The sequence below is a fragment of the Streptomyces sp. NPDC033229 genome (assembly GCF_055576875.1).
In genome coordinates this window covers 101,232-157,353 of sequence record NZ_JBVIQR010000002.1, presented here as the reverse complement: position 1 = coordinate 157,353, position 56,122 = coordinate 101,232, and the positions used below count along the sequence as shown (strand labels likewise).

Here is a 56,122-nt window from a genome sequence, read left to right as displayed (position 1 = left end):
GAGCGAGTCGGGGTAGAGGACGACCAGATGACCGCACTGGTCGAGCAGGACGCCCGCCTGGGCGACCGCGGTCTCCAGCGGCTGCGCTTCGGGCGGCTGGAACACGGCGGACTGCGGAGTCTTCCCGTCGGGGGGCGGGAGCACCAGATCGGAGCTGGTGACTGCTATCGCGATGGGCACGTCGGCTTCCCCGTTCACTCCGGCCGCGGGGAGCTCCGGCGGACGCGGATCGATACTGCCCGGTGCTGGTGCCTCCGCACTTTATCCACGAATGGAGCGGCTGAGAACCGTTCTTCGGGCTTTGCCACCGGCGCCCCGGCCCTGGGGTGTCCGGAGTTCACCGAACCGTTCCCCGCCCTTGACGGAAGCATTGGTCTGGACCATCTTTACGCGCAGACGGAGCCCACCACCCCCACAGCCACACCCCCCAGGGCTCCGCCTCGCCCCCGCCAACTCCCTTCCCACCGGAGGCATTCGTGGTTCGGGTACGACACATCGGCCGCACCGGCTTCTTCGGAGGAAGACGCCGACTCGGCGGCGTCCTCACCGCCCTCCTCCTCACCACCGGCCCCCTCGTCGCCCTCGGCGACGCGAACGCCGAGGCGGCAGGCGCGCACACCGCATCGGCCCTCACCACCGCCGGGGCCAACCTCGTCAGGAACCCGGGCTTCGAGTCGGGGCTCGCCGACTGGACCTGTTCGAACGGCAGCGGCCAGGCGGTCGCCTCCCCCGCGCGTTCCGGCTCGGCCGCGCTCAAGGCGACCCCCGCCGGATCCGACCACGCCCGGTGTGCGCAGACCGTCGCCGTCCGGCCGAGCTCCTCCTACACGCTGAGCGCGTGGGTCCAGGGCAGCTACGTCCACCTCGGCGCGAGCGGCACCGGCACCACGGACGTATCGACCTGGACGCCCTCGGCGAGCGGCTGGCAGCAGCTCACCACTCGCTTCACGACCGGCGCGGACACCACCTCCGTCACCGTCTACACCCACGGCTGGTACGGGCAGCCCGGCTACTTCGCCGACGACATCGAGCTGTCCGGTCCCGGCGGCACCGACCCGGGCGACCCGATACCCGGCACCCCGGGCGGGCTGAAGGCCGGCGCCACGACGTCCTCGTCCGTCACCCTGTCGTGGAACCCGGTCGGCGGCGCCACCGGCTATCACGTCTACCGGGACGGCACCAAGGTGCAGGCCGTCAGCGGCACTTCGGCGACCGTGACCGGCCTGGCGCCCTCGACCTCGTACCGGTTCGAGGTGACGGCGACGAACACCACGGGCGAGTCGCCGAGGTCGGCGCCCGTCACCGCCACCACCACCGCCGGCAGCGGCAACGGCCCCGGCGTGCCCAAGCACGCCGTCACGGGCTACTGGCAGAACTTCGACAACGGCGCCACGGTCCAGAAGATCAGTGACGTACAGGATCAGTACGACATCATCGCCGTCGCCTTCGCCGACGCGACGGCCACCCGCGGGGCCGTCGACTTCACCCTCGACCCCGCCCTGAACTACACGGAAGAGCGGTTCAAAAGCGATATCGCCGCCAAACAGGCGGCGGGCAAGTCCGTCGTCATCTCCATCGGCGGCGAGCGGGGAACGGTCACCGTCAACGACGCCGCCTCAGCCGCCAACTTCGCCGACTCCGTCCACGCACTGATGCGGAAGTACGGATTCAACGGCGTCGACATCGACCTGGAGAACGGCATCGATCCGACGTACATGACGCAGGCATTGCGCGCCCTGTCGGCGAAGGCGGGCAGCAAGCTCGTCATCACCATGGCACCACAGACCATCGACATGCAGTCCACCTCGGCGGGCTACTTCAAAACCGCCCTGAACATCAAGGACATCCTCACCGTCGTCAACATGCAGTACTACAACAGCGGTTCCATGAACGGCTGTGACGGCAAGGTCTACTCGCAGGGCTCGGTGGACTTCCTCACCGCCCTGGCCTGCATCCAGCTCGAAGGCGGCCTCGCCCCGTCGCAGGTCGGTCTCGGCCTGCCCGCCTCGCCCCGCGGGGCGGGCAGCGGATACGTCTCCCCGTCCGTCGTCAACAACGCGCTGGACTGCCTCGCCAAGGGCACGGGCTGCGGCTCCTTCAAGCCCGCCAGGACCTATCCGGACATCCGGGGTGCGATGACGTGGTCGACCAACTGGGACGCCGCGAACGGCAGCGCCTGGTCGAACGCGGTGGGACCGCGCGTCCACGGGCTGCCGTAGCGGCCTCGCGCAAGCGCGCGGGCGCCGGACGGGCCGAGAAGCCCGTCCGGCGCTCGGGACCGTAGCGGCTACGGCTTGGGCAGCGTGCAGCCCGGCCGACCGAGGTCGATCTTGTTGCCGATGCCGACGCACTTGGTTATCTGGTAGGTCTGCTGGGCGTAGTTGATCCCCTTGCGCACCGTGACCTGGCCCTTCTCGTCGACCTCGCACGGGTTGTTGACCGTGCAGCGCTCACCGCTCTCGTTGCCGGTGTTGTTGATGGCGACGACCTTGCCGGAGTTGACGTCGATCACCGGCGAGCCGGACGTGCCACCTATCGTGTTGCAGGCCGAGGTGTAGCGCAGGGAGTCCTTCCAGGTCCAGTCCCCCTCCTTGAGCCGGTAGACGAACGCGTCGGCGTTGCAGGAGTAGATCCGCTTCCAGTAGCCGGAGACGACCTTGATCGCGGTGCCCGCGGTCGGGTGGTCCCCCGACAGGGCGAGCGCGTTGATGTTGTACCGCTGCTTGATCTGCGCGTACGTGGTGTTCAGCTCGTAGAGCGCGACGTCCGTGTCGGTCATCGTGCCGTACGAGAGCTTGGTGGCGCGCAGCGTCGCGACCTTGCCCGCCGTGGAGTTGAGCAGGCTGAACGTGCGGCTGGAGGGCCTGTCGGTGAGGACCTCACCGGGGCCCGGCATGCCGCTCTCCAGACAGTGGCCGTTGGTCATGACGAGAGCGGGGTCGTTGTCGGCCGAGCCGGGCATGCGGATCAGCGAGCCGGAGCAGTTGCTGAGCGCGACCGTACCGGCGAAGTCGACCGCCTTGGGCGCCACTTCGGCCTGCGGGGCCGCGGCCGTCAGGGCCGTCCTGCTGTCCGCCTTCTCCTGCGAGGTCGCGAAGGCGGAGGTCGTGCCGACGCCGACGGTGGCTCCGGTGAGGAGGAGCGTCGCGAGCGCACCGACGAGAGGTCGTCTCATGGGGGGTGGTCCTCTCTAGACCGACGTGCTTTTCGATTTTGACGTGTTCATTGTTGGTACCGGTGGGGCCGATGAGCAATCAACCGGACGTAAGTGCGAGTGAAGTTGGCTGAATTCACCCGCACTCGACACCTTGACCGTTGCATGCCAAAACTCGAACACTGGTGAGGCTCACACCCCCCACCCGTCGCACTAACGGACCCTCCAGGAGACCGCATGCGACTGCGTTCCCAGGGCAGATGGGCCACCGCCCTCGCCGCCCTGCTCACCCTGGCCCTCGCCGCCCCGGCATCCCCCGCCGCCGAGGAGCAGGCCCACGAATACGAGGTCACCGGCGCCCGGACCGCCGCCGAGCGCACCGCCCTCGCCGCCACCGGCGCCTCCGTGGACGCCGTCCGCGAACAGTCCGTCGTCATCACGGCGGACGACACGCAGGCCGACGCCGTACGACGGCTCGGCTACCGGCTGAAGCGACTGGCCGGGCCGCCGGAGCGGAGCGGCGGCGGCAAGGTCAAGCCGTACGACTTCCCGCCCGCGGACTCCGGCTACCACAACTACCGCGAGGCCCTCGCGGAGATCGACGCCGGGGTCGCCACGTACCCCTCCATCATGGCGAAGAAGGTCATCGGCAAGTCCTACGAGGGCCGGGACATCATCGCCATCAAGATCAGCGACAACGTCGGCACGGACGAGGCCGAGCCGGAGGTGCTCTTCACCCACCACCAGCACGCGCGTGAGCACCTGACCGTGGAGATGGCGCTCTACCTGCTGAAGGAGTTCGGCGGCAAGTACGGCAGCGACCCGCGCGTCACCAAGATGGTCGACAGCCGGGAGATCTGGATCGTGCCCGACGTCAACCCCGACGGCGGGGAATACGACATCGCGACGGGTTCGTACCGCAGCTGGCGCAAGAACCGTCAGCCCAACGCCGGCTCCTCCTCGCGCGGCACCGACCTCAACCGCAACTGGGACTACAAGTGGGGCTGCTGCGGCGGTTCCTCCGGCAGCACGGGGTCCGAGACCTACCGCGGTACCGCCCCCGAGTCGGCGCCCGAGGTGAAGGTCGTGGCCGACTTCGTCCGCAGCCGGGTCGTCGGCGGGAAGCAGCAGATCAAGGCCTCGATCGACTTCCACACCTACAGCGAGCTGGTGCTCTGGCCGTTCGGCTGGACGTACGACGACACCGCTCCCGGCATGACCAAGGACGACCGCGACGCCTTCGCGGCCATCGGCAAGTCCATGGCCGCCTCCAACCGCTACACGCCCGAGCAGTCCAGCGACCTCTACATCACCGACGGTTCGATCGACGACTGGCTGTGGGGCAACCAGAAGATCTTCGCCTACACCTTCGAGATGTACCCCGGCTCGAACGGCTCCGGCGGCTTCTACCCGCCCGACGAGGTGATCGGCCGCGAGACCGCCCGCAACCGTGACGCGGTGCTCCAGCTCCTGGAGAACGCGGACTGCATGTACCGGGCCATCGGCAAGGAAGGGCAGTACTGCACGTAGGGCCTGTCCGGCCGACCCAGCCCGGTGGATCACGGGGAGCACCGCCGCTGCGCGGCGGTGCTCCCAATCGCCGGACGGGCTGCTGTGCTGTGTCCTCAATCGCCGGACGGGCTGGTTGGCTGAAGCCCAGCCGAATCAGCCCGTCCGGCGATTGAGGACGCGCCCGCAGGGCGCTCGCCGCCGCAGGCGGCACGACGGCCCGCAGCCGAAGTCCCCGTCGGACACGCCTGGGCGACGCGTAGGCGCCCAGCCGCACTCAGCCGAGGACGGCCAGGGCGTCGATTTCGATGAGCAGCCCCTCGGGCAGGCCGACGTACACGGTCGTACGGGCCGCCGGGGCCTCCTGGAGGTCGGCGAAGTAATCGTCGTAGAGCGCGTTCATCTCGGCGAAGTGCGCGGTGTCGGTGAGGTAGACGCGCACCATCATCACGTCCTCCCACGTCGCGCCGCCCGCTTCGAGGACCGACCGCACGTTGGCGAGCGTCTGCAGGGTCTGTTCGCGCAGGGTGGGGCCCGCCACGGTGGGGGGCTGCCCCGGGACGGCGGGCAGGAAGCCGACCTGGCCGGCGACCTGGAGGATGTTGCCCTTCCGCACGCCGTGCGAGAACTTGGCGGGCGGGGTCGTGTGGGTGGCCGGGGTGAGGGCGGTCTTCGCGGTCATGACAGTGCCTTCGCAGGGTTGGCGGGTGGGGTGCTTCCGGAGTACTCGGCGCTGATGGCGTCGGCGGTACGGCGCACCAGCGGGAGCAGGGCGAGGAGTTCCTCGGCGGTGACGACGACGTTCGGCGCGGAGATGGAGCAGGCGGCGACGGTGCGCCCGTCGGTGCCGCGGATGGGGGCGCCGACGCAGTTGATGGACTCCTCGTGGCCGCCGAGGTCGGTGGCCCAGCCCTGGTCCCGCACGGTGGCCAGTTCCTTCAGGAACGCGGCGGCGTTCGGCGTCGAACGGGAGGTGTAGGCGGGGTAGTCGAGCCGCTCGGCCACGGCGCGCCGCTCGGCCTCGGGCAGGTCGGCGAGGAGCAGCTTGGCGACGGCCGCGACGGTGATCGCGACGGGCTTGCCGATGCGGGAGTACATGCGCACCGGATAGCGGCTCTCGAACTTGCCGATGTAGAGGACCTCGTTCTCCTCGTACACGGCCAGATGGACGGTGTGCCCGCACCGCTCGTTGAGGGCGGCGAGGTGGGGGTGGGCGATCTCCCGGACGTCGAGGTTCTCGACGGCCTCCTGGGCGAGGGCGAACAGCCGGGCCCCTAGCCGGTAGCGCTGGTCCTGCTGGCGGTAGACCATGCCGTGTTCGTGCAGCGTGCGCAGCAGGCGCAGCGCGGTCGACTTGTGGACGCCGAGCCGGCCGGCCACCTTCTCCAGGTTGGCGGGCCCCTCGGCGAGCAACGGCAGGATGCGCAGGGCGCGGTCGACGGTCTGACTCATACGGTGTGGTCCTCCACCTTCGCGGACCGGTCCTCGGTCTCGGCGGGACACCCGGTCCAGCCGGGGCCGAGTCGCAGTCTCTCCCAGCCGTCGGCATCGAGGGCTGCCCATCGGTCGGCGTGTGCCCGGCCGGGCGGCTCGCCGAGATCACCGGGCGCGGTGAGGGCGGCGGCGGCCATGAGATGGCCGTGCCGCAGCCGCTCGTGGAGCGGCAGCTCCCGCAGTGTCCCGGACAGGAATCCCGCGGCGAAGGCGTCACCGGCCCCGACGGGGGCGACGACGTCGACGCGGAGCGCCGGCGCCGAGACGACGTCGTCGGCGGGACGCGGCGGCGCGGCCCCGGGCAGCTCGTTCGCGCCGTCTTGCCGCGCGAACACCGTGGCGCCCGCCGCGCCCCGTTTGACGACCAGCACCTCGGGCTCCGGGAGGGCGGCCCGGACGGCGGCGGCCTCGCGCAGGCCCCAGGCGGCGGCCGCTTCGTCCTGGCCGACGAAGACGAGGTCGCAGCCCCGGGCGAGTTCGGCGAGGATCTCCGGGCCGTCCGTGGTGCCCTGCCACAGGCCCACCCGGTAGTTGACGTCGAAGGAGACCAGGGGGCGCCCGGGGTGCCGGGTCGTCAGTTCGCGCATGAGGGCGAGGCAGCCGGCGGAGAGCGCCGCGGTGATGCCGGTCAGGTGGAGAAATCGCCCGGACCGCGCGGCGGCGCGGACGGCCCGTCCGGGCGCCATGGCCGAGGCCGCGGAGCCGGATCGGTAGTAGAGGACCTCGGCGAGACGCCCGTCCGTCGTGGGTCCGGGGCCCCGTCCGCGTGGGGGTGCCGCGTCGACCGCCCGTTCACCCGACGTACGGAAATAAACGCCGGTCGGCCGGTCGGGGTCACGCCGGACCGCGGAGGTGTCGACGCCGTACGAGGCGATCGCCGCCAGAAGGTGGTCACCGAAGCCGTCGGCGCCGACCCGGCTGACCCAGCGGGTGCGGTGCCCCGCCCGGGCGAGCACACAGGCGACGTTCGATTCGGCACCGCCGATGCCCCGGTCGAAGGACGGCACGTCGGCGAGGCGCCCCGGGCCCGACGGGCGGAAGGTGACCATGGACTCGCCCAGGCACACGACGTCGACATCCGCGGGCCGGCTGTCCGTGGGTGGCGGCGGGGCGGCTGCGGTCACGGCCCTCCGCTCCTTGATCCGCGCTTTACACGCATTCTGTGACGGTCTCCCAAGGAGCCCCGGACACCGTTGACCGGGCGCTTGCCCGGATGTTAGACAGCTCCGAGCGCTACACGCAATGGGTGTTGCACACGTTGCAACCTTCTTCTCTGGAGGCTCTCTTGGCCGCCCACGACGCCGTCACCCGCCTCGCCCAGGACCGGGTGGACCACCGCTTCAAGGGGCTGCCCCCGGACGCGGAAGGGCTGACCGTCGGCGAGCTGGCCGCCGAGCGCCGCTCGCTGTTCACCGGCGGCTTCACCACGCCCGTACTCGCCCTCTCCGCCGAGGCGCTCGCGCACAACCTCGCTCTCATGGAGCGCTACTCCACCGAGCACGGTCTCGCCTTCGCCCCGCACGGCAAGACCACGCTCGCCCCGCAGCTCTTCGAGCGGCAGCTCGACCACGGCGCCTGGGGCATCACCGCCGCCGTCCCCACCCAGGTCCGTGTCTACCGCGCCTTCGGTGTGCGGCGGATCTTCCTCGCCAACGAGGTGGTGGACGCGCCGGCGCTGCGCTGGATCGCGGGCGAGCTGGCCGCGGACCCCGACTTCCAGCTCATCACCTACGTCGACTCCGTGCGCGGCGTCGAGCTGATGGACGCCGCCCTGCGGGACGGCGGGGCCGGGCGCCCCCTCGACGTCGTCATCGAGCTGGGCGTCGCGGGCGGCCGCACGGGCGTACGGACCGAGGCCGAGAGCCTGGCGCTCGCCGAGGCGGTGGCTGCCACGGACACCCTGCGCCTGGTCGGCGTCGCCTGTTACGAGGCGGAGGTTCCGCAGGCCGACGGCGAGAAGGTGCGCGCCTGGCTGCGCCGGCTCACCGCGCTCGCCGTGGAACTCGACAAGGCGGGCCACTTCGCGGGCGTGGACCGGATCGTCGTCAGCGCGGGCGGCAGCGCCTGGTTCGACGCCGTCGCCGAGGTCTTCGCGGAGCTTCCGTCGCTGTCCGCGCCGGTGCTCAAGCTGCTGCGCTCCGGCGCGTACGTCACCCACGACGACGGGCAGTACCGGCGCAAGACCCCCTTCAACCGCCACCCCGAGGAAGGCGCCCTCCAGCCCGCCTTCCGGCTGTGGGCGCAGGTCGTCTCGCGGCCCGAGCCCGGCCGGGCCTACCTCAACGCGGGCAAGCGCGACGCCGCCTACGACCTCGACCTGCCGGAGGCCCAGGTCGTACGGTCCGCCCGGGACGGCTCGCTGCGCCCCGCCGAGGGGTTGAAGGTCACCGCGCTCGCCGACCAGCACGCCTTCGTCGAGGTGTCGGACGGCGTGCTGCTGGAGGTCGGGGACTGGGTCGGGCTGGGCCTGTCGCACCCCTGCACGGTCTTCGACAAGTGGCAGATGATCCCGCTGGCCGAGGCGGACGGAACGGTCACGGACTACATCCGCACGTTCTTCTAGGGTGTGTCCGCAAAGTCGCGGCGTACGCCCGAAGGGCGTGGCCCACGGCGTTGGGGGCACCTCCCAGCGGTAGCTGGGGGAGCGTGCGATCGCAAGGCGGAGGGTCGTCCTCGTACCGGGCGTACTCGGGCGAGCCCGACAACGCAGCGAGCGTGCGTGCCAGGCGTCGCGGGCCAGGCGCGACTTTGCGGACACACCCTAGCCCTCAGCGCCTCCGTCGCCGGGCGGGCTCGCCGTTTCAGCGGCCCGTCCGGCGACGGAGGCCATGGGAACGGCAAGCCCGTCCGGCGACCGCCCGGGGCCCAGCCCGGAGACCGCCCGGAGCCCAGCCCGGAGACCGCCCGGAGCCAAGAGCCCGGAGACCATCCGGAGCCCGCCCGGCCAAGAGAAGGGCACGCACCTATGGACCTCGTCATCCGTGACACGCGCGTCATCGACGGCACCGGCGGCGCCTCCTACCGGGCGGACGTGGCCGTCGCGGGCGGCTGGATCGCCGCGATCCACCGGGAGGGGGACGGCCCCCGCCCCGGCGGCACCCGCGTCCTCGACGCCCATGGCCTGGCGCTCGCGCCCGGCTTCATCGACATGCACGCCCACAGCGACCTCGCCCTGCTGCTCGACCCCGGCCACGAGGCGAAGGCCGCGCAGGGCGTGACGCTGGAGGTCATCGGCCAGGACGGCCTGTCGTACGCGCCGGTCGACGACCGCACCCTCGCCGAGGTCCGTACGCAGATCACCGGCTGGAACGGCGACGGTCACGACATCGACTTCACCTGGCGGAGCGTCGGGGAGTACCTCGACCGTCTCGACCACGGCTTCGGCGGCGAGGGCATCGCGGTCAACGCCGCCTACCTGGTGCCACAGGGGAGCGTCCGGATGCTCGCCGTGGGCTGGGAGCGCCGCGCCGCCACGGCCGAGGAGACCGGGCGGATGAAGCGCCTGGTCGCCGAGGGCCTGGAGGAGGGCGCGGTCGGGCTCTCGTCGGGGCTCACCTATACGCCGGGCATGTACGCCACCGACGCCGAGCTGACCGAGCTGTGCCGGGTGGTGGCCCGCTACGGCGGTTACTACTGCCCGCACCACCGCTCCTACGGGGCCGACGCGCTGCGGGCGTACGAGGAGATGGTCGCGCTCACCCGCGAGGCGGGCTGCGCCCTGCACCTGGCCCACGCCGTCATGAACTTCGACGTGAACAAGGGCCGCGCCCCCGAGCTGCTGGACCTTCTCGACACCGCGCTGGCGGCGGGCGCCGACATCTCCCTGGACACCTATCCGTACACCCCGGGCTGCACGACGCTCGTCGCGATGCTGCCGAGCTGGGCGGGCGAGGGCGGACCGGAGGCGGTGCTGGCGCGGCTGCGTGACGACGCGACGGCCGAGCGGATCCGGCGGGCCGTGGAGGCCGAGGGTGCGGACGGCTGCCACGGCGTGCCGATCGACTGGGACACCATCGAGATCTCCGGCGTCGCGGACCCGGGACTGGCGGACCACGTCGGCCGGTCCGTCGCCCGCTGCGCCCGCGAGCGCGGCGAGGAGCCGTGGAGCACGGCCCGTCGGCTGCTGATCGAGGACCGGCTGGGGTCCACGATCCTCCATCACGTCGGACACGAGGAGAACGTCCGAGCGATCATGCGGCACGCGGTGCACACCGGCGGCAGTGACGGCATCCTGCACGGCGACAAGCCGCACCCGCGCGCGTACGGCACCTTCCCGCAGTATCTGGGCCGGTACGCGCGGGAGCTGGGCGTCCTGCCGCTGGAGGAGTGCGTGGCGCATCTCACGTCCCGTCCCGCGGCCCGCCTGCGGCTGGCGGATCGGGGTGTCATCCGCCCGGGATTCCGTGCGGACCTCGTTCTCTTCGATCCCGAGACCGTGACCGCCGGTGCCACTTTCGAAGCCCCTCGGACGCTTCCGACCGGCATTCCATATGTCCTGATCGATGGTCGCTTTGTGATGGAAGACGGGCGGCGTACGGACGTCCTGGCGGGGCGCGCGGTGCGGCGCACGCCGGTCGGCTGATCCGGTGCGCGTGGGCCCCGCCGGTGTGAGGCACGCCCGCCGATAAACAGTGCGCGCCGCTTTTCGTGCCCCCGTATGGTGGCCGTCATGCAGGTGATCCAGTCAACGAAGCTCGCAAACGTCTGCTACGAAATCCGTGGCCCGGTGCTCGAGGAGGCCATGCGGCTGGAGGCGGCAGGTCACCGCATCCTCAAGCTCAACACCGGCAACCCCGCGATCTTCGGGTTCGAGTGCCCGCCGGAGATCCTCGAGGACATGCTGCGCAATGTGGGCGACGCGCACGGCTACGGCGACGCCAAGGGGCTGCTCTCGGCCCGGCGCGCGGTGGTGCAGCACTACGAGACCAAGGGCATCGAGCTCTCCGTGGAGGACGTCTACCTCGGCAACGGCGTCTCCGAGCTGATCCAGATGTCGATGCAGGCGCTGCTCGACGACGGCGACGAGGTACTCGTCCCCGCCCCGGACTATCCGCTGTGGACCGCCTCGGTGTCCCTGGCGGGCGGTACCGCGGTGCACTACCGCTGCGACGAGCAGTCGGACTGGATGCCGGACCTCGCCGACATCGAGCGCAAGGTCACCGACCGCACCAAGGCCATCGTCATCATCAACCCGAACAACCCCACGGGTGCCGTCTACGACGACGAGATGCTGCGCGGCCTCACCGAGATCGCCCGCCGCCACAATCTGATCGTCTGCTCCGACGAGATCTACGACAAGATCCTCTACGACGGCGTGACCCACACCCCGACCGCCGCGATCGCCCCCGACCTGCTGACGCTGACCTTCAACGGTCTGTCCAAGTCCTACCGGGTGGCCGGCTACCGCAGCGGCTGGATGGCGGTCTGCGGCCCGAAGGCCCACGCCGACAGCTACATCGAGGGCCTGACGATCCTGGCGAACATGCGGCTGTGCGCCAACATGCCCGCGCAGCACGCCGTGGCCACGGCCCTCGGCGGTCGGCAGACGATCAACGACCTCGTGCTGCCGGGCGGTCGGCTGCTGGAGCAGCGCGATGTGGCGTACGAGCTGCTGAGCCAGATCCCGGGCGTCAGCTGCGTCAAGCCCAAGGGCGCGCTGTACGCCTTCCCGCGGCTCGACCCGAAGGTCTACAAGATCAAGGACGACCGGCAGATGGTGCTGGACCTGCTCCGGGCCGAGAAGATCATGGTGGTGCACGGCACGGGCTTCAACTGGCCGGAGCCCGACCACTTCCGCCTGGTCACCCTGCCGAACACGAAGGACCTGGCGGACGCGGTGACGCGGATCGGCACCTTCCTGGACGGCTACAGCCAGACGTGACGGGCGATTACACCCCGCCGCACACCGAACCCGATCTGTAAGCAAAATAACTTTAGACGCCGTCTAAGTTAGGATGGCCTTCTGAGACTGTTCAGGAGGCCATTCATGTACGAGCCGATCCGTACCAAGTCGGTCCACACCATGGCCGAAACGCGCACGCACCACGGTCCGCAGCGCTCCCGCGAGGAGGAGCTGGACATCCGGCTGGCCGGGCATCTGACCGCGCTGCTGACCGTCACCGACGAGCTGCGCGCGCTCACGCCCGACGCCTCGCTGGACGACGCGGCGCGCCGGCTCGCCGAGCGGGTGGCGCGGCTGAGCGGCGGACACCCGCCGCTGCGGGCCATGCCGTCGGCCGGCACCTCCGCCTGGACGGCCTCCCGGGTCGCCTCGCTGCACCAGCGCGCGCACACCCTCGCCGGACAGGCCCTGGTGGTCGCCACGTCCCGTGGTGACGTCGCCGGCTCGGCGCTGGCCGCCGAGCGGCTGCGCGCCCACGCGACGACTCTCGGCATCTCCGAAGCGGCCTGACACCCCTCGGCCGACGCTTCTTTTTGACCGACGCCCCCTCGATCGACGTCCCCTTCGGCCGGCGCTTCCCTTCGCCTCGCGTTTCGCACGCCCGTGGGCCCGGTCCGAGACAGGTCGGACCGGGCCCACGGGGGCATGCGGGGAGCGGTCAGCCCAGGCGCTGGACCAGCGCACGGTACTCGTCCCACAGCTCCGGCGGAGTGTGGTCACCGAAGGTGTTGAGGTGCTCGGGCACCAACGCCGCCTCCTCGCGCCACACCTCCTTGTCGACCGTGAGCAGCAGATCGAGGTCGGCGTCGCTGATCTCCAGGCCGTCGGTGTCGAGCGCCGCACGCGTCGGCAGCACACCGATCGGGGTCTCGACGCCCTCCGCCTTGCCCTCCAGGCGCTCCACGATCCACTTCAGCACCCGGCCGTTCTCGCCGAAGCCCGGCCACACGAAGCGGCCCTCCGCGTCCTTGCGGAACCAGTTGACGTAGTAGATCTTCGGGAGCTTCGCGGCGTCTCCCTTGCGCGCGGCGTTTTGGCCGACCTTGACCCAGTGGCCCATGTAGTCGCCCATGTTGTACCCGCAGAAGGGCAGCATGGCGAACGGGTCGCGGCGCAGCTCGCCGACCTTGCCCTCGGCGGCGGCGGTCTTCTCGGAGGCGACGTTGGCGCCGAGGAAGACACCGTGCTGCCAGTCGAAGGACTCCGTCACCAGCGGCACGGCCGAGGCGCGGCGGCCACCGAAGAGGATCGCCGAGATCGGCACGCCCTTGGGGTCCTCCCACTCGGGCGCGATGATCGGGCACTGGGAGGCGGGGGTGGTGAAGCGGGCGTTGGGGTGGGCGGCCGGAGTCCCGCTGGCCGGGGTCCAGTCGTTGCCCTTCCAGTCCGTCAGATGCGCGGGCTGCTCCTCCGTCATGCCCTCCCACCAGACGTCGTTGTCGTCGGTGAGGGCGACGTTGGTGAAGACCGAGTTGCCCCAGAGGGTCTTCATGGCGTTGGCGTTGGTGCTCTCGCCGGTGCCGGGGGCGACGCCGAAGAAGCCGGCCTCGGGGTTGATGGCGTAGAGGCGGCCGTCCTCGCCGAAGCGCATCCAGGCGATGTCGTCGCCGATGGTCTCCACGGTCCAGCCGGAGATGGTCGGCTCCAGCATGGCGAGGTTGGTCTTGCCACAGGCGGACGGGAAGGCGGCGGCGACGTACTTGGGCTCGCCGACGGGCGGGGTGAGCTTGAGGATGAGCATGTGCTCGGCCAGCCAGCCCTCGTCGCGGGCCATGACGGAGGCGATGCGCAGGGCGTAGCACTTCTTGCCCAGCAGGGCGTTGCCGCCGTAGCCGGAGCCGTAGGACCAGATCTCGCGGTCCTCGGGGAAGTGCGAGATGTACTTGGTGCTGTTGCACGGCCACGGGACATCGGTCTCGCCCTCGGCCAGCGGGGCGCCGAGGGTGTGCACGGCCTTGACGAAGAAGCCGTCGGAGCCGAGCTCATCGAGGACGGGGCGGCCCATCCGGGTCATGGTGCGCATCGAGACGGCGACGTACGCCGAGTCGGTGATCTCGACGCCGATCGCGGACAGCGGCGAGCCGAGCGGCCCCATGCAGAATGGCACGACGTACATGGTGCGGCCGCGCATCGAGCCGCGGAAGATGCCCTGCTCACCGGAGAAGATCTCCCGCATCTCGGCCGGGGCCTTCCAGTGGTTGGTCGGGCCCGCGTCCTCCTCCTTCTCGGAGCAGATGAAGGTGCGGTCCTCGACGCGCGCGACGTCGCTGGGGTCGGAGGCGGCGTAGTAGGAGTTCGGGCGCTTGACCGGGTCGAGCTTCTTGAAGGTGCCCTTGGCGACGAGCTCCTCGCACAGGCGCTCGTACTCGGCTTCCGAACCGTCGCACCAGACCACCTGGGCCGGCTCGGTGAGGGCGGCGATCTCGTCGACCCAGGAGAGAAGCTCCTGGTGGTTGGTGAGGCTGGTGGGAGCCGCATTGCTGCGCGCCACGATCGCTCCGTCCCGCCGGAACCGCGGTGCCCGGCGTCAGATGTTGAGGGTGGAACGGACCTTGCCTATTGGCCTTTCCGCCAGCGAAGTCCGCTTCGTGATGGTTGCCCCTTGGGAGCTGCGACCCAGACGCTTCGTGACCGCTCATCCGGTGCCGCCCGCACTCATTTGATCATCCGACTCCTCTTCCGATCTGTCCAGGGGGCGCTCCCGTGACCATCGCCACGTGATACCAGTCCGTAACCTACGGTGGCGTAGGTAGCATGTCGGGCATGACATCCGCGCCCGACGCAGCGCACAGCGCGCCCCCCGCCCCCGCCGGCGTCGCGACCGCCGCACTCCCCGACGGCACGCCGCTCGACCCGGCGATTCCGGTCAAGCCACGCCTGCGCGGCTGGCTGCACGCCGGGATGTTTCCCGCCGTCCTGATCGCCGGCGTCTTCCTGACCGCCCTGGCCGACAGCACCCGCGGCCGGATCGCCTGCGCGGTCTACGTCCTCACCGCGTGTCTGCTGTTCGGCATCAGCGCGCTCTACCACCGGGGCGACTGGAGCCCGCGCGTCAGCGGCCTGCTGCGCCGCCTCGACCACGCGAACATCTTCCTGATCATCGCGGGCACCTATACGCCGCTGACCATGCTGCTGGTGCCCGGCGGCCGGGGTCAGGCGCTGCTGTGGGCGGTCTGGGCGGCCGCCGTGGCCGGGATAATCTTCCGGGTCTTCTGGGTCGGCGCCCCTCGCTGGCTCTACACCCCCTGCTACATCGCCATGGGCTGGGCCGCCGTCTTCTTCCTGCCGGACTTCCTGCGCAAGGGCGGCATCGCCGTGCTCGTCTGCGTGATCGTCGGCGGACTGCTCTACAGCGTGGGCGGCGTGATCTACGGCATCAAGCGCCCCAACCCGTCACCGCGGTGGTTCGGCTTCCACGAGGTCTTCCACTCACTCACGCTGGCGGCCTTCGTCGTGCACTACGTGGGCATCTCCCTGGTGGCCTATTCGCACGCCTGAGACACCCGGCGCCGGACGCGCCTGTCGGCTCCCTCGCGGTGGCCGTGGCCTCGATGCCACGGCCACTCGCCATGTCAGGGCACCGACTCCCGCCAGGACCACGGCCAGCACCGCGATCTCACCCGCCACCAGGAAGCCTCCGACGCATAACGCTATGACCAGCGTGGCCATCAGCTTCGCCACGGCACCTACCAGCATGTCCCCTCCGATCATCACTGAGTGAACCTCTGCCCTCCACTGAGCGTGACACACCCCACTGACAATCAGGGTGCCATCAAGACAGTGAAGTTGAGGGCCGCATGCTTTTGAAAGTCACCTTCTTTCCACATCAACTCCCCCACGTGGGCGCTGTGGTCCCCCAAAACACACATGCCTGAGAATGCTTTCCATGGCCTCAGCTCAGACATCATCCGCGGCGCAGCCCCAGCCCAGGCTCGGGCTGCGCGAGCGGAAGAAGATCCAGACCCGGCAGGCGATCCGCCGCGCCGCCTACCGGCTCTTCGAGAGGCAGGGGTACGACGCGACACCGGTCGACCAGATCGCGGAGGCCGCCGACGTCTCCCCCAGCACCGTCTTCCGGTACTTCCCGACCAAGGAAGACCTCGTCCTCACCGACGAGTACGACCGCGTCATGGAAGCCGCGATCAGAGCCCGTCCGCCGCACGAGTCACCGCTGGAAGCCGTCCGACAGGGCGTCATGGATTCCCTGCGCCACACCATCGAGCACGACATCACCGAACTCATGCAGCGCACCAGACTCGTACGGGCGGTCCCGGCTCTGCGCGGCAGAACGGCGGAGGGCACGGCGGAGTCCTCCCGCATGCTCCGTGTGGTGCTGGCGGAGCGTACGGGGCGCCACGCGGACGACCTGGAGCTGCGGGTCGCCGCCGTGGCGATCCTCGCGGCGATACAGGAGGCCATGATGACGTGGGTGGACCGTGGTCAGGGCGAGGACCTGATGGTGATCATCGGCCGCGGCCTCGACGTACTGGCGCGCGGCCTGACCCTCTGACCGACCTGCTCAGGACCGCCCGCGATCTCACTGCTGCCCCATCAGCTGCTCCTCAAGGACCTTGGGGTCGGGCGTCGGCGCGTCGCAGGTGAAGTGGCGGCACACATAGGCGGCCGGACGGGCGTCGACCAGCGAACGCCCGGCCAGCAGCGGGACCTCCACCTGCTCCCCCTGCTCGCCCGACGGCGGCTCGCCCACCGCGACGACCAGGCCGGGCGCCGTGGACAGCAGGGCGGTGCGGTGCAGTTCACCGGTGGAGGGGTGGTCGTGCGGGCCGACGACGGCGACCTCGCGGGGGCCGTCCAGCATCGCCTCCGTGACGGCCAGGCCCCAGCTGATGAAGCGGGGAGCCTTCGGGCCGAGCACCCGCACCACACCGAGCGCGCGCTCCGCCGCCTCCCGGTGCGGGGAGCTGCCGGTGTAGGCGGCGTAGGACAGCAGCGCCCCGGCGGCCGCCGTCCAACCGGAGGGGGTGGCGTTGTCCGTGGGGTCCTGCGGGCGGCGGATGAGGGCCTCGGCGTCGTCGGCGGTGTCGTACAAGGAGCCGTTCGGGGCGGTGAAGTGCACCAGGACGGTGTCCAGGAGCAGCCCCGCGAAGTCGACCCATACCCCTTCGCCGGTGACGCCGGAGAGCGCGAGGAATCCCTCGGAAACGTCGGCGTAGTCCTCCAGAACGCCGGCGTGGGAGCCCGCGACACCGTCCAGGGAGGTACGGAACAGCCGCGCCTGCCAGTCCATGTGGGTGCGTACCAGCAGGTCCGCGGCGTCCGTCGCGGCCTGGACGAGGTCGGGGCGGTCGAAGTAGGCGCCGGTCTCCGCGAGCGCGGCGATGGCCAGCCCGTTCCAGGCGGCCACGACCTTGTCGTCACGGCCGGGCCGCGGCCGCTCCGCGCGCGCCGCGAGCAGCCGGGCCCGTACGGACGCGATCTTCCCGGCTTCCATGAGCTCCTCGGTGTCGGGAAGCTGGAGGACGGAGGCGCCTTCCTCGAAGGTGCCGTCCTCGGTGACCCCGAAGTGGGCCGCGGCGAGCGCCGCGTCCTGCTCCCCCAGCACCTCCCGCAGCTGGGCGGGGGTCCAGACGTAGTAGGCGCCCTCGACGTGCTTACCGCTCCCGTCCCCCGGCACCGCGCTGTCGGCGTCCAGCGCGGAGGCGAATCCGCCCTGATCCGTGCGCATTTCGCGCACCAGGAAGTCGGCCGTCTCCAGAGCCACCCGCCGGGCGAGTTCCGAGCCGGTGGCACGCCACAAGTGCGCGTAGACCCGGCACAACAGGGCGTTGTCGTACAGCATCTTCTCGAAGTGGGGCACGACCCAGGAGGCGTCGACGGAATACCGCGCGAAGCCGCCTCCGAGCTGGTCGTAGATCCCGCCGCGGGCCATCGCCTCGCAGGTGGCCTGCGCCATCTGGAGAGCGGCCGCCGAACCGGTGCGGGCGTGGTGGCGCAGCAGGAACTCCAGCGTCATGGACGGCGGGAACTTCGGCGCGCCGCCGAAACCGCCGCGCACGGCGTCGAAATCGCGGGTCAGTCCCATCAGCGCCTTGTGCGGGTCCTCGACGGTCGGCGGCTGCGGGGCGGCCGGGCCGCCGTCCTCCGATGCGGGCACGCCGAAGGCCAGGGTCCGCTCGGACAGCTCCCGCACGATACGGCCGGCGACCTCCCCGACCTCCTCGCGGCGATCGGTCCACGCGACCTTGATTCCCTCCAGCACCTGCCGGAACGACGGCATGCCGTGCTTGGGAGCGGGCGGGAAGTAGGTGCCGAAGTAGAAGGGCTCGGCCTCGGGGGTGAGGAAGACCGTCATCGGCCAGCCGCCCTGACCGGTGGCGGCCTGGACGGCCTCCATGTACACCGCGTCGATGTCCGGCCGCTCCTCGCGGTCGACCTTGACGGACACGAAGTGCTCGTTGAGGAAACCGGCGGTCGGCTCGTCCTCGAACGACTCGTGCGCCATGACGTGGCACCAGTGACAACTCGAATACCCGACGCTCAGCAGCACGGGCACACCGCGGCGCCGGGCCTCGTCGAAGGCCTCGGGAGACCAGGGCCACCAGTCGACCGGGTTCTCTGCGTGCTGGAGGAGGTACGGGGACGTCTCATGCGCCAGGCGGTTCGGCATGACCCCATCCTTACCCGAACCGAGCCCGATGGTGAGTTTTCCACAGGCGCGGCCGGTCGGTTATCCACAGGGCTGCCGGAAATCTTGTCCAGGCGGAACACTTGGGGTTCACACGTGAGGCACAGAGCAATCGCTGGTGAGGGGGAAGCACATGCCGGGTTCGCTGGCCGTGTTGCGAGAGGTCCACCGCACGGATGTCGAGGGCTTGTTGGGGCGCGCCGTCGAGGAAGAGGTGCGCCGTTCGGGTGGCCGGGCCGACGGCGTGGCGCTGCTGCGCCGGGCGCGTGAGGAGCTCGATGCCATAGCGGCCACGGCGGCCGAGGAGTACGGCGCGTATGTAGGCGCCCTTGATGAGGAGACGGCGTCGGCAATGCCGCTGACGGCCCGTCTGTCACGCGCCTCGCTCAGCACTCCGCTGCTGGTCACGGCCGTGGCGGCGGCGACGGCGTTCGGTGTCGACCTGGTATCCGGGACCTCGGCCGGGACCGCGCTCGGCGCGGGGGCCGTCGTGGCCGTGGCGGGTTCGGCCGTCACTTTCCTCAAGCTGACGGCCGGGCACTGGCCGGCCGCGCACCGGCGGGCGGGCTTGCGGGGGCAGCCCGGCGGCGCCGAGCAGTTGCGTTTGCAGTGGCTGACGGCGGTGGAGGTGCGGGGCATCCGCCCGTTCCTGGACCAGCAGCGCATCGTGTCGGCGGCGACGCGCGCCAACAGCACGGGCGGGCAGCCGAGCACCGACACCGTGGGCCACGACCCGCTGCGCCGGGGCACGGACCGCAGCGCGGCCGCCTTGCGGCGCAGCGTGCTGGAGCAGTCCTTCGATCACCTTCCGGCCCCCGACGGCCTGTTCGCGGGGCGCAGGGCGCAGATCACGCAGATCGCCCAATGGGTCCATCAGGCGCGGGCCAGCACGGAGACCAGACCGACGGTCGTCCTGTTGTACGGGCCGCCCGGGTCCGGCCGTTCGACGCTCGCGGTGCGGGCAGCCCACCATCTGCGCGACCAGTTCCGGGGCGCCTGCGTGGTGGACCTGCGCGGGGAGACCCAAGGCGCGCCGCCCCTGCCGACCCGGGACGCGCTGCTCCATCTGCTCAACAGGCTGGGCGCGCCGCGCGATCAGCTGCTGTTCCGGGAGCGTTCCCCTCAGGAGCGGCATCTGCGGCGCCTGTCCGAGCTCTACCACCAGCACCTCACCGGGCTGCCCGTGACGGTGGTCCTGGAGGACGCCTCGGATCCGGAGCAGATCCGCACGCTGATCCCGGAGCGCTCCGACAGCCTGGTGCTGGTCACGGCCCGCGCCCCGTTGACGCTGCCTCCGGACCTGGTGGCTTGGGTGCACGAGCTGCCGGTCGAGCCGCTGGACGAGGCGGGCGCGGAGGAGCTGCTGCGTTCGGCGGCCGAGGAATCTCCCCCGGTCGCCGCCCCGGAAGGCTCCAGCGGGCCGTGGAAGCACTCCGGTCCGGTCACCACAGGACCGGAGGACACCGGACTCCAGGGCACCGGACTGAAGGGCACCGCACTGGAGGACGCCGGACCGGATGGCGAGAAGGCCATGGTCCGGGTGAGGGAGTTGTGCGGTGGGCTGCCGCTCGCCCTGCGCGTGGCGGGCTCCTCACTGGGATCACGCAGCCCACAGTCGCTGGCGGCGGATCTGGAAGCGCAGAGAACGGCCGACCCGGTGGAGCGGGCCCTGCGACTGCGCTACTCCGACCAGGAGGACAGCGCCCGGCGGCTGCTGCGGCGGCTGGCGCTGGCGGGCCGGGCCTCGCTCGGGGCGGCCGCGGCGGCGGCGCTGCTCGCGACGGACGAGCAGGAGGCGGCACACCAGCTGACGGCGCTCGCCCGGGCCGGCCTGATCGAGAACGTACGCGCCAACCGGTACCGGATGCACGACCTCGTCCGGGACTTCGCCCACGCCCGGCTGCTCGACGAGGAGGAGCCGGGCGAGCGGGCGGCCGCGCAGGAGCGGCTGATCCGCAGCTACGCGGAGCTGGCCGACACGGTGATCCGCATGGTCGACGGCAAGACCTCGACCCGGGCGGACATGTTCACCCAGGGCGCCGCCGGGGGCCACGGCTTCGCCTCCCTGGCCGCCGCGCTGCGCTGGCTGGACGACGAGTCGAGCTTCATCACCGCGGCGCTGCGCCACGCGGAGGGCGTCGACCAGGCGGCGGTGCTGCATCTGCTGGGCGCCCTGTGCGACTACTGCCTGCTGCGCGGCGATCTCTACCGGCTGGGTGAGCTGAGTGAGCTGACACAGGCCACGGACCGGGGCCTGCTGTCGCGTTCGGTGCAGTGGCGCACGGGTGTCGCCGCCCGGCAGCTCGGCGAGCTGGACAAGTCCCGTACGACCCTGTCCTCCGTCGTCGATCTGTACTTCGACGCCCAGCATCCGGCGGGGGCCGCCCGGGCGCTGCGCGACCTGGGCGTCACCTTGCAGCATCAGGGCAACCTCCAGGAGGCGGCGGTGAAGCTCCGGGAGGCGCTGGAACTCCAGACCGCGCCGGAGCTGAGCGGGGACCGGGCCTGGACCATGCACGCCCTGGCGGCGGTCGAGCGGGACCGGGCACGGATAGCGCAAGCGCTGGACCTGCTGAACGAGGCGCTGGAGCTGCACCGGCGGAGCGAGAGCGTGCACGGCCAGGCGTGGGCGCACTTCCAGCTCGGCCAGGTGCGGCTGCGGATGGGCCAGGTGACGCGTGCGGAGGCGGAGCTCCGCGAGGCCCTGGAGAGCTATGGACGGACGCGGGACAGCCGTGGTGAGGCCTGGGCCCTGACCCAGCTGGCGCGGGCCCGCCTGGTGGCCGGGGATCCGGCCCGGGCGGCGGATCAGCTGCGGCGGGCCACGGCCCGCCACCGGGAGAACGAGGACGCGCGCGGCGAGGCCTGGTCGCTGTACTACCTGGGCCAGTCGCTGGAGGAGTGCGGGGACCAGGCGGCAGCGGTGCGGGCCCTGGAGCGGGCGCGCACGATGTTCAACCGGATGCGCGACGGATACGGCCTGGCCTGCGCCCGGCACCACTCCGGGCGGGTCACCCGTGATCAGCGGGCGGCGCAGACGGGCGGCCTGCGCAACAGCGGATTCGCCCGGCAGCTGTTGCAGGACGCCCGGACGGACTTCCGGCGTCTGTCCGTCCCGCACGGCGAGGCGTGGTCCTGCGTGGAGCTGGCGGTGATCGACGCGGGCAATGGCCGCACGGTGCAGGCCCTGACGCTGCTGGAGGAGGCGGCGCGGCTGTTCGCGGAGTACGGCGACCGGCGCGGTGGGAGCTGGGCCCGGTTCCTGCGCTGCACGCTGCTGCCGTACGCCTCGCCGGGAGGTGCGGTGGTGGGGGCGGCGGTGGCCGAGGAGGAGCTGGCCGCGCTCCTGCGCGAGCTGCGGGACGCCGACTGGGCGGGCGACCCGGCTCTGGAGGACTACGCCGAGGCGTACGCCGTGATGCTGGCGAGAGGTGCCCCGCCGGAGACGGGTTGGCAGGCATGGCGGCTCGGCATGGTGCCGAACCGCCGGGCCCGCGAGGTCATGGCAGTGCTGCCCCGGGAGGCCTGAGCCACCCACAGCAGGTCATGCGGCCAAGGGCCGGAGCGCCGTCCCGGCAGGCCGACTCACCCGACGGAGTGTCGGACCCGCGCGTCAGGGGATCGGCCCACCCGCCGGGGAGAGACGGCCACCCACCGGGAGAGTGGGGCATCCGTCGGGAGAGTGGGGCATCCGTCCGGGCATGCCGACCTCACCCACCGGTCGACCGGTCGCCCATCGGGCGACCGGCCTCACCGATCGGGGTGGCCGGGCCCGCCGGTCAGGTGGCGGGCCCGCCGTTGGGCACGGCGCCCTTGGTCATGTTGGTGGTGGTCCGGGTGGTCTTGCCGCCCGAGCCCGCACCACCCTCGTCCGGGCTCGCCGGGGTCTCCTCGAAGTCCACCTTCTTCATGTGCTTGTTCATGCTCTTCATCAGCAGCCATACGGCACCGCCGATGAGGGCGAAGACGATGAAACCGAGCACACCGGGAGTGACCTTGTTCTGGTCCAGCTCATCAGCGGCGAACGGCACCAGGTGGGTGGCGGCGAGGGAAGCGGTCGCGCTCATCATGGGGTCAATTGTTGCGGATGCCCGCGAAGAGGTCGTCCTCGGGGAGGGAAGTGCCGACGCGGGACTTCGCCAGCTCGTACTCCTCGGTCGGCCAGACCTCGCGCTGGAGGTCCAGCGGCACGCGGAACCAGCCGCCGTCCGGGTCGATCTGCGTGGCGTGCGCGATCAGCGCCTTGTCACGGATCTCGAAGAAGTCACCGCACGGGACGAAGGTGGTCAGGGTCCGCTCGCGGCCGGCCGTGAGCCACCGCTCCAGCCACTCCCCGTACGGGGACTCCATGCCGCGCGCCAGCAGCGCCTCGTGGAGCGCCAGGGTGCGCTGCCGGTTGAAGCCCTGGTTGTAGTAGAGCTTCAGCGGCTGCCACGGCTCGCCGGCCTCGGGGTAGCGGCTCGGGTCACCGGCCGTCTCGAAGGCCAGCATCGAGATCTTGTGGGTCATGATGTGGTCGGGGTGCGGGTAGCCGCCGTTCTCGTCGTACGTGGTGATCACGTGCGGCTTGAACTCGCGGATCAGCTTCACCAGCGCCCCGGTCGCCACCTCGACGTCCTGGAGCGCGAAGCAGCCCTCGGGCAGCGGCGGCAGCGGGTCGCCCTCGGGCAGCCCGGAGTCGACGAAGCCCAGCCACTCCTGCTTGACGCCGAGGATGTCGCGCGCCTCCGCCATCTCCTTGGCGCGGACCTCGTGGATGTGCTCCTCGATGTAGGCATCGCCTTGGAGCTTGGGGTTCAGGATGGAGCCACGCTCACCACCCGTGCAGGTGGCGACCAGCACGTCCACCCCCTCGGACACGTACTTGGCCATCGTGGCCGCGCCCTTGCTCGACTCGTCGTCGGGGTGGGCGTGAACGGCCATCAGTCGGAGCTGCTCAGTCAAGGCTCGATCCTCAGTCACTGGTCACGGGAGACGCCTCCTATAGTGACCGAAGCAGGGGTCGATTCATTCCGGCTTCCACTACCGGCCTTCCACCGACCCCCGACCAGGAGGAAAGATCATGGCTGCGGTGCGTGACGGACTGCCCGAGGGTCGCTACGGCCGCACGGCGGACGAGCGCGCGGACCGCAAGCTGAAGATCGTCGGTGCGGTGCTGGGCGCGGCGCTGCTCGGCATGGTCGGCTGGTTCGGCGTGCACTACGTCACCAAGACGGATGTCAGCGGTGAGCTCCTGCGGTCGAAGTCGATGTCGGACACCACCGTCCAGGCGGTGCTTGAGGTCCGCAAGGAGAAGAACGCCGCCGCGGTCTGCACCCTGCGCTCGCTGGCCGCGGACGGTTCCGAGACCGGGCGCAAGGACGTCAGGCTCGACCGCCGGGAGACCCATTTCACCGAGCTGGTCACGCTCCGTACGACACAGTGGGCCGCCGCGACGAAACTCGAGGGCTGCACGGTCGTTTCAAACGGCTGATCGCACCGCGCTGACCTGCCCTGACGCGATTCTTGCGCGGTTTCGCCCGCTTGCTCCTTCCCCCTTCCCCTGCGGAATTGTTAGGCTCGTGGTTTCGCCCACCTCTGAAGGCGCACCCTTCTGAGTAGGGCGTTCATTTGTATCGCGATGTATCCCCAAGCATTCCCAGTACCGACGAGGAGCACCTGTGACCCAGACCAGCGACAACGTCACCTGGCTGACTCAGGAGGCGTACGACCAGCTCAAGGCCGAGCTGGAGTACCTGTCTGGTCCCGCTCGCACCGAGATCGCGATGAAGATCGCGGCGGCCCGCGAGGAGGGTGACCTGCGAGAGAACGGCGGGTACCACGCGGCCAAGGAGGAGCAGGGCAAGCAGGAGCTCCGTGTGCGTCAGCTCACGCAGCTGCTGGAGGCCGCGAAGGTCGGCGAGGCTCCTGCCGCGACCGGTGTGGTCGCCCCCGGCATGGTCGTGACCATCGCCTTCGACGGCGACCCGGACGACACGCTCGACTTCCTGCTCGCCTCGCGCGAGTACGCCAGCTCGGACATCGAGACGTACTCCCCCCAGTCCCCGCTGGGCACCGGGGTGAACGGCAAGAAGATCGGCGAGGACGCCGAGTACGAGCTGCCGAACGGCAAGAAGGCCAAGGTCCGCATCCTGGAGGCCAAGCCCTACCAGGCCTGATCCGAGCACGCCCGGCCCCCGGGCGTGACCGAAGTGACCGAAGAGCCCCGGGCCTCGCATGAGGCCCGGGGCTCTTCGCTGTCCACCCGTAAGGCCGCCCACCCGTACGGGCCCGGGTCTCCTCCTCAAGCCGTCGCCGAGCGGTATTTGCGGACCGACAGGGTGCGGAAGGCGACGATGATCACCACCGACCAGATCAGCGACGCCCACACCGGGTGCTGCATCGGCCACGCCGCAGGTACCGGATAGCCGTCCGGCAGATTGCCGAAGAGCTGCCGGGCCGCCTGCACGGTCGCGCTGAACGGGTTCCACTCGGCGATGTAGCGCAGCGCCGTCGGCATGTTGTCGGACGGCACGAAGGCGTTCGAGATGAAGGTCAGCGGGAAGAGCCAGATCAGCCCGCCCGAGGTGGCCGCCTCCGGGGTGCGTACCGTCAGCCCGATCAGCGCGCCGATCCAGGAGAAGGCGTAGCCGAGCAGCAGAAGCAGCGCGAAGCCCGCCAGCGCCTTGAGGATGCCCTCGTGGATACGCCACCCCACGATCACCGCGACGATCGCCAGCACCACCAGCGTCAGCGCGGTCTGGACGAGGTCGGCGAGCGTACGGCCCGTGAGGACGGCACCGCGCGCCATGGGCAGCGACCGGAAGCGGTCGATGAGCCCTTTGTGCATGTCGTCGGCGATACCGGCGCCCGCGCCCGCTGTGGCGAAGGTGACGGTCTGGGCGAAGATGCCCGCCATCAGGAACTGCCGGTACGTGGAGGGGTCGGTGCTGCCGCCCACGGCGATCGAGCCGCCGAACACATAGCTGAACAGCACCACGAACATGATCGGCTGGACGAGCCCGAAGACAACCACTTCGGGGATCCGCCGCATCCGAATAAGGTTCCTCTGGGCAACGACCAGGGAGTCCCGCGTGGACTGGACGACCCCGCCGCGCGCTCGGGGGGCCGCCGTCCCGACAGCGGTGTTGCCGATGGCGCTCATGTGGCAGCCTCCTCGTCCTCCCGCGTCCCTCCGGCCCCTCGACGACGACGCTCCCGCTTCCCCTCCTGCTCGCCGCCCCGCGACCCGTCCCGCGACCCGTCCGGCGTCCCGTCCGGCGTCCCGACCCGCGTCGTCCCGCCGTCCGGCTTCCCGCCCTCCGGCGGCTTCCCGCCCCCGTTCCTCCGTTCCTCCTCCGCCTCGGCCGCGTGGCCGGTGAGCGAGATGAAGACGTCGTCCAGCGTCGGGCGGCGAAGCCCGATGTCGTCGATCTCGATGCCCCGCCCGTCCAGCTCGCGGATGACCTCGGCGAGCAGCTTCGCGCCGCCCGAGACCGGGACGGTGACCTTGCGGGTGTGCTCCTCGATCTTGGAACCGCCCTTGCCGAAGGACCGCAGGATCTCGTCGGCAGCGGATATGTCACCGGGCTCGTGCACGACGACTTCGACGCGCTCCCCTCCCGTACGGGCCTTGAGCTGGTCGGAGGTGCCGCGCGCGATGACCCGGCCGTGGTCGACGACCGCGATGTCGTGCGCGAGGTGGTCGGCCTCCTCCAGATACTGCGTGGTCAGCAGCAGGGTCGTACCGCCGGCGACCAGTTCCTGGATGACCTCCCACAACTGCTGCCGGTTCCGGGGGTCGAGCCCGGTGGTCGGCTCGTCCATGAACATCACGGGCGGGCTGACGACCAGCGCCGCCGCGAGGTCGAGGCGGCGGCGCATGCCGCCGGAGTAGGTCTTGGCGGTGCGGTCGGCGGCCTCGCCGAGGTGGAAGCGCTCCAGCAGCTGTCCGGCCCGCGCCTTCGCGTCCCGAGCGCTCATCTGGTAGAGCTGGCCGACCATCCGGAGGTTCTCGCGGCCCGTCAAATACTCGTCGACGGCGGCGAATTGGCCGGACAGACCGATGTGGCGGCGGACCTCGGTGGGGTTCTTCAGAACGTCGATGCCCGCGACGACGGCCCGGCCACTGTCGGGTTTGATCAAGGTGGTGAGTACACGCACTGCGGTGGTCTTGCCGGCGCCGTTGGGGCCCAGCAGTCCTAGAACGGTTCCTTCCGGAACGTCGAGATCGACGCCGTCCAGAGCCCTGACGTCGCCGAAGGTCTTGACCAGGCCTTCGGCGTAAATGGCGCCTGGCATGGAGGTTCTCCCCGTTTCGGGTGACGTATTACAGGATTTTACGTTCGCCGAGCCCGAACCGCCTGGGAATGAACCACCCCACTTGTCACAACATGACGAGATAACCAGCGTTCCGCAGGGCTTCGCCCACCTCCGCGCAGTGCTCGGGGCCCTTCGTCTCCAGGTGCAGTTCCACCTCCGCCTCCGTGAGCCGGAGCCTCGGATCGGTGCGCACATGGCTCACGTCGAGCACGTTCGCGTCCAGCTCCGACAGCACCTCCAGGAGTGCGGCCAGCGCGCCCGGACGGTCCGTCAATCGCAGCCGCAGGGACAGATATCGGCCCGCCGCGGCCATGCCGTGCCGCAGGATGCGCTGCATGAGCAGCGGGTCCACGTTGCCGCCCGACAACACCGCGACGACCGGCCCCTCGAACGAGTCGGGCGCGGCCAGCAACGCCGCCACCGGGCTCGCCCCGGCGGGCTCCACCACGAGCTTCGCCCGTTCCAGACAGAGCAGCAGCGCGCCGGAGAGGTCGTCCTCCGTGACCGTGACGACATCGTCGACAAGGTCATTGATGATCTTGAACGGTACGTCGCCCGGGCGCCCCACCTTGATGCCGTCCGCCATCGTGACCGGAGCCTGTACCGACACGGGGTGCCCGGCGGCCAGCGAGGGCGGGTACGCGGCAGCGCCCGCCGCCTGCACACCGACGATCCGCACATCGGGCCGCAGCGCCTTGACCGCCACCGCGATCCCGGCCGCCAGCCCGCCGCCACCGATGCCCACCACGATGGTGCGCACCTCGGGGCACTGCTCCAGGATCTCCAGCCCCACCGTGCCCTGCCCCGCGACGACGTCGGGGTGGTCGAAGGGGTGGATGAAGACCGCGCCCGTCTCACGCGCGTAGTCCTGGGCGGCCCGCATCGCGTCGTCCACGATCTGCCCGTACAGACGGACTTCCGCGCCGTACTCGCGGGTGGCGGCGACCTTCGGCAACGGCGCACCCTCCGGCATGAACACCGTGGAGCGCACGCCCAACAGGGACGCCGCGAGCGCCACGCCCTGCGCGTGATTGCCGGCGCTGGCCGCGACGACGCCCGCCGCACGCTCCCGCCCGGTCAGGCCCGCGATCCGGACGTACGCGCCGCGCACCTTGAAGGAGCCGGTGCGCTGGAGGTTCTCGCACTTGAGGTGGACGGGCGCGCCGACCAGCCCGGACAGGTAGCGACTGCCCTCCAGCGCCGTGATCCGGGAGACCCCCGACAGCGTCTTCTGCGCGTGGCGCACATCGTCAAGAGTCAGGACGGACAGGGCGGATGAGACGGAAGCACCTTCCAGCGCCCTATCGGACCTTCCGGACGCCCCGAGGCCGCCCTCGTCGCCAACTCGTGCAGCCATGGTGCCCAGTCTCGCAGCTCGCCCCCGGTCCGGCCGCCGCAGAGCCGCACAAACCGACCGGTTTGCGCAGCACCAGTACGGCCGCCCGCCCGGCCGCGTACTCTGTCCCCCATTCCGCAGCGTTTCCCGAGCTTTTCCCCGCCCTTTTTCCGTCCCCGCCGCACGAAGTGAGTCCCAGGCCATGCCCACCCCTCCGGACATGACGACCGACCTCGCACCCGGTGTCCTCGACACCCTCCAGCACCAGGTGGCCGTCTTCGCCCGCCGCGCCGAACAGACCCGGCTCGGTGGCGTAGGCCAGGTCCGCAACTCGATGGACCGCGCCGCCTACCTCCTGCTCAACCGTCTCGACCAGGAAGGCCCGATGGGCGTCAAGGCGCTCGCCGCGGGCATGGGCATCGACTCCTCGACCGTGACCCGCCAGGTGGCGCCGCTCGTCGACACCGGGCTGGTCAAGCGCACCTCGCACCCCGAGGACGGCCGGGCCGTCGTCCTGCAGCTCTCCCCGCGCGGCAAGGCCCGCCTGGAGGAGGTGCGTGCCTCCCGGCGCGAGCTGATGGCGCTGGTGACCGAGGGGTGGACCGAAGCGGAGCGGGACTCCTTCTGCACCCTGCTCACCCGCTTCAACGTGGCACTGTCCGACCTGCACACCGCGCTTCCCCCGGTGCCGCCGACCTCTTGACCCCGCGCGGGTCCCTGCCGTGTCCTTGAGGGCACGTGCCCGTACGGGCACGTGCCACGGAGGCCCCCGGTGAACGAACGGCGTGCGGCCAGGGAGCGCCGTCGCGCCCAGGAGTTCGAGTTGTTCGTCGCGGGCGCGGGCGGTCGGCTGCTGCACGCCGCGCTCCTGCTGACCGGTGAGCCGGGCCGTGCCCACGGCAACGGTGACGGTGTCGACGGCGGCAGCCGTGGCACCACCGAGGCCGACAGCCGTGGCACCGAGGCCGCCGAGCGGCTGCTGACGGCGTCCCTGGCCCGTACATACGCGGACTGGGACCGGCTGCGCGGCGAGGATCCGTACGCACGCACCCGCCAGGAGATGGCGGCCCGCTTCGCGCGGACCGCCCGGCGCTACCGCCACCCGCGAGGCGGCGTTCTGGACCGGCTCGCCCCGCGGGAGCGCCTGGTCCTCGTCCTGCGGCTCCACGAAGGCGTCCCCGAGGAGCAGACCGCGGCCGCCCTCGGGCTGTCCGCGGAGCGCGTGCGGGTCATCTGCACGCGTGCCGTCAGCGCCCTGCGCAGCCGCCCGGCGGCGCCCCCTACCGCAACCCCGTACCGGGCCGCGCCGTGAGCGCGCAGGACCGCAAGGAGGACGAGGTCCGGCGGATGATGGACCTCTCGCACCCGCAGGTCCCGCCGGAGCTGGCCGCGCGGGCCGCTGCCCGGGGGCGCCGGATCCTGTGCGCCCGCCGGGCCGTAGGAGCCGTGACGTGGGCGCTGCTGCTGATCGCGGTCGTGGCCTTCTGGGCCTGGGCCGCGATCGAACAGCCCTGGTCGGCGCCGCCGCGGGACCCGTGACGGAGTCCCGTGGCGTTCGACTCGACCGCCTGTGGGCGTTTAGCCCAGGGCCTGGGTGAGGTCGGCGAGCAGGTCGTCCGCCGACTCGATGCCGACCGAGGCCCGCACCAGGTCGGCCGGGACCTCCAGCGCGGAACCGGCCACCGAGGCGTGCGTCATCCGACCCGGGTGCTCGATCAGCGACTCGACGCCACCCAGCGACTCACCGAGCGTGAACAGCTTGGTGCGGTTGCAGACCTCGACGGCTGCCTCCTCGCCGCCCGCGACGCGGAAGGACACCATGCCGCCGAACGCGCGCATCTGCTTCGCCGCGACCTCGTGCAGCGGGTGCTCGGGCAGACCCGGGTAGTAGACCTGCGTCACCTTCGGGTGCGCGACCAGCAGCTCCACCACGCGCTCGGCGTTGGCGGTGTGGCGGTCCATGCGCACGGCCAGGGTCTTGATGCCGCGCATCGTCAGCCAGGAGTCGAACGGGCCGGCGACGGCACCCATCGCGTTCTGGTGGTAGGCCAGCTCCTCGCCGAGGCCGGCGTCGGCGGTGATCAGCGCGCCACCGACGACGTCGGAGTGACCGCCCATGTATTTGGTGGTGGAGTGGACCACGACGTCCGCGCCCAGCGCCAGCGGCTGCTGGAGGTAGGGGCTGGCGAAGGTGTTGTCCACGACCAGCTTGGCGACGGCCTCGTGGGCGACGGCGGCGACGGCGGCGATGTCGGTGATGCCGAGCAGCGGGTTCGAGGGGGTCTCGACCCACACCGCCTTGGTCTCCGGCCGGATGACGGCGCGCACGGCCTCCGGGCGGGAGGTGTCGGCGACCGACCACTCCACGCCCCAGCGGCTGACGACCTTGGCGAACAGCCGGAACGTTCCGCCATAGGCGTCGTTCGGGATGACGACGTGGTCACCGGGCGACAGCAGCGTGCGCAGCAGGCAGTCCTCGGCCGCCAGACCCGACGCGAAGGCGAGGCCGCGGGTGCCGCCCTCGAGCGCCGCCAGGTTCTCCTCCAGCGCGGTGCGCGTGGGGTTGCCGCTACGGCTGTACTCATATCCACCGCGCAGGCCGCCGACGCCGTCCTGCTTGTAGGTGGAGACTTGGTAAATGGGCGGGACGACGGCTCCCGTGACGGGATCCGGCTCCTGTCCGGCGTGGATGGCGAGGGTTTCGAAGGAATGCTGGTCGCTCATTGAACCGAGGGTAGTACCAGGTTCACCGAAACACTCCTGTTCACTTGTAACCGGCGGATGAACGATCCGCCGGTTCCCCGCGTTGTCCCATCGTCGGTCCACGTTCTCTGCTCTCAGGACGCCTCATGGAGTTTCTGTTCATCCTGCTCGCCCTCGTACTGATCTGCGGGGTCCTGGTGGTGCCCGCGATGCGGCGCCGCCGCGCCGGGCAGGACGCCGTACGGGGCCACCAGGCCGCCGTCGATCCGGCCGGTGCGTACGGCTTCGTCCCCGTCGAGCAACTCGACGTACGGCTGCCCGGCCCGGACCCGGAGCTGCTCGCGGCCGTCGCGGAGGCGCGCCGCACCCAGGACTGGAAGCCCGCCGCCGAGCTGCTGGCCCGCACCGACGCCGCCACCGCCGCCGAGCTGCGCTGGCAGCGCGTACAGACCCTGGCCGGTGCGGCGGCCCAGGAGCTGGCCGAGGCGCCCGGCACCGGCGGGATGTGGCTGCGGCACTGGCGGGTCGTGGCGCCCAAGGACGCGGGCGGCGCGGCCGTGCAGGCCGAGTTCCTCGTCCAGCAGGCGCTGCGCGACCCGTCCTCGCAGGACTACCGCATGATCCTGGAGGAGGCCCGTTCGGTCTGCGCCGAGGCGGCTCTGCTGGCCCCTGGCGACGCGGTCCCGTACATCGTCCGGCTGGGCGTCGAGCGAGGTCTCGGTTCGAGCGAGGCCGAGTTCCAATCCGTCTGGGAGACCGTCGTGGCCCGCGCACCGGGGCACATGGGGGCGCATCTGGTGGCGCTGCGCTACTGGAGCGCGAAGTGGCACGGCTCGCAGGACCGCGCGGACGCCTTCGCGCAGCGCGCGGCGGGCGCGGCCCCGGCGGGCAGCCTGCTGCCCGCGCTGCCGCTGTTCGCCGTGCACGACCACCTGTCCGACGTGAACCTGGTGCGGAGCCTCTACCAGAGCGCGGTGGTCACCCAGGCGATCGAGGCCGCGCAGTTCGCGGTCGCGCACGCGCCGGCCGACCACCCGGTGCTGCCGCACGTACGGCACCTGCTGGTGTGGTTCCTGGTCCGCGCCGACCGCTTCCAGGAGGCGATGGACCAGCTGCGCAAGGTCGACGGCCACATCGGGGCGGTGCCGTGGACGTACGAGACGGACCCGGTCGGGGCGTACGCGACGTACCGTGCGCTGGCCGTGGCGGGCTGGGAGGCCCAGGGCGGAGCGCGGGGCTGAGGCGCGGCCCGAAGCGCGGGGCCGAAGCGCGGTAGCCGGAATGTGCTCCGGCCCCCACACGTTCTACGGACGCCGCCCTCACGACCGCTTGGAGCCGAGATGCTGTTCCACCGCCGCGAAACCCGTCTGCCGTCCCCCGAGGAAGCGCTCAAGGGCCGCCCGGAACCGGAATTCACCCTCCCCGACCGCCACACCGTCCTCGGCAACCCCCTGGCGGGCCCGTACCCCGAAGGCCTGGCCGTGGCTGACTTCGGCCTGGGCTGCTTCTGGGGCGCCGAGCGCAAGTTCTGGCAGACCCCCGGCGTCTGGACGACCCTGGTCGGCTACCAGGGCGGTCACACCCCGAACCCGGCGTACGAGGAGGTGTGCAGCGGCCTGACCGGCCACACCGAGGCGGTCCGCGTCGTCTTCGACCCGTCGGCGGTGTCGTACGAGACCCTCCTCAAGCTCTTCTGGGAGTCCCACGACCCCACCCAGGGCTTCCGCCAGGGCAACGACACCGGCACCCAGTACCGCTCGGCGATCTACACCCACTCCCCCGCCCAACAGGCCGAGGCCGAGGCCTCGGCCGCGGCCTACCAGTCGGTCCTGCGCGCCTCCGGCTACGGCGACATCACCACCGAGATCCTCCCGGCGGGCCCGTTCTACGCGGCCGAGCCGCACCACCAGCAGTACCTCGACAAGAACCCGGCGGGCTACTGCGGCATCGGCGGCACGGGCGTGAGCTGCCCGGTGGGCGTGGCGAAGTCCGACGGCTGACGCGTTCCCCTGCCGCAGCGTCCGCAACGCCCCCGGGCGCCATTCGCCAAGGTCCCGTCTCCGTGGGGACTTCAACGCCAGCCGGAGTCCCTACGGACAGCAGCGAGTCTCAGTGACGCCTGGACAGCGCGTAATGGGTGACTACCGCTGCCCTTCGGCGCTCAGACGTCGGTGGATGTCGGCTGAGCACCGCGCGCGTTGGTCAGGAGTTCGCGGGCGAGGTCCGTGTGGGGGTGGGCCGGGCCCAGGACGCGTTCTCGGGTGGTCAGGACGTCTTCGTGGAGAGGGATCGCCCGGTCGGGGGCGCCCGCCAGTTGGTAGGTGTAGGCGAGGTTGCTGCGGGCCGTGAGGGTTTCCGGGTGGTCGGGGCCGAGGACGCGGGCGTAGTCGGCGGCGCTCCGCTCGTGCAGGGAGATGGCGCGGTCGAGGTCGCCCGCCTCGCGGTACGCGCTCGCCAAGTTGTTCCGTGAGACGAGGGTGAGCTTGTCGTCCGGGCCCAGGAGCCGTTCGCAGTCGGTGAGGTTGCGGCTGTGCAACTCGGTGGCCAGGTCCACATCGCCGGACAGTCCGTACGCGTAGGCGAGATTGGCGCGGGCGGTGAGCGTTTCCTCTGTGGCGGGGCCGAAGACGCGCTCGCAGTCGTCACGGTTCTGTACGAGCAGCGGGACGGCCTTCGCCAGGTCGCCGGCCTCGCGGTAGGCGCTGGCGAGGACGGAGCGGGACGCCAGGGTGTGCGGGGCGTCCGGCCCGCGCAGCCGCGTCGAGGCCGCCACGGAGCGCTCGGCGAGGGCGACGGCCCGGTCGAGCCGGACCGCGCTCTGCAGGAAGGCAGAGGTCTGGAGCCAGATGGCGTCGGTGTACTCGTCGTCCTGGTCGGGCGCGACCCGTGTGGCGAGCGCCTCGATGTGCGGGAGCAGCTCCCGCCATCGCGACCAGCCTGCGACGTTGAACAGCGGGTCCCCCGGGAGGGCCGCGACGAGCACACCGATCGCCCGGTGACGGGCCTTCTCGATCGTCTCCTCGGCGCGGTGGGGGTCCGCCGGGTCGGGGGTGCGGGCCACGGCCTGGACGAGGCGGTGGACGGTGAAGGTCCGCGGGGTGAGCGTGATCATGCTGTACGCGTGCAGCAGCGCCAGGGCCTCGTCGACGGCGATCGGATCGTCGTCGAGGGCCTCGCCCAACTCGCGCGGCACGTCGTCGGGGCCCAGCCAGGCGAAGGTCCGCAGGATGTCGACCGCGAGCGGGTCCCGGGCGGCGATGGCCTGCAAGGTCAGCTGCCAGACGCGGGCGATGGTGCGCTCGTGATTGTCCGTGGCGGACGCGGCGAACATCCGTGCCGGGTAGCGGCGCAACCGCGCCAGGTAAGCGGCCGGGGTGATGGCGGTGTGCTGGATGTACGCGGCGGCCTGGGTCAAGGCCAGGGGGAGATGGCCGAGTTCGGCCGCCAGCTCCGCCAAGGCAGCGCCGTCGTCGGAGCCTCCGTCCGAGCCGCCCGGCTCGCCGATGATGCGCATGAGCAGGTCCGTCGATGCGTCGGGGTCAAGGGTGCGCAGGCCCAAGGGCTGTGCGAGGTGGTGCCAGCCGGTGGCGCGTCGGCTGGTGATCAGATGCTGCCCCGTCGTGAGGGGTCCAATCAGCGGGGCGAGATCGTCGGGGGCCTCGGCGTTGTCGAGGACGAGCAGCCAGCCTTCGTGCGACTGGAGCCATCGCGTGGCCCATGCGGCGGACTCCGCGCTGGTGGTGGCGGTGAGGTCGGCGTACGGGTCGAGGTGCGCGGCGAGATCGGCGAGCGCGAGGGTGATGCCGTCGGGGGTCTCGGCGGGCACCCACCAGACGGGGTTGTAGCGGTCGCGGTGTTGGTGGGCGTAGTGCAGGGCGAGCGTGCTCTTGCCCATGCCGCCGAGCCCGTGCACGACGGTCGTGGCTCCCCGGCCGTCCAACGCGGCGCCGAGCCGCGCCAGGTCCTCGTCGCGGCCGACGAAGACGGCGCTGCGCGGTGCGGGCAGATTGTTCAGCCCGGGTGGTGCGGGCACCTCGGCGGGCGCTCTGACCGCCTCGGCCGGCAGGTGCAGGGTGCGGTTGTCGATCGTGGCCGCGTCGCCGGTGCTGATGATGCCCTGGTTGCTGCCGACGGCCACCGCGCCGGGTCCGGACGCCTCCCCCGGCACCTGTTCCTGGTGCGTCATCGCTGGATCGTGGTGTCGCTTCCGGTGCTGATGATGCCGGAGTTGTGCTGCACGGCGACGGACCCGGCACCGGAGGCGGTGAACGAGGGCCCGGCGGGCGGCAGCAACTGTGCCAGCTCGGCGGTGAGTTCGGGGTCCGCCAGCAGGGCCCGCTTGAGCTGCGCCCGCAACAGAGCCTGGAGGTCTTCGTCCTCGGGCGCGGCGGCGAGCGCGTCGACCGCGCCCTCGATGTCCTCGCGGCTCTCCTCCCGCCGCCAGACGCGTTGCAGGATCCGCTGCCCGAGCGACACGGTCGCGTCGGCCCCGGCGTCGCTCACACGCGTCACCACAGCCGTCCCGTACGCACCGACCGCCGCCGTGACGTACGGCGCTATCTGACCGGCCACCAGCAGAGCGTCCATGACGCGACCTCCCCCGTTCCGCCCACGCGGAGTCCCAGGAGGCTCAACTTACCCGTGCGGCAGGACGAACGGCAGGCCCAACGGCACGCCCGGGGCGGTCAGTCCATGACACCCAGGTCCTCGCGCATGAGACGCCGCATGGCGGACAGCCGGGGTTCCGCCTCCTTGAGGTCGAGCAGGACCTGCCGGGCGTCCTCGCCTTCACGGGCCCGCCCCCGGTCGATCCGCTTCACGGCGGCGTCGCTCGCGGAGAGGACCTTGTTGAGGTGGCGGGACGCGTCCAACACGGCCTCCGGCACGATCATTTGCGCCTCGGCATAACGGTCGCGGTGATCGAGCCGGGCCTCTTCGAGCTGCGCGCGCTCCTGGTCGGTGTAGACGCCGTCCCTGATGCGGTGCAGGGCGTCCTTGAGGAGGGTGTGGAACTGCCCCGTCGCCCGGTTCATCGCCGTGTACGCGGCCCGGCGCTCCTCGAAGCGCCGCCGCGCCTCCTCCGCCCGCCCTTCCTCGGCACGCTGCCGCGCGGTCACCCGATGGGTGACCAGCGGTGCGAACAGGGTGCCCAGCACCCCCACCACGGCGGTGAGCATGGCGGCTATGACAGCGCTCATGCGCAGACCCTAGCGGGGGTCGCACGAGGGCCCGCCACACATTGACCGCCCTACCGGCGAGAGGCCCGGAACCGGAAGCTTCCCTTGCCCACAATCACTTCGGGGTCGGCGAACCCCGCCGCCCTCAGCCGTCCCGTCAGGGTGTCGGGCGGGACGGGCACGCAGGTGTCGCCGAGGTGGACGAGGCGGAATCCCCAGCTGGTGAGCGCGTCGCAGCCGACGAACTCACCGCCCTTGCGCAGCACCCGGTGCGCCTCTGCGAAGAGCGCGTCCTGCTGCCCCGGCGACGGAACGTGGTGGAGCATCGTGAAACAGGCGACGGAGTCGAAGCTCGCGTCCGGCAGCGGCAGGGCGGCGCCGTCACCGTGGATGACCTCGGCCCTGTCCCCGAACTCCCGGCGCAGACCCTCGACGGAGGCAGCGTCGATCTCGACGACGCTCAGGCGCGGCACCTGACGCACCAGGACGCGCGTGGTCGCCCCGTAACCGGGGCCGATCTCCAAGGTGTCGGGCCCGAGCCGGACGTCGTCGAGGGCCCAGGGCAGCAGTTCGTTCTCGATCGCGCGGGCCCACATCCGGGAGCGGCACAGGTGACGGTGAAAGCGGTTCATCGGCATGCTGCGAGGCTAGGAAGCGGTCGGGGGTGTCGGATACGGGCCAGGGAGCCAACCAATGTCGCGAGACGGACAGCCGCACGCACCGCAGGGCGGACAGTTGGTGTCCGCCCCCGGCGGAGCGGTCGTCGTCGGCAGCTTCGCGTTACGGACCGGCGAGTGGTTCGGCCGCCACGCGCACGGCGCGCATCAGCTCGCGTGGGCGCCCCACGGCGTCCTGGCCGTACGGGCCACCGGCCGCACCTGGGTCCTGCCGTCCACCCTCGCCCTGTGGATCCCGGCCGGCGTCCGCCATTCCACGGGAGCGACGAGCCCCGCCCTGATGCGCAGCCTGTACTTCTGGCCGGACCGCTGCCCGCTGACCTGGCGCGAACCCCAGGTGGTGCCCGTCTCCGGGCTGCTGCGCGAGCTGATCGGGCACCTCGCCCAAGGGCAGGACACGCTCGACGCGGACGCGCGGCACCGCGCCGAGAACGTCGTCCTCGATCTCCTCCACCCGGTGTCGGTCACCACCGTGCGGGCGCCGCTGCCCGCCGACTCCCGGGCCCGCCGCGTGGCGGAGGCCCTGCGCGCGAACCCTGCCGACGACCGGACGCTCACGCAGTGGGGCGCGCTGGTCGGCGCGAGCGCCCGGACGCTGGCGCGGGCCTTCGTGTCCGGCACGGGCATGACGTACGGGCAGTGGCGCACGCAGCTGCGTCTCCAGGCCGCGATGCCCCTGCTGGCGGCGGGCTGCACGGTCTCCTCGGTGGCCCATCGCGTCGGCTACGGCTCACCGAGCGCGTTCGTGGCAGCGTTCCGCCGGGGCGTGGGCGTGCCGCCGGGGGCGTATTTCGCACCGCCGGACACGCCCTAACGCCGACGCAACACCGCCGCGTCCGCCGCCTCCTCGCCGCGCGCCCATCCCTCCGCGTCGCGTCCCTTGAGGCGGTGCGCCGTCGTCGTCGGGAAGAGCCGCTCGGCGGTCTCGCCGACCGCCACCTCGCGCGCCGCCAGCACCGGCAGCACCTCCCGGTCCTCCCGCTCGGCCTCCGCCGCGACGTCGCGCGCCGCGTCCGACAGCCGGTCGCGGATGCGGGCCGCGTAGGCGATGAGGAAGGACTGACGGAAGTCGCGGGTGCGGCGCGAGCGGGCGTGGTGGGCGTCGCCGGCCCGGCGCATGGCGGTCGTGGCCTGCACCAGCAGCGACGTGTACATCAGCTCCACCAGCTCCAGGTCGGCCTCGAAGCCGACGACCGTGGAGAAGTCGTAGTCGCTCGTCCAGACCGCCCGGCAGTGGTTGGCGGCGGCGACCGCGTCCAGGAGCAGCGCCTTCGCGGACTCGTAGGGGCCCTCGATGCCGATCCGGCAGGCCGTCGGGCCGTCCACCGGTTCCGTGGAGTGGGCGGCGACCAGCGCCTCGTCGATGGAGTGCCGGGCCATGAGCTCCTGGGCCTTCGCCGACAGCGCCTCGGCCTCCTCGGCGAACTCCGTCGACTCCGCCTTGGCCAGCAGGGCCCGGATGCGGGCGAGCATCCGGGGCGCGATGGCGCCGGTACGGGCTTCCGCGCGCCCGGTGCCCGTCGCGTGCGCGGCGCCCGTCGCGTGCGCGGCGCCCGTCGCGTGCGCGGTGCCCGGCAACGGACCGGCCGCTCCGATCTTCGGCAGCGTACCGATCAGCCGCAGCGTCCCGAGCGCGCACGCCGTCGTCTCGAACCGGCTCAGCCGCTCGCGCCCCGCGAACCCCTCCAGGAAGGCGTCGTCGGTCTCCCACCACACGCGGGCGTCCGCGTCCGCCAGCTGCGCGGCCCAGCGCGCGCCGAGCGTGTCCGGCGCGTACCGCCGTGCCTCGGCGGCGATGGCGTCCACCGCGAACCGCACCTCGGCGGCGGTCAGCTCCCGCCGCACGAGCCGCAGGACGTCGGCGGGCTGCCAGCCGTACTCCCAGGCACGCCGCAGGGTCGTCCCGGCGACCCGCAGCACGGACCGGCTCACGGCCTCCCAGCCGGCGGGGGCGGCGCTCAGCGCGGAGGCGGCGGCGTACAGCGCGTCGTCGAGGTCGTCCGGTGCCTGGGCGCGCAGACCGCGCAGGGCCTCCTCGACGGCCTCCCGCAGCCGGGCCTCCTCCGGCAGCTCATGCTGCCGCTGCCGCTTGTCGCGCTTGGCCACGGGACTCTCTTCTCTCGGGGCGTACGGGCTGTACACCCCATTTTCCCGTACCGCCTACGGGGACGGCAGTCGCACCTGGTAGATGCCGATCGACCGCTCGGGGCGGTAGCCGAGCAGCTTGTTCACGGCCCGCATCGGACCGTTGTCGTCGGCGACGGTGGTGGCGATCTCCCGCACGGGCAGACCCTCCTCGGCCAGCAGCTCCAGCATCCGCAGCTTGACCGCCCGCCCGAGCCCGAGCCCCCGGTGGGCGGGGGCCACGGCGGTGTCGTACTGCACGGCCCGTACGTCACCGGGGGCCCGCTGCACCAGCTCCGAATAGCCCGCGTGTGTCCCGTCGGGGGCTACGGCCACGACCGTGAGCATCACCCCGCCGCGCTCGACGATGCTGCTCTGCGCGGCGCGGATGCGGTCGGCGTCCCAGTGGAACGGCTTCTCGTCCACGTCGCCCATGGGACTGTCGGCCATGGCCCCGTGCGCGACCGCGAACGGTTCGGCGTGCTCGACGGGCACGACACCGGTCCAGTGCACGAAGCGATAGCCGTCGGGGAGCCGCGGTGGCTCGACGGTCTCCTCAGTGATGCGCTGCACGTACATCATGAGCGGCAGCGCGCAGGTGCAGCCGTGCGCGACCGCGAACTGTTCGCCCTCTCCCCCGATTTCGATGTCCAGGCTCACGGAGGTGCGTTTCTCCTCGATGAGCACCTCCCGCAACTCCCGCCACAATCTCGCCCCGATCCCGCGCCGCCGCTGATCCGGCCGTACGACGAGCCTGTCGATCCAGGCCGTCGTCCGGTTCTCCTCGTCGTCGAACAGCCGCAGCGCGGCGACCCCGGCGTATCCGTCGCCGTCCGGCATGGGCACGGCCAGCCGCACGTACCGGCTGTGCGCGGCCGGCACGCGCAACGTGCCCGCCGTCTCGACCCGGTCGGGCGCCGGCACTGTGGCGGGCAGGTCATGTGCGTGCGCGTCGGTGACGACGGCGTGCCACGCGTCGATCTCGGCCTCGGTCGGGCTCGCGGTCAGCCGCAGCAGGTCAGTCATCCTCCGCACGGTACGGGCTGTGGCCTGCGCTGTCGTCGGGTTTTCCGATCAACGGGAGGTTCCGGACGTCCCGGAGTCAACGGGGTCAATTCACCTGGCAGACCTCGGCCTTGCACGGGCCCGCCGACACGGCCTCGCCCTGCGCCGGCGCCCGGCGATGTCACCCGCCGTTTCGATCCTGGGCGGCCATGACCTCATCGCCGTGCTCGAAGGCCCAGGCGCCGAATGCGTCGATCGGTCCGAGCAAGGTGCGCTTGGCGTATGCGACGGGTCCGAGGGCCGAGAGCGCCTGAATCCGCATTGCTCCCGGCACTGCGCACTCACCACCAGAAGGACGGTCGCAGCACTGGCCTGACTCCATGCGCAAGCCACTCGGGGAGCGACAACGGGGGCGGGTCCGGCTGGGCAGGCGATTGGCGCTGCTCGGGGCGGTGATCTCCTTCGGGGCGTTCGCGTTGTCCATGTGGGCGAGGCAGGGCCGCCAGGCCGCGGCGCGGACACAGCCGCCGGCCGCCCCCGGCCCTCCGGCCTGGGCAACGGCTCGTAGACCTCGCGGCCGTTCACCGCACCGATTGCGCTTTGACCTTCGCCGCGTCGAATTGGACGTACTCGACCACCGCTCCACCAGGGTGGAGCACCGTCACATTCCGTCCGGTGGGCACTTCGTTGGGGCCGTCGAGCGTCCGGCCGCCCTCGCGCGCGACGACAGCGAAGACTTCCTCGAGGTCGTCGACGACGACGGTGGCCTGCACGGCGCGGAACGGAGCCAGCGCCTCCGGCGTGCCCGCGACCAGCAGGCAGGCGCCCACGGACGCCAGCTCGACGCCCTCGTACGCGAAACGGAGCCCCGGCTCGGCGCCGGTCAGAGCCTCGAAGGTCGGGAGAGCGACGTCCAGGTCATCGACGTACACGCGGGCGTAGGTAGTGAGTACTGCCATCAGGGGACCCCTTGATCATTTCGATAATCCCGAAATATAGAAATGATCGTAGGCTGGGTCGGCGACGATGCCAAGCCTGGTGGCCGACGGAGAGTGCGGGATGCGATCACTGACCCAACCGGAGAGGGCAGACCTGGATCTGGTCGCCGTGCTGCACGCCCTCAGTGATCCGGTCCGCCTGGAACTGGTGCGCCTGATGGCCTCCGACGGCGAGGTGTCGTGCAGTCCGGAGCACCTCGACGTCCCACGCTCCACGCTGTCCAACCACTGGCGCATCCTGCGGGAGGCGGGCCTGACGTGGACTCGCTCAGAGGGCAAGGCGCGCTACATGACCCTGCGCCGCGATGATCTGGAAGCGCGTTTCCCCGGCGTACTGGCTGCCATCCTGGCTTGCGCCCCCTCGCCGCTCCGTGGGTGATCCGCCCCGGGGGGGGGGGGCGGCGGGCCGACCACCGCCGCACCGTGGACGCCATCGCTGGGAAATACCGGGAGCGGCCGGCCCAGCCGGGACCGAGCCTTCCTACTCGTCCAGGCAGTCGGCCAGGAACCTGCACGTCCGCCCGAGGTCCTGCATGTGCACGACCGCCGAGCACAGCCCCGGCCCCCCGTCGTGATCGAGATCCACCCGCACCCGGTCGATCAACGCCCGCCATCGATGCCACGGCCCCGTGCCACGGACGAGACCGTCCGCGATGGCCTGCGCGGCCGGGAGCATGAGCCAGAGGTGGGTACGCAGGGCCCGGGTGATCTCGTGCACCTCCTCGGCGCGGGGGAGCGCCGTCCGTTCCTGGAGGGCACGGCGGACGGTGGCGCGGATGGTGACGAGGTCGAGGGGGGCGTTGTCGCCGGTCATCATCGTGTGGAGTGCGGGCTCTTGCTGAGGGCTCTGGGGGTTCATGGGCGGGAGTTCCTCCAACTGATCAGGGCCGTTCGGCCCACGCTTGATCCGACCGCCCTCAGCCCGGGCGGCAGGGGCCGAACGATCAGCGTCAACTTCTGATCAAGTCGGCAGCACGGAAGAGAGCAGCCTGGAAAGTGCAGGCCACAAACCTGTTCAAGCGACTCACCGGCCTTCGGTGACATCGAGTTAACCGGCGGGCTGTAGAGACCGGTACGTCCGTGCCAGGGTGGGGAGTTGAAATCCTTGAATTTCAGGGGAGGCCCGTCCCATGCATGCCGATCGCACCCCGAACCCCGGCCTTGCCTCGCTGATCACCGAGGCTCGCTGGACGAACGGCGAGCTCGCTCGCCAGGTCAATCGCGTGGGCACAGAGATGGGCCTTGCCCTGCGTTACGACGACTCCTCGGTGTGCCACTGGCTTACAGGGACGAAGCCCCGACGTCGCGCCCACCCGGCGATCCTCGAAGCCTTCGCCCGCCGGTTGAACCGACCCGTCACGCCGGCCGAGGCGGGCTTGGGCGAAGGCGGTGAGTCGCGTCCCGCCCCGGAAGACGGCGTGACCGGTCTCATCGAGCTGGGCGGCGCCGACATGGACCCCTCGCGACGAGCCGTGCTCGGGGCCGCAGGGCTGTTCTCAGTCGCTCTGACCATCCCGCAGTATCAGGATGTCGTCGGCCGCTTCGAGACGATGAGGCGCAATCCTCGTACCCGTATCGGATACGGCGAAGTGGAAGCCGTGGCGGCGATGACGGAACGCATCAGCGAGATCGACGACATGTTCGGCGGCCGCCGCGCCCGTCCCATGGCCGCCGCGTTCCTGGTCAACACGATCGCGCCCTATCTCCAGGCCGAGGCGTCGGAAGACGTGCGCAAGGCCATGCTCTCGGCAGCGGCCGACCACCTCTATCTCACCGGCTACATGGCGATGGACGAGCGGGCGGACGGCCTTGCCCAGCGGTACTACGTCAAAGCACTGGAGTTGGCCGGAGCCGCACAGGACCACCTCACCTACTGCACGACCCTGCGCGGGATGAGCGTCCAGGCCGTCGATCTCGGCCATGGCCCTCTCTCGCTCCGTCTCGCCGACTCCGCGTCCGCCGCGTCCCCTGAGGCGGGGCCCCGCATGACGGCCTTCCTCTCCGGACAGCAGGCGCACGCCGCCGCCCAGACCGGTCACCGCGCCACCGCGCTGGCGAAGATCCGGGAAGCCGAGATCGCGATGGAGAAGGCCGAGTCCAAGGCGAAGGCGTTCGGCTCGTACGACCCGTCATCGCTGGCCTACCACGTGGCTCAAGTCCGCTATGCGCTCGGCGACAAGGAGGCGGCGATCGAAGCGCTGGAGGAGTCGGACCGCACCCGCTACTCGATCTACCGGCGCGGGCGCGTACGACACCTCGGCTTGCTGGCCGAGAGGAAGCTGGAGCTCGGCCGCCTGGACGAGGCATGCACGGACTGGCATCGGGTTCTCAACGACTTTCCGCACGTGCAGTCAGGGCGGTGTGACGACCGGTTCCGCGCGATGATGGCCGCCCTCCGCCCCTATGTGAAGAACGCCCGCGCCAGGGAGGTGTACGACCGGGCCAGGGCCATAGCGGCCTCTCCCCGGCCTTCGGCCCGTGAGGCGTGACAAGGGCGCGGTCAGCGCCGTACGAGCCGGTCCGGGTCGAAGTCCAGCGGGAAGGGTTGCTCGACGCGGGTGGTCTCGCCCGCTTGGACGAGGCGGTCGGTGTACGTGCCGCGCTCCAAGCGGCCAAGGTAGAGCCGAGGCGTGGGAGCGAGTTCGAGGCGCCAGTAGTGGGGGATGCCCGCAGCGGCGTACAGGGCGGGCTTCAGCTTGCGGTCGGCGACCCGGGTCGACGGGGAGGCGATCTCGATAACGACGAGGACGTCATGCGAATCGACTGTCAGGCCGGCCGACGCCGCAGCCTCGGCATCCACCACGGCGATGTCCGGGATGAGCAGCCCATCAGGCACGACGACGTTGACCGCTTCCAGGACCTCCACCGGGGCGGCAGCGGCTTCCGCAGCAGCGTCGAGGAGGGCGGCCAAGCGGTGGCTCGCGCGCTGGTGCGGCACACCGGGGCTGGGGCTCATCACCAGCGCGCCTCCGACCAGCTCGATGCGGTGGTGCGGATCTTCGGGCAGGGCCAGGACATCGCTAAGGGTCCACGGCCCGCTGTGGTCAGCGGCGGCAACGCTCACGCTTCCTTTCACCTCCTCTGGGCGGCTGGTCACCAGTGTGGCCCGGCAGTGGGGCCAGTGTCTGCCGACCAGCGGTCCAGGTCTGTATCCATCGGCTTTGCAGGAGCCGGACGAACGGCCCCGTTGGCTTCTCGACCCCGTCATCCCACCCGACAAGCCCTCACCCCGCCACCCCACCCCGCAGGACCGCCCTTACCGTGGCCGCGCCCCGGCGCGTCGCCTGGATCGCCCCCGAGACGTCCTGCGCCGCCTCCGCGCGGTCCTGGCGGCATGCCGGGCACAGGCGCTCCCCCGCCACCGGTGTGAACAGGCGCGGTTGCGTGTGGTCCCCCTGGCACTCCCGCATGTCCGCCGCCCTCGGTGCCGCGCAGGCCAAAGGCTTCTGCTCCGCGAACGACGGCGCCTCCGGCATCTTGCGCAGCAAGCGGTCACGCAGCAGTCCCGCCGCCGAGTGCACCGGCTTCGGCAGGCCCGACGTCAGGTCGTCGCGGAGGTCCCGCAGCGTCGCGCCGCGCAGGAGCCACTCCCCCGCCAGCGGGGCGAGCGCCCGGACGTCGCTGCCTGTCAGCCGCAGGCGGCGATCCGTGTGGGAGAGGGCCGCGAGGGCCTGGGCGCCGCGTTCCACCAGCGGAGCCGGGACCTGGCCCGGCGTCACTTCAACCGCTCGCGCAGCGACTTCGGAAGCGAGCCGGGTGGGAGGGTGGTCAGTCTTCGCCCCCGTGTTGTCCTGGGAACGACCGACGGACCGACCCTTCGGCTCACCGGCGACCGGGAAGGCGTCCGTCGGTGGAGCGACGACGGGAAGGCCGTCCCTCACGGCCGCCGCCTCCTCCGCCGTCAGGCATACGTTCGACACCATCTGCGTCGTCGACCACTGGCCGCCTTCGTCCTGCGACTTCCACTCGAACACATAGCCTTCGGCGACCAGTTGACGCTTCGCCAGGGTGAAGGACCTCTTCCCGATCCTCGCCCGTTCCGCCGTCTCCCACAACGGCTGATCCATGCCCTGCGGCAGCGACAACTGCCACATCAGCAGCCGAACGGCATTCGCCGACAGCCGTGGGTGGCGGATGATTTCGTTCGGCACCTGGGAGAAGAAGCGCACAGGGGCGATAACATGCCTGAGCATCCTTAAGGACCTTGTCTCCTTGCGGGTGTAGGCCCCCCTCGCCGGTTGCAGCCGGCGCCGGGGGCCGCTTCGTTACCGTACGAAGCCGCCCGATTACCCGCACCGTAGCGCACGAAAAGGCCCTCCCGGCGATGTTCCGCCGGAAGGGCCCCTTCTGTGCTACAGGCTCAGGATCACGCGCCCGTCGCGCTGCCCGCGACCCACGCGTTCCAGTCCATGTTCCAGCCGTTGAGGCCGTTGTCCGGAGCGATCGTCTTGTCGTTCGAGTTCTTGACCTCGACGATGTCACCCAACTGCGAGTTCTCGAAGAACCACGCGCCCGACGTCGACGGGTCGTCGGCGCCCTGCTTGTCCGCGAGACCGACGCAGCCGTGGCTGGTGTTCGCCGAGCCGAAGATGCCGCTGCCCCAGTAGTTGCCGTGGATGAACGTGCCCGACGTGGACAGGCGCATCGCGTGCGGCACGTCCTTGATGTCGTACTCGCCCTTGCCGTCGCCCTTGGTGAAGCCGACGGTCGAGCCGTCCATCCGGGTCTCCTTGAACTTCTCGGAGATCACCATCTTGCCGTTGTACGTCGGGTTCTCGGGGCTGCCCGCGGAGATCGGGATGGTCTTGATGACCTTGCCGTCGCGGACCACCGTCATCTGGTGGGTCTTGACGTCGACCGTGGAGACCTGGGCGTGACCGATCTTGAACTTGACCGTCTTCTTCTGCACGCCCTTGATGCCCGGCGCGCCCTCCACCCCGTCGAGGTCCAGCTTCAGGGTGACGTCGGAGTTGGCCTTCCAGTACTCCTGCGGGCGGAAGTCGATCCGCTGGTCACCGAACCAGTGACCGACGACCTTCTGGCCGCTGCTGGAGTTGACCGAGATGGCCGACTGGACGGCCTTGCGGTCCTTGATCGGCTTGTCGAAGTTGATCGACACGGGCATGCCGGCGCCGACGGTCGAGCCGTCCTCCGGCGTGAAGGAGCCGATGAAGCTGTTCGTCGGCGAGACGGTGGAGAAGGAGGAGTGCTCCGTCGCCTTGCGGCCCTCGGAGTCCTTGGCCTCCGCGACGACCTTGTACTTGGTCGACCGCTCGAGCTGCTTCGCGGGCTTCCAGGACTTCTTGTCCGGCGATATTGAACCTTCGACCGGGGTGCCCTTTTCGGTCGTCATCTTGACGCTCGTGAGCTCGCCGTCACTGACGGTGACCTGGGTCGCATCGCCGGTGATGCCGGCGTTGGTGGTCCCGCCCTTCGGCGTGATCTTGATCTGCGCCTTGGACGCGTCCTTGGCGGCAGCGGCGTCGACCTGGTTCTGCGACTTGCCGGAGCCGCCGCTCTTGGCGTCGTCGTCGCCTCCGCCGCACGCGGCGAGAGTCAGTACACCGCCGAGCACGGCGGCCGCGGCCACCAGGCTCTTGCGGCGCTTGCCGTACGTCATCACACGCTTCTCCATTGCTCCTGGACCCCGAAATCCCGAGCCGAATCGTGGGGCAACACGTATCCCGGCTACTGCTTAAGGAACGCCTGCACCGTTTCGTCCGTTCCACACCTCGGGAAAGTGTGGGCAAGACCACGCGGAACCACGCCAGTAAAAACCCTCCGGCGCCCAACGGGGAAACCGGTGAGGCCGATCCGGACGGTGTCCACGCGGACAGGTCGGTGGGGGCCACGACTTCCCCCGGATCCATCTGTATCACTAACATCGGGTCAGTCGGGATTCACACAAGATCCACGACCCCCAACTCTTCGTCACTTCAAGGGGGATCATCCCGTGACCGCACGCCGACCGCTGCTGACCGCCGTCGCCGCCGGTTCGCTGCTGTGTGCGGTGTGGTTCGTACCGACCGCCAACGCGACGGCAGAACGTGCCGACCACGCTTCCGCGGCCTCACAGGACCGCGCCGCTTCGGCGCCCCGGCAGCAGTCCACCGGATCACCCGCGTCCGGCTCCGTCGCCGGTAGCGAGCAGCTCGCCCTCGCACATACGGGCGGCTTCGACACCACCCCGTACGTCGTCGGCGGCATCGCCTTCGTCGGCGCGGGTGGCGCCCTGGTCACCGCCGCCATGCGCAGGTCGCGCCAGGCGGATCGGTAGCTTCGTTCGACCTCTCCATTCGACCGCGGAACGTCTCCGGGCGAAAGGGCCGAAAGGCCCTGCCGGGCGGGGGCCGGGGGCCCCACCACCCCGACAGGGCCGGGTCAATCAAAGGTAAAGCCGCAGGTCGGAGCCTGGTATAGGGCCGTGCTACGCCAGCGGGCCCGTCACCGTCTCCGCCGCCTCCACGAGCTTCCCCGCGCGGACGAACGCGTCGGCCGCCGCCAGGTCGGGCGCGAGGAAACGGTCCTCTCCCGGGCCCTCGACCCCCGCCGCGCGGACGGCGCGCAGCACCGCACGCGTGGCGGGCGCGGGCTCCAGGCCCTCGCGCAGCTCGATCGCGCGGGTCGCGGCGACCAGCTCGACGGCGACGATCTTGGACAGGGCGTCAACGGCGGTACGCAGCTTGCGCGCCGCCGACCAGCCCATGGAGACGTGGTCCTCCTGCATCGCGGAGGAGGGGATCGAGTCCACGGAGGCAGGGACGGCCAGCCGCTTCATCTCGCTGACCAGGGCGGCCTGCGTGTACTGGGCGATCATCAGGCCCGAGTCGACGCCCGGGTCGCCCGCCAGGAACGGCGGCAGGCCGTGCGAGCGGTTCTTGTCCAGCAGCCGGTCCGTGCGGCGCTCGGCGATGGAGCCGAGGTCGGCGGCGGCGATGGCGAGGAAGTCCAGGACGTACGCGACGGGGGCGCCGTGGAAGTTGCCGTTGGACTCCACGCGGCCGTCGGGCAGCACGACGGGGTTGTCGACGGCGGCGGCCAGCTCGCGGTCGGCCACCAGCCGGGCGTGCGCCAGGGTGTCCCGGCCCGCGCCCGCGACCTGCGGGGCGCAACGGATCGAATACGCGTCCTGGACGCGCGGCGCGTCGTCCTGGTGGTGCCCGGTCAGCCCCGAACCGGCCAGCACGCGGAGCATGTTGTCCGCGCTGGAGCCCTGGCCGGGGTGCGGACGAATGGCGTGCAGCTCGGGGGCGAGGACCTTCTCGGAACCGAGCAGCGCCTCCAGCGAGAGCGCGGCGGTGATGTCGGCGGAGGTGACCAGGCGGGCGAGGTCCGCGCAGGCCATGACCAGCATGCCGAGCATGCCGTCGGTGCCGTTGAGGAGCGCGAGGCCCTCCTTCTCCCGCAGCTCGACCGGCTCGATGCCGTGCGCGGCGAGCAGCTCGGCGGCCGGGCGCAGCACGCCGTCGGGGCCCTCGGCGTCACCCTCACCCATGAGGGTGAGCGCGCAGTGGGAGAGCGGCGCGAGGTCACCGGAACAGCCGAGGGAGCCGTATTCGTGGACGACGGGGGTGATGCCGGCGTTGAGGATCGCGGCCATGGTCCGGGCGACGAGGGGGCGGACGCCCGTATGGCCGGAGGCCAGGGTCTTCAGCCGCAGGAACATCAGTGCCCGGACGACCTCGCGCTCCACGCGCGGGCCCATGCCGGCGGCGTGCGAACGCACGATGTTGCGCTGGAGCTGGGCGCGCAGGTCAGGGCTGATGTGACGGACGGCGAGGGCACCGAAGCCGGTGGAGACGCCGTAGACGGGATCGGGCTTGGCGGCCAGATCGTCAATGATCTGCCGCGCCGCGGCGACGGCCGCGATCGCCTCGTCCGCTACGACGACCCGGGCGCCGTCGCGCGCCACGGCGATCACGTCCTCCGCGGTCGTCCCGGCCGTCCCCACCACCACAGTGTGCATATCCATATTCAGGCACCCTAGAGACTGAATCGCTTACTGTCACTAGGTCTCGGCCAATGGCCTTCCGGCCTGTGCGTTCGTCTGTAACAACGCGGAAGGGGGCCGGGATCATTTCGGCCGCGGGCCCGCTGTGCCGCCTGCGGCGGCGAGCGCCCTGCGGGCGCGTCCTCAATCTCCCCAGCTACCGCTGGGAGGTGCCCCCGGACGGGCTGCATTTCAGCCCGTCCGGCGATTGAGGACACCCCAGCGCGCCCCCGCGAAGGGCACCGCACTCCCACAGGGTCACGGCCTGCGGCCGCGGAAACGGCGGCGTTCGGCCTGCGGGGCCGCGGGCGGGCGGTCGGCGAGACGGACGACCGGGTCCTCGGGGCCGCCCTCACGGCCCGCGACGACCGGCTTCAGCTCGCGTGCCGCCTTCGCGCGGTACTGGGCCGCGTCCGCGAGGCGGAAGAGACGGCGGGCGGAGCGCACGTCCCCGATCGGGTCACCCGTCGAGGCGATCCCGCAGGCCACCCCCTCACCGAACTCCAACTCCGCCGCCCGACGGCACAGTTCCTCGGCCACCCGCACGACATCGTCCGCCGGGTGGCCCACCGTCAGCAGGCAGAACTCGTCACCGCCGAGCCGAGCCGCCAGCGCCCCCGGCAGCTTCGCCCCGCACAGCGACAGCACCGAGCCGAACCGTTCCAGCAGCCGGTCGCCCACCGCATGGCCCAGCGTGTCGTTGACGCGTTTCAGCCCGTTCAGATCACACACCACCAGGCTGACGACCACACCGTCCGCCAGGTGCCGCTCCACGGCCTCGTCGAGCCGCGCATCGACCGCACGGCGGTTGGCCAGACCGGTCAGGGGATCGGTGAAGGCGAGCTTGCGGACCTCCTCCAGCCGCTCGGTCTGCGCTATCCCCGCCGCCGCCACGGCGGCCAGGACGGTCGCGAAGTCGGCGTCCGCACGGTCGAACGCGGGCGCGCCCGGCGGGCGCGCCACATACAGCTCGCCCCATGCCCGCCCGTGCAGCACGATCGGGGCGACGACACAGCTGCCGCGCCCCCGCCGCCGCAGGCCGTGCGCCCGTCCGGGGCCGTACGCGTCGAAGCCGCCGACGGTCTCCTCCCCCGAGGCCTCGGCGGTCTCCACCCAGGCGTGCGGCTCCCCGCCGCCCACCCACTCGTCGTGCAGGAACTCCGCGATCTCCGGGAAGTCGTGCACGGGATAGGACTCGTCGACCGGGAACCGTTCCTCGCCCTCGGCCCGCTCACCGGCGTTCACCAGCACCCGCAGCCGCCCGCGGGCCCGCTCCCACGCCGAGACGGCCGCGAACGTGCCCTCCAGGGCACGTCGCGCGCCCTCGGCCGCGGCGTCGACGGTTTCCAGCGGGGTGCGCGCCGCCGCCATCGCCTGCGCCAGTTCCACCACGGCGCGCAGCCGGCCGTCGCACTCCCCGTCACCTGCCACCCGAGCCTCACAATCCGTCGCCGCGTGCAGCCTTCGCACTCCAGCGTAAGAATTGTGGACCCGTTCTGCCCATTCCGCTTAGCTGCGCAGCCATCGGATTTCTCCGGCATTGACGCTGATGAGCGGGGCTACGGGCTTACTACTGGCCCGGCCAGCTCGGCGTCCGCTTCTCATTGAACGCGGCCACGCCCTCCGCGCGGTCACCGGAGAAGGCCACGGACCGCCACGCGGCGTCCTCGACCTCCAGCCCCGCCCGCAGGTCCAGCCCGTGCCCGAGCCGCAGCGCCCGCTTCGCGGCCCGCAGCCCCACGGGCGAGTTGGCGGCCATCCGGTGCGCGAGCGCCAGCGCCTCCGTGCGGTCCTCGCCCTCGGGGACGAGCTGGTCCACCAGGCCCAAGTCCCGCGCCTCCTCGGCCGGCACGCGCCGCGCGGAGAAGATCAACTCGGCGGCGCGGGCGGCACCCACCCGGCGCGGCAGCAACTGCGTCCCGCCGCCGCCGGGGATCACGCCCACGGACACCTCGGGCAGGCCCACCACGGCCGTGCGGTCCGCGACGATCACATCGCAGGACAGCGCCAGCTCGAAACCGCCTCCGAGGGCGAAGCCGTGCACGGCCGCGATGGCCGGAACAGGCAGCTCCAGGACGCCGGTGTAGGCAGCCCGGGCGTGCGGACGCTGGCGCCCCAGGTCGGCGTCGGTGAAGGAATTGCGCTCCTTGAGGTCCGCGCCGACGCAGAAGGCCCGTTCGTGGGTGGAGGTGAGGACGACGACCCGGACGCCCGGGTCGGCGGCGAGGGCGGCGGTGGCCTCCGCGATCCGGCGGCCCATCTCCGTGGAGACGGCGTTCATGGCCTTGGGCCGGTCCAGGGCGAGCTCGGCGACGTGGCCGTGCCTTTTGACGGCTACCCATTCACCGAAGCGTTGTTCACTCATGTGATGACCTCCGCGGGGGTTAACGACCGTGAACCTGTCGCGTTGGATCATCGCATCGGTGGGGGGTGTCCTCAATCGCCGGACGGGCTTGTTTTTCGGCCCTCCGTGGTCATCGGACCGGTCAAAGATGCCTTCAAGCGCCGGACGGGCCGGGTTGTACGGCCCTCCGTGCTGGATTTCGCGGCCCGCCCTCGTCATCGAACCGTCAAAGACGCCCTCAAGCGCCGGGCAGGCCTGATGTGCGGGCGGGCTTGATCGGGCAGGCCGGACTCAGTTGCCCCTGCGCGTCAGCAGCCAGGGTTCGACCACGCCCAGGCCTCGTACCGGGCGCTGCCACATCGGCTGGAGGGCGAAGCGGTACTTCTCGATCTCCTCCGGGGACGCCGACGCCGCGGCCTCCGCCTCCGACTTCGGGGCGTCGCCGTTGCGCGCGAGCTCCTCCGCGAAGGCGCCGTCCACCAGCACCGCGTCCTTCGGAGCTATTGATGTCAGCCGGGAAGCCAGGTTCACCGTCGTGCCGAAGACGTCGCCCATCCGGGTCGTGACCGTCCCCAAGGCGATGCCGACCCGCAGCTCGGGCATCGTGTCGTCGTGAGTCAGGGTCTCGATCAGGCGCAGCCCGATCTCGGCGGCGGTGCCGGCGTCGTCCGCCGCGTAGAGCACCTCGTCGCCGAGGGTCTTGATCAGTCGGCCGCCGTGCGCCGCGACCAGGTCGGCGGCGGTCGTCTCGAAGGCCTCGACCAGCTCGCCCAGCTCCTCCTCCTCCAGACGGCGCGTCAGGCGGGTGAAGCCCACCAGGTCCGCGAAGCCGACCGCGAGCCGCCGGTCGACCATCTCCGCGTCGTCCTGGGCCTGGACGACGCGGCCGGTGGCGGCGGCCAGCTGACGCCGCCAGACGTAGATGAGGAACTCCTCCAGCTCCGGCAGCAACAGCTCGACCAGCGGATACGTGATCTCCGTGCGGCTCATGCCCGGTTCCTGCGGCTCCGTCAACCCCTCCAGGAAGGAGTCGATCTGCCAGTCGGCGAGCCGTGCCGTGGTCTGCCCGGTGGAGCGGGCGACCTGGACGGCCATGGGCTCGCTCAGCAGGCCCGCCTCGACCAGGCCCGCCAGTCGGCGCAGCGCGAGCACGTCCGCCTCGGTCAGGGCCTTGGCCTGGCCGATGTCGGCGAAGCCCATGGCGCGCCAGAAGCGGGAGGCCAGATCCATGGACACGCCGGCCGCCCGCGCGGCCTGGAAGGGGGTGTAGCGGCGCTCGGCACCGAGGATCAGCGCTTCCAGCCGGAGCGCGATGGGGTCCCCGCCCTCGTCGGCCGAGTCCCCCTCCACTCCCCTGCCCAAGGCATCCCGGTGCGAGGTGTCCCGGGCCGCCCGCGAAGATTCGCCCGCGGTCTCCCCGGCAGCCCCGCGCGCACCACTGTTGTCCTCCCCCGTAGCCCTGACGGCACGGGAGGTGCCCCCATCGTCGGCGGTCACCGCCCGCCCCCTGTCCGATCCGTGCGCACTGCCCTGCCGATCGCTGCTCGCCTAGGTTCTGGGCACAACGATACGGCAGGTGTGCCGTAGCTCACTCTCTTGACGGTATCGGCTCACTCTTCCCGCCCACTGTTCCGGCCCCTCTTCGTCTCGCCCCGGTGAAGCACTCGGGCCCACTCGCGGCGCGTGGTTCACTCCTCCGGCCGCGCCGGGCGCAGATGGACGATGTCGCCCGCGCCGACCGGTTCCTGCACACCGTCCCTCGTCGCGAGCACCAGCCGGCCGTCGCCGTCCACGGCCACCGCCTCCCCGAGCAGCTCGCGTCCGCCGGGCAGTTCGGCCCGTACGGTCCGGCCGAGCGTCGCGCAGCCGGCCGCGTACGCCTCCTGCAGCCGGCACGCCCCCGGGTCGCCCCCGGCGCGCCGCCACTCGCCGTACCACTCCTCGACCGACCGCAGCACGGCCCGCAGCAGCGGGTCGCGGTCCAGCACCTTCGCCCCGGCGAGCGCCAGGGAACCCGCCGTGGGCACCGGCAGTTCGTCGGCGCGCAGCGAGACGTTGAGACCGATGCCGATGACGACGCTGTCGCCGGTCCGCTCCGCGAGGATGCCGCCCGCCTTGCGCTCGGCGCCCTCGACCTGGACCAGCAGGTCGTTGGGCCACTTCAGGGCCGCGTCGACGCCCGCCGCGCGGGCCAGCGCCGTCGCCGTCGCGACGCCGGTGAGCAGCGGCAGCCAGCCCCACCGCTCGGCCGGTACGTCCGGGCCGGGGGTGAGCAGGAAGGAGAAGAACAGCCCGGAGCGCGGCGGCGCCGACCAGGTGCGGTCGAGGCGACCGCGCCCGGCGGTCTGCTCCTCGGCGACGAGCACCGCGCCCTCGGTGCCGCCGGAGGCGACGAGGTCCGAGTTGGTGGACCCGGTGGTCGCGACCACGTCCACGGACGTCCACAGTCCGTCGGGGCGCAGCAGGCCGCGCCGCAGGGACGTGGTGTTGAGCGGGGGGCGGTCGAGGTCGGACCAGGGGTTGCCGGAAGCGTCGGAGGGCGTCATAACAGCCACCATAGGAGGGAAACCACAGCGAACCGGTGTGGCCAACGACGCACTTCCGCAGCGCACCCGCGCCGATACGCTACGAACCGGTAGCCAGTCGGTAGCCAGTGACCCCCGCCCCCTCAGGACGAGCAGGAGCCGCATCCCGATGTCCGAGCCAGACACCAGTGGAATCGACGGTATCGACATCCACACCACCGCCGGGAAGCTCGCGGATCTTCAGCGCCGGATCGATGAGGCGACTCACGCCGGCTCCGCGCGGGCAGTGGAAAAGCAGCACGCCAAGGGCAAGTTGACGGCACGCGAGCGCATCGAGCTGCTGCTGGACGAGGGCTCGTTCGTCGAGCTGGACGAGTTCGCCCGGCACCGGTCGACCAACTTCGGCATCGAGAAGAACCGGCCGTACGGCGACGGCGTCGTCACCGGCTACGGCACGGTCGACGGCCGCACGGTCTGTGTGTACTCGCAGGACTTCACCATTTTCGGCGGTTCGCTCGGCGAGGTCTACGGCGAGAAGATCGTCAAGGTGATGGACTTCGCCCTGAAGACCGGCTGTCCGATCGTCGGCATCAACGACGGTGGCGGCGCCCGGATCCAGGAGGGCGTGGTGGCCCTCGGACTGTTTGCCGAGATTTTCCGTCGAAACGTCCACGGTTCGGGTGTCATCCCGCAGATTTCCCTGATCGTCGGCCCCTGCGCGGGCGGCGCGGTGTACTCCCCCGCGATCACCGACTTCACCGTGATGGTCGACCAGACCTCGCACATGTTCATCACCGGCCCCGACGTCATCAAGACGGTCACCGGCGAGGACGTCGGCTTCGAGGAGCTGGGCGGCGCCCGTACCCACAACACCACCTCGGGCGTGGCGCACCACATGGCGGGTGACGAGAAGGACGCCATCGACTACGTCAAGGCGCTGCTGTCCTACCTCCCCTCCAACAACCTCTCCGAGCCCCCGGCCTACCCCGAGGAGGCCGACCTGGAGACCTCGGAGACCGACCGCGAGCTGGACGCGCTCATCCCGGACTCGGCGAACCAGCCGTACGACATGCACACGGCGATCGAGCACGTGCTGGACGACGGCGAGTTCCTGGAGACGCAGGCGCTCTTCGCGCCGAACATCATCACCGGCTTCGGCCGGGTCGAGGGCCACCCCGTCGGCATCGTCGCCAACCAGCCGATGCAGTTCGCCGGCTGCCTCGACATCAACGCGAGCGAGAAGGCCGCGCGCTTCGTGCGCACCTGCGACGCCTTCAACGTCCCGGTGCTGACCTTCGTGGACGTCCCCGGCTTCCTGCCGGGCACCGACCAGGAGTACAACGGCATCATCCGGCGCGGCGCCAAGCTGATCTACGCCTACGCCGAGGCCACGGTTCCGCTGATCACCGTCATCACCCGCAAGGCGTTCGGCGGCGCGTACGACGTCATGGGCTCCAAGCACCTGGGCGCGGACCTGAACCTCGCCTGGCCCACCGCGCAGATCGCCGTCATGGGCGCCCAGGGCGCGGTCAACATCCTGCACCGCCGCACGATCGCCGCGGCGCCGGAGGTGGAGCGGGAGGCGCTGCGCGCCAAGCTGATCGCGGACTACGAGGACGCGCTGCTCAACCCGTACGCGGCCGCCGAGCGCGGTTACGTCGACGCGGTGATCATGCCGTCCGAGACCCGCCGCCACATCGTGCGCGGTCTGCGGACGCTGCGTGACAAGCGCGAGACGCTGCCGCCGAAGAAGCACGGCAACATCCCGCTGTAAGCAGTCGCAACCACCGGCCGAGGAAGGGAACCGCTCGTGATCAAGGTCGTACGGGGTAACCCCACCCCGGAGGAGCTGGCCGCCGCACTGGCGGTGGTCCAGGCCCGCGCGGCGGCCCGCGCCGCCGCCGCGCCGGAGGGCGAGGCCCGGCCGGAGTGGGCCGCCCCGGCCCGCCTGGTCGGGGCACGGCGCACCCCCCGCCCGGGCGCTCGCGCTTGGCGGACGACGTACTGGCCGTCCTAGGCCGTGTCCGGCGCGTCGGGTGAACGGGCGCTGCGGCCCCGTGCCGCCCCGCACCACCGCTACGCGGCGGTGTCCTCAAGCGCCGGACGGGCTGCTGTGCTGTGTCCTCAAGCGCCGGACGGGCTGGTTTGGCTGAGCGAGCCCAGCCGAATCAAGCCCGTCCGGCGCTTGAGGACGCGCCCGCAGGGCGCCCGTCGCCGCAGGCGGCACAAACAAGATC

The 56,122-nt window shown here is 71.3% G+C and carries 51 protein-coding genes and 1 pseudogene (1 of these 52 running past the window's edge); 22 read left to right on the top strand and 30 right to left on the bottom strand.

The window, feature by feature from the left end; all coding sequences use genetic code 11:
• Positions 1-180: the 5' portion of a hypothetical protein gene (locus tag ACZ53N_RS02610; RefSeq protein WP_469139140.1), read on the bottom strand. It extends 708 nt beyond the left edge of the window; 180 of the gene's 888 nt are visible here — the first part of the coding sequence; its start codon is at positions 178-180; its stop codon lies off the left edge, out of view.
• 296 nt (positions 181-476) lie between these two features.
• On the opposite strand from ACZ53N_RS02610, the gene ACZ53N_RS02605 reads away from it, so the two are divergent.
• Positions 477-2,219 carry a chitinase gene (locus tag ACZ53N_RS02605; protein WP_469139139.1) on the top strand — a complete coding sequence of 581 codons (1,743 nt, stop codon included), beginning with the start codon at positions 477-479 and terminating at the stop codon, positions 2,217-2,219.
• 68 nt (positions 2,220-2,287) lie between these two features.
• On the opposite strand, the gene ACZ53N_RS02600 is transcribed toward ACZ53N_RS02605, so the two are convergent.
• Positions 2,288-3,175 (bottom strand): trypsin-like serine peptidase, encoded by an 888-nt coding sequence (locus tag ACZ53N_RS02600; RefSeq protein ID WP_469139138.1) that lies wholly within the window; start codon positions 3,173-3,175, stop codon positions 2,288-2,290.
• Between the two features lie 216 nt (positions 3,176-3,391).
• On the opposite strand from ACZ53N_RS02600, the gene ACZ53N_RS02595 reads away from it, so the two are divergent.
• Complete coding sequence (locus tag ACZ53N_RS02595; protein ID WP_469139137.1) at positions 3,392-4,684, top strand: M14 family metallopeptidase; 1,293 nt, start codon at positions 3,392-3,394, stop codon at positions 4,682-4,684.
• Positions 4,685-4,940: 256 nt separating this feature from the next.
• Here ACZ53N_RS02595 and ACZ53N_RS02590 read toward each other — a convergent pair whose 3' ends face one another.
• From ACZ53N_RS02590 to ACZ53N_RS02580, 3 genes are read right to left on the bottom strand one after another with little or no spacing between them, the layout of a single operon-like run.
• Positions 4,941-5,345 (bottom strand): RidA family protein, encoded by a 405-nt coding sequence (locus ACZ53N_RS02590; protein WP_469139136.1) that lies wholly within the window; start codon positions 5,343-5,345, stop codon positions 4,941-4,943.
• Positions 5,342-6,115: an IclR family transcriptional regulator gene (locus ACZ53N_RS02585; RefSeq protein WP_469139135.1), complete on the bottom strand. Its 774-nt coding sequence runs from the start codon at positions 6,113-6,115 to the stop codon at positions 5,342-5,344. Before ACZ53N_RS02585 ends, ACZ53N_RS02590 begins: the two co-directional genes overlap by 4 nt.
• Positions 6,112-7,206, bottom strand: a complete 1,095-nt coding sequence (locus ACZ53N_RS02580; protein WP_469139374.1) for a sugar kinase — start codon at positions 7,204-7,206, stop codon at positions 6,112-6,114. The genes ACZ53N_RS02585 and ACZ53N_RS02580 overlap by 4 nt, the downstream gene beginning before the upstream one ends.
• A 236-nt stretch (positions 7,207-7,442) precedes the next feature.
• Between ACZ53N_RS02580 and ACZ53N_RS02575 the strand changes: the two genes are divergently transcribed.
• From ACZ53N_RS02575 to ACZ53N_RS02560, 4 genes are all read left to right on the top strand, one after another.
• Entirely contained in the window at positions 7,443-8,720 is a 1,278-nt protein-coding gene (locus ACZ53N_RS02575) for an amino acid deaminase (RefSeq protein ID WP_469139134.1), read from the top strand.
• Positions 8,721-9,122: 402 nt separating this feature from the next.
• On the top strand, positions 9,123-10,739 hold the full coding sequence (locus ACZ53N_RS02570; RefSeq protein WP_469139133.1) for an N-acyl-D-amino-acid deacylase family protein: 1,617 nt from the start codon (positions 9,123-9,125) through the stop codon (positions 10,737-10,739).
• Between the two features lie 87 nt (positions 10,740-10,826).
• Positions 10,827-12,038 (top strand): pyridoxal phosphate-dependent aminotransferase, encoded by a 1,212-nt coding sequence (locus ACZ53N_RS02565; protein ID WP_469139132.1) that lies wholly within the window; start codon positions 10,827-10,829, stop codon positions 12,036-12,038.
• 105 nt (positions 12,039-12,143) lie between these two features.
• Positions 12,144-12,569 carry an SCO4983 family protein gene (locus ACZ53N_RS02560; RefSeq protein ID WP_469139131.1) on the top strand — a complete coding sequence of 142 codons (426 nt, stop codon included), beginning with the start codon at positions 12,144-12,146 and terminating at the stop codon, positions 12,567-12,569.
• 148 nt (positions 12,570-12,717) lie between these two features.
• Here the strand turns inward: ACZ53N_RS02560 and ACZ53N_RS02555 are convergent, their stop codons facing one another.
• Complete coding sequence (locus ACZ53N_RS02555; protein WP_469139130.1) at positions 12,718-14,550, bottom strand: phosphoenolpyruvate carboxykinase (GTP); 1,833 nt, start codon at positions 14,548-14,550, stop codon at positions 12,718-12,720.
• A 272-nt stretch (positions 14,551-14,822) separates the two neighbouring features.
• On the opposite strand from ACZ53N_RS02555, the gene trhA reads away from it, so the two are divergent.
• Positions 14,823-15,557: a PAQR family membrane homeostasis protein TrhA gene (trhA, locus tag ACZ53N_RS02550; protein WP_469139129.1), complete on the top strand. Its 735-nt coding sequence runs from the start codon at positions 14,823-14,825 to the stop codon at positions 15,555-15,557.
• 379 nt (positions 15,558-15,936) lie between these two features.
• Positions 15,937-16,569, top strand: coding sequence for a TetR/AcrR family transcriptional regulator (locus ACZ53N_RS02545; protein ID WP_469139128.1), 633 nt, complete (start codon positions 15,937-15,939; stop codon positions 16,567-16,569).
• A 27-nt stretch (positions 16,570-16,596) separates the two neighbouring features.
• Here the strand turns inward: ACZ53N_RS02545 and ACZ53N_RS02540 are convergent, their stop codons facing one another.
• Positions 16,597-18,687 carry a thioredoxin domain-containing protein gene (locus tag ACZ53N_RS02540; RefSeq protein ID WP_469139127.1) on the bottom strand — a complete coding sequence of 697 codons (2,091 nt, stop codon included), beginning with the start codon at positions 18,685-18,687 and terminating at the stop codon, positions 16,597-16,599.
• A gap of 151 nt (positions 18,688-18,838) precedes the next feature.
• Between ACZ53N_RS02540 and ACZ53N_RS02535 the strand changes: the two genes are divergently transcribed.
• Complete coding sequence (locus ACZ53N_RS02535; RefSeq protein ID WP_469139126.1) at positions 18,839-22,234, top strand: tetratricopeptide repeat protein; 3,396 nt, start codon at positions 18,839-18,841, stop codon at positions 22,232-22,234.
• Between the two features lie 250 nt (positions 22,235-22,484).
• Here ACZ53N_RS02535 and ACZ53N_RS02530 read toward each other — a convergent pair whose 3' ends face one another.
• Together ACZ53N_RS02530 and mca are read right to left on the bottom strand one after the other, a co-directional pair.
• Positions 22,485-22,775 carry a hypothetical protein gene (locus ACZ53N_RS02530; protein WP_469139125.1) on the bottom strand — a complete coding sequence of 97 codons (291 nt, stop codon included), beginning with the start codon at positions 22,773-22,775 and terminating at the stop codon, positions 22,485-22,487.
• A 4-nt stretch (positions 22,776-22,779) separates the two neighbouring features.
• On the bottom strand, positions 22,780-23,649 hold the full coding sequence (mca, locus tag ACZ53N_RS02525) for a mycothiol conjugate amidase Mca (protein WP_469139124.1): 870 nt from the start codon (positions 23,647-23,649) through the stop codon (positions 22,780-22,782).
• A 118-nt stretch (positions 23,650-23,767) separates the two neighbouring features.
• Here mca and ACZ53N_RS02520 point away from each other — a divergent pair, with 118 nt between their 5' ends.
• On the top strand, positions 23,768-24,178 hold the full coding sequence (locus tag ACZ53N_RS02520) for a DUF4307 domain-containing protein (protein ID WP_469139123.1): 411 nt from the start codon (positions 23,768-23,770) through the stop codon (positions 24,176-24,178).
• A gap of 187 nt (positions 24,179-24,365) precedes the next feature.
• Positions 24,366-24,863: a transcription elongation factor GreA gene (gene greA / locus ACZ53N_RS02515; RefSeq protein WP_130879623.1), complete on the top strand. Its 498-nt coding sequence runs from the start codon at positions 24,366-24,368 to the stop codon at positions 24,861-24,863.
• A gap of 125 nt (positions 24,864-24,988) precedes the next feature.
• Here the strand turns inward: greA and ACZ53N_RS02510 are convergent, their stop codons facing one another.
• The 3 genes from ACZ53N_RS02510 to ilvA form a co-directional block, all read right to left on the bottom strand.
• Positions 24,989-25,849, bottom strand: a complete 861-nt coding sequence (locus ACZ53N_RS02510) for an ABC transporter permease (protein WP_469139122.1) — start codon at positions 25,847-25,849, stop codon at positions 24,989-24,991.
• Entirely contained in the window at positions 25,846-26,985 is a 1,140-nt protein-coding gene (locus ACZ53N_RS02505) for an ATP-binding cassette domain-containing protein (RefSeq protein ID WP_469139121.1), read from the bottom strand. Before ACZ53N_RS02505 ends, ACZ53N_RS02510 begins: the two co-directional genes overlap by 4 nt.
• An 85-nt stretch (positions 26,986-27,070) precedes the next feature.
• Complete coding sequence (ilvA, locus tag ACZ53N_RS02500) at positions 27,071-28,267, bottom strand: threonine ammonia-lyase (protein WP_469139373.1); 1,197 nt, start codon at positions 28,265-28,267, stop codon at positions 27,071-27,073.
• Between the two features lie 277 nt (positions 28,268-28,544).
• Here ilvA and ACZ53N_RS02495 point away from each other — a divergent pair, with 277 nt between their 5' ends.
• The 3 genes from ACZ53N_RS02495 (at position 28,545) to ACZ53N_RS02485 (ending at position 29,881) form a co-directional block, all read left to right on the top strand.
• Positions 28,545-29,045 (top strand): MarR family winged helix-turn-helix transcriptional regulator, encoded by a 501-nt coding sequence (locus tag ACZ53N_RS02495; RefSeq protein ID WP_207303966.1) that lies wholly within the window; start codon positions 28,545-28,547, stop codon positions 29,043-29,045.
• 69 nt (positions 29,046-29,114) lie between these two features.
• Complete coding sequence (locus ACZ53N_RS02490) at positions 29,115-29,654, top strand: sigma factor-like helix-turn-helix DNA-binding protein (protein ID WP_469139120.1); 540 nt, start codon at positions 29,115-29,117, stop codon at positions 29,652-29,654.
• Entirely contained in the window at positions 29,651-29,881 is a 231-nt protein-coding gene (locus ACZ53N_RS02485) for a hypothetical protein (RefSeq protein ID WP_469139119.1), read from the top strand. Before ACZ53N_RS02490 ends, ACZ53N_RS02485 begins: the two co-directional genes overlap by 4 nt.
• Positions 29,882-29,920: 39 nt before the next feature.
• Here the strand turns inward: ACZ53N_RS02485 and ACZ53N_RS02480 are convergent, their stop codons facing one another.
• Positions 29,921-31,066: a cystathionine gamma-synthase gene (locus ACZ53N_RS02480; RefSeq protein ID WP_469139118.1), complete on the bottom strand. Its 1,146-nt coding sequence runs from the start codon at positions 31,064-31,066 to the stop codon at positions 29,921-29,923.
• Positions 31,067-31,191: 125 nt separating this feature from the next.
• Between ACZ53N_RS02480 and ACZ53N_RS02475 the strand changes: the two genes are divergently transcribed.
• Both ACZ53N_RS02475 and msrA read left to right on the top strand, forming a co-directional pair.
• Positions 31,192-32,286 (top strand): hypothetical protein, encoded by a 1,095-nt coding sequence (locus ACZ53N_RS02475; RefSeq protein ID WP_469139117.1) that lies wholly within the window; start codon positions 31,192-31,194, stop codon positions 32,284-32,286.
• A gap of 99 nt (positions 32,287-32,385) precedes the next feature.
• Entirely contained in the window at positions 32,386-33,045 is a 660-nt protein-coding gene (msrA, locus tag ACZ53N_RS02470) for a peptide-methionine (S)-S-oxide reductase MsrA (protein ID WP_469139116.1), read from the top strand.
• A gap of 161 nt (positions 33,046-33,206) precedes the next feature.
• Here msrA and ACZ53N_RS02465 read toward each other — a convergent pair whose 3' ends face one another.
• From ACZ53N_RS02465 to ACZ53N_RS02450, 4 genes are all read right to left on the bottom strand, one after another.
• Positions 33,207-35,231 carry a tetratricopeptide repeat protein gene (locus tag ACZ53N_RS02465; protein WP_469139115.1) on the bottom strand — a complete coding sequence of 675 codons (2,025 nt, stop codon included), beginning with the start codon at positions 35,229-35,231 and terminating at the stop codon, positions 33,207-33,209.
• Positions 35,228-35,632 (bottom strand): hypothetical protein, encoded by a 405-nt coding sequence (locus tag ACZ53N_RS02460; protein ID WP_469139114.1) that lies wholly within the window; start codon positions 35,630-35,632, stop codon positions 35,228-35,230. Before ACZ53N_RS02460 ends, ACZ53N_RS02465 begins: the two co-directional genes overlap by 4 nt.
• A gap of 98 nt (positions 35,633-35,730) precedes the next feature.
• A complete protein-coding gene (locus tag ACZ53N_RS02455; RefSeq protein ID WP_469139113.1) occupies positions 35,731-36,243 on the bottom strand; it encodes a hypothetical protein in 513 nt (170 codons plus the stop codon).
• Between the two features lie 50 nt (positions 36,244-36,293).
• A complete protein-coding gene (locus tag ACZ53N_RS02450; RefSeq protein WP_469139112.1) occupies positions 36,294-36,860 on the bottom strand; it encodes a class I SAM-dependent methyltransferase in 567 nt (188 codons plus the stop codon).
• A 55-nt stretch (positions 36,861-36,915) separates the two neighbouring features.
• Between ACZ53N_RS02450 and ACZ53N_RS02445 the strand changes: the two genes are divergently transcribed.
• Positions 36,916-37,713: an AraC family transcriptional regulator gene (locus ACZ53N_RS02445; RefSeq protein WP_469139111.1), complete on the top strand. Its 798-nt coding sequence runs from the start codon at positions 36,916-36,918 to the stop codon at positions 37,711-37,713.
• Here ACZ53N_RS02445 and ACZ53N_RS02440 read toward each other — a convergent pair.
• The 4 genes and pseudogenes from ACZ53N_RS02440 to ACZ53N_RS02425 form a co-directional block, all read right to left on the bottom strand.
• On the bottom strand, positions 37,710-39,005 hold the full coding sequence (locus ACZ53N_RS02440; RefSeq protein ID WP_469139110.1) for a DUF2786 domain-containing protein: 1,296 nt from the start codon (positions 39,003-39,005) through the stop codon (positions 37,710-37,712). The genes ACZ53N_RS02445 and ACZ53N_RS02440 overlap by 4 nt on opposite strands.
• Before the next feature lie 54 nt (positions 39,006-39,059).
• A complete protein-coding gene (locus ACZ53N_RS02435; RefSeq protein ID WP_469139109.1) occupies positions 39,060-40,049 on the bottom strand; it encodes a GNAT family N-acetyltransferase in 990 nt (329 codons plus the stop codon).
• 160 nt (positions 40,050-40,209) lie between these two features.
• Positions 40,210-40,302 (bottom strand): annotated as a pseudogene (locus tag ACZ53N_RS02430) (winged helix-turn-helix transcriptional regulator); the annotation flags it as partial.
• 307 nt (positions 40,303-40,609) lie between these two features.
• The gene (locus ACZ53N_RS02425; RefSeq protein WP_469139108.1) at positions 40,610-40,987 is read right to left on the bottom strand and encodes a VOC family protein; all 378 of its coding nucleotides are present in this window, start codon (positions 40,985-40,987) and stop codon (positions 40,610-40,612) included.
• Between the two features lie 100 nt (positions 40,988-41,087).
• Between ACZ53N_RS02425 and ACZ53N_RS02420 the strand changes: the two genes are divergently transcribed.
• Complete coding sequence (locus tag ACZ53N_RS02420; RefSeq protein WP_469139107.1) at positions 41,088-41,405, top strand: ArsR/SmtB family transcription factor; 318 nt, start codon at positions 41,088-41,090, stop codon at positions 41,403-41,405.
• A 102-nt stretch (positions 41,406-41,507) separates the two neighbouring features.
• Here ACZ53N_RS02420 and ACZ53N_RS02415 read toward each other — a convergent pair whose 3' ends face one another.
• On the bottom strand, positions 41,508-41,885 hold the full coding sequence (locus ACZ53N_RS02415; RefSeq protein ID WP_469139106.1) for a DUF6415 family natural product biosynthesis protein: 378 nt from the start codon (positions 41,883-41,885) through the stop codon (positions 41,508-41,510).
• 271 nt (positions 41,886-42,156) lie between these two features.
• On the opposite strand from ACZ53N_RS02415, the gene ACZ53N_RS02410 reads away from it, so the two are divergent.
• Positions 42,157-43,515, top strand: a complete 1,359-nt coding sequence (locus tag ACZ53N_RS02410; protein WP_469139105.1) for a tetratricopeptide repeat protein — start codon at positions 42,157-42,159, stop codon at positions 43,513-43,515.
• 11 nt (positions 43,516-43,526) lie between these two features.
• On the opposite strand, the gene ACZ53N_RS02405 is transcribed toward ACZ53N_RS02410, so the two are convergent.
• The 3 genes from ACZ53N_RS02405 to ACZ53N_RS02395 all read right to left on the bottom strand — a co-directional run bounded on the left by ACZ53N_RS02405 (position 43,527) and on the right by ACZ53N_RS02395 (position 46,661).
• Positions 43,527-44,090, bottom strand: a complete 564-nt coding sequence (locus tag ACZ53N_RS02405) for a Uma2 family endonuclease (RefSeq protein WP_469139104.1) — start codon at positions 44,088-44,090, stop codon at positions 43,527-43,529.
• A gap of 160 nt (positions 44,091-44,250) precedes the next feature.
• Positions 44,251-45,219 (bottom strand): hypothetical protein, encoded by a 969-nt coding sequence (locus ACZ53N_RS02400; RefSeq protein WP_469139103.1) that lies wholly within the window; start codon positions 45,217-45,219, stop codon positions 44,251-44,253.
• Between the two features lie 173 nt (positions 45,220-45,392).
• Positions 45,393-46,661, bottom strand: coding sequence for a L,D-transpeptidase (locus ACZ53N_RS02395; protein ID WP_469139102.1), 1,269 nt, complete (start codon positions 46,659-46,661; stop codon positions 45,393-45,395).
• A gap of 318 nt (positions 46,662-46,979) precedes the next feature.
• Here ACZ53N_RS02395 and ACZ53N_RS02390 point away from each other — a divergent pair, with 318 nt between their 5' ends.
• Entirely contained in the window at positions 46,980-47,303 is a 324-nt protein-coding gene (locus ACZ53N_RS02390; protein WP_469139101.1) for a hypothetical protein, read from the top strand.
• 150 nt (positions 47,304-47,453) lie between these two features.
• On the opposite strand, the gene hutH is transcribed toward ACZ53N_RS02390, so the two are convergent.
• From hutH to ACZ53N_RS02365, 5 genes are all read right to left on the bottom strand, one after another.
• Complete coding sequence (hutH, locus tag ACZ53N_RS02385) at positions 47,454-48,992, bottom strand: histidine ammonia-lyase (protein WP_469139372.1); 1,539 nt, start codon at positions 48,990-48,992, stop codon at positions 47,454-47,456.
• Positions 48,993-49,274: 282 nt separating this feature from the next.
• Positions 49,275-50,387: a GGDEF domain-containing protein gene (locus ACZ53N_RS02380; RefSeq protein WP_469139371.1), complete on the bottom strand. Its 1,113-nt coding sequence runs from the start codon at positions 50,385-50,387 to the stop codon at positions 49,275-49,277.
• 199 nt (positions 50,388-50,586) lie between these two features.
• Entirely contained in the window at positions 50,587-51,381 is a 795-nt protein-coding gene (locus ACZ53N_RS02375; protein WP_469139100.1) for an enoyl-CoA hydratase/isomerase family protein, read from the bottom strand.
• A 270-nt stretch (positions 51,382-51,651) separates the two neighbouring features.
• Complete coding sequence (locus ACZ53N_RS02370) at positions 51,652-52,857, bottom strand: adenylate/guanylate cyclase domain-containing protein (RefSeq protein ID WP_469139099.1); 1,206 nt, start codon at positions 52,855-52,857, stop codon at positions 51,652-51,654.
• 191 nt (positions 52,858-53,048) lie between these two features.
• The gene (locus tag ACZ53N_RS02365) at positions 53,049-53,906 is read right to left on the bottom strand and encodes a biotin--[acetyl-CoA-carboxylase] ligase (protein ID WP_469139098.1); all 858 of its coding nucleotides are present in this window, start codon (positions 53,904-53,906) and stop codon (positions 53,049-53,051) included.
• A 148-nt stretch (positions 53,907-54,054) separates the two neighbouring features.
• Between ACZ53N_RS02365 and ACZ53N_RS02360 the strand changes: the two genes are divergently transcribed.
• The gene (locus ACZ53N_RS02360) at positions 54,055-55,659 is read left to right on the top strand and encodes an acyl-CoA carboxylase subunit beta (protein ID WP_469139097.1); all 1,605 of its coding nucleotides are present in this window, start codon (positions 54,055-54,057) and stop codon (positions 55,657-55,659) included.
• Positions 55,660-55,695: 36 nt separating this feature from the next.
• The gene (locus ACZ53N_RS02355; RefSeq protein WP_469139096.1) at positions 55,696-55,902 is read left to right on the top strand and encodes an acyl-CoA carboxylase epsilon subunit; all 207 of its coding nucleotides are present in this window, start codon (positions 55,696-55,698) and stop codon (positions 55,900-55,902) included.
• Positions 55,903-56,122: the final 220 nt, after the last annotated feature.

Bases quoted from the DNA above. Each gene is read 5' to 3' on its own strand.
- ACZ53N_RS02360 (WP_469139097.1), top strand. From the start codon at position 54,055: ATGTCCGAGCCAGACACCAGTGGAATCGACGGTATCGACATCCACACC.
- msrA (WP_469139116.1), top strand. From the start codon at position 32,386: ATGCTGTTCCACCGCCGCGAAACCCGTCTGCCGTCCCCCGAGGAAGCG.
- ACZ53N_RS02465 (WP_469139115.1), bottom strand. From the start codon at position 35,231: ATGACGCACCAGGAACAGGTGCCGGGGGAGGCGTCCGGACCCGGCGCG.
- ACZ53N_RS02520 (WP_469139123.1), top strand. From the start codon at position 23,768: ATGGCTGCGGTGCGTGACGGACTGCCCGAGGGTCGCTACGGCCGCACG.
- ACZ53N_RS02455 (WP_469139113.1), bottom strand. From the start codon at position 36,243: ATGAGCGCTGTCATAGCCGCCATGCTCACCGCCGTGGTGGGGGTGCTG.
- ACZ53N_RS02560 (WP_469139131.1), top strand. From the start codon at position 12,144: ATGTACGAGCCGATCCGTACCAAGTCGGTCCACACCATGGCCGAAACG.
- ACZ53N_RS02410 (WP_469139105.1), top strand. From the start codon at position 42,157: ATGCATGCCGATCGCACCCCGAACCCCGGCCTTGCCTCGCTGATCACC.
- ACZ53N_RS02505 (WP_469139121.1), bottom strand. From the start codon at position 26,985: ATGCCAGGCGCCATTTACGCCGAAGGCCTGGTCAAGACCTTCGGCGAC.
- ACZ53N_RS02540 (WP_469139127.1), bottom strand. From the start codon at position 18,687: ATGCCGAACCGCCTGGCGCATGAGACGTCCCCGTACCTCCTCCAGCAC.
- ACZ53N_RS02535 (WP_469139126.1), top strand. From the start codon at position 18,839: ATGCCGGGTTCGCTGGCCGTGTTGCGAGAGGTCCACCGCACGGATGTC.
- ACZ53N_RS02565 (WP_469139132.1), top strand. From the start codon at position 10,827: ATGCAGGTGATCCAGTCAACGAAGCTCGCAAACGTCTGCTACGAAATC.
- ACZ53N_RS02530 (WP_469139125.1), bottom strand. From the start codon at position 22,775: ATGATGAGCGCGACCGCTTCCCTCGCCGCCACCCACCTGGTGCCGTTC.
- ACZ53N_RS02395 (WP_469139102.1), bottom strand. From the start codon at position 46,661: ATGGAGAAGCGTGTGATGACGTACGGCAAGCGCCGCAAGAGCCTGGTG.
- ACZ53N_RS02510 (WP_469139122.1), bottom strand. From the start codon at position 25,849: ATGAGCGCCATCGGCAACACCGCTGTCGGGACGGCGGCCCCCCGAGCG.
- ACZ53N_RS02365 (WP_469139098.1), bottom strand. From the start codon at position 53,906: ATGACGCCCTCCGACGCTTCCGGCAACCCCTGGTCCGACCTCGACCGC.
- ACZ53N_RS02435 (WP_469139109.1), bottom strand. From the start codon at position 40,049: ATGACTGACCTGCTGCGGCTGACCGCGAGCCCGACCGAGGCCGAGATC.
- ACZ53N_RS02495 (WP_207303966.1), top strand. From the start codon at position 28,545: ATGCCCACCCCTCCGGACATGACGACCGACCTCGCACCCGGTGTCCTC.
- hutH (WP_469139372.1), bottom strand. From the start codon at position 48,992: ATGCACACTGTGGTGGTGGGGACGGCCGGGACGACCGCGGAGGACGTG.
- ACZ53N_RS02585 (WP_469139135.1), bottom strand. From the start codon at position 6,115: ATGAGTCAGACCGTCGACCGCGCCCTGCGCATCCTGCCGTTGCTCGCC.
- ACZ53N_RS02375 (WP_469139100.1), bottom strand. From the start codon at position 51,381: ATGAGTGAACAACGCTTCGGTGAATGGGTAGCCGTCAAAAGGCACGGC.
- ACZ53N_RS02445 (WP_469139111.1), top strand. From the start codon at position 36,916: ATGTCGCGAGACGGACAGCCGCACGCACCGCAGGGCGGACAGTTGGTG.
- ACZ53N_RS02380 (WP_469139371.1), bottom strand. From the start codon at position 50,387: ATGGCGGCGGCGCGCACCCCGCTGGAAACCGTCGACGCCGCGGCCGAG.
- ACZ53N_RS02420 (WP_469139107.1), top strand. From the start codon at position 41,088: ATGCGATCACTGACCCAACCGGAGAGGGCAGACCTGGATCTGGTCGCC.
- ACZ53N_RS02425 (WP_469139108.1), bottom strand. From the start codon at position 40,987: ATGGCAGTACTCACTACCTACGCCCGCGTGTACGTCGATGACCTGGAC.
- ACZ53N_RS02545 (WP_469139128.1), top strand. From the start codon at position 15,937: ATGCTTTCCATGGCCTCAGCTCAGACATCATCCGCGGCGCAGCCCCAG.
- ACZ53N_RS02595 (WP_469139137.1), top strand. From the start codon at position 3,392: ATGCGACTGCGTTCCCAGGGCAGATGGGCCACCGCCCTCGCCGCCCTG.
- ACZ53N_RS02480 (WP_469139118.1), bottom strand. From the start codon at position 31,066: ATGAGCGACCAGCATTCCTTCGAAACCCTCGCCATCCACGCCGGACAG.
- ACZ53N_RS02580 (WP_469139374.1), bottom strand. From the start codon at position 7,206: ATGGTCACCTTCCGCCCGTCGGGCCCGGGGCGCCTCGCCGACGTGCCG.
- ACZ53N_RS02400 (WP_469139103.1), bottom strand. From the start codon at position 45,219: ATGCTCAGGCATGTTATCGCCCCTGTGCGCTTCTTCTCCCAGGTGCCG.
- ACZ53N_RS02415 (WP_469139106.1), bottom strand. From the start codon at position 41,885: ATGAACCCCCAGAGCCCTCAGCAAGAGCCCGCACTCCACACGATGATG.
- ACZ53N_RS02475 (WP_469139117.1), top strand. From the start codon at position 31,192: ATGGAGTTTCTGTTCATCCTGCTCGCCCTCGTACTGATCTGCGGGGTC.
- ACZ53N_RS02460 (WP_469139114.1), bottom strand. From the start codon at position 35,632: ATGGACGCTCTGCTGGTGGCCGGTCAGATAGCGCCGTACGTCACGGCG.
- ACZ53N_RS02590 (WP_469139136.1), bottom strand. From the start codon at position 5,345: ATGACCGCGAAGACCGCCCTCACCCCGGCCACCCACACGACCCCGCCC.
- trhA (WP_469139129.1), top strand. From the start codon at position 14,823: ATGACATCCGCGCCCGACGCAGCGCACAGCGCGCCCCCCGCCCCCGCC.
- ACZ53N_RS02570 (WP_469139133.1), top strand. From the start codon at position 9,123: ATGGACCTCGTCATCCGTGACACGCGCGTCATCGACGGCACCGGCGGC.
- ACZ53N_RS02600 (WP_469139138.1), bottom strand. From the start codon at position 3,175: ATGAGACGACCTCTCGTCGGTGCGCTCGCGACGCTCCTCCTCACCGGA.
- ACZ53N_RS02450 (WP_469139112.1), bottom strand. From the start codon at position 36,860: ATGCCGATGAACCGCTTTCACCGTCACCTGTGCCGCTCCCGGATGTGG.